This window comes from Shimazuella sp. NTD250, from assembly GCF_059510375.1.
Genome location: NZ_JCAJZS010000008.1, coordinates 1 through 57671, shown reverse-complemented (window position 1 = coordinate 57671; position 57671 = coordinate 1). Strand labels below are relative to the sequence as shown.

Here is a 57671-nt window from a genome sequence, read left to right as displayed (position 1 = left end):
CGAGTGGAAATTCCTTCATTCCGATAACATCTACCAATCTCAAATACTTTCTCTACTCCGCCAATCATCAATCGTTTTAAGTGAAGTTCTAGAGCAACTCGCATATAAAGAGGCATGTCTAATGCATTATGGTGTGTCACAAAAGGACGAGCAGAAGCTCCACCTGCAAGTACATGTAGAGTAGGAGTCTCAACCTCCAGATATCCTAAATCCGTTAAATGACGACGCATTGCTGTAAGAATTTGACTTCTTGTTATAAAAGTTTGTTTCACTTCTGGATTCATGATCAAATCCAAATATCGCTTGCGATAGCGTTGTTCTACGTCTTTTAGGCCATGGTACTTCTCTGGAAGCGGGCGAAGTGCTTTGGAAAGAAAAGATAGCTCTTTTGCGCGGACGCTTAACTCACCCCGATTTGTCTTAAAGACAGTTCCGGTTATACCCAAATAATCCCCCATGTCACTTTGGGAGAACACTTCATATTGTTCTTCTCCGACTTGGTCCAAACGTACATATATCTGAATTCGACCACTCATATCTTGAATATGAGCAAAAGATGCTTTACCTTGTACCCGTTTCGTCATCAATCGCCCCGCAATAGAAATCGAAACCTCTTTCTCTGCAAGTTCCTCTTTCGTCAGTCCATCATACAAAGCTTCCAAATCTTTTGCGACATGGGTGCGGACAAATTTTTTACCAAAAGGATCAACACCGCGGTTCCTCATCGCATCTACTTTTTCTCTTCTCACCTGCATTTGTTCACTTTGTTCAGCTTGATCGATCATTTTCTTTCCAACTCCTCTATTCTGGGACTTACGCCACCACGGTCTCTTCTAATTCTTGTGCAAAAGCCAACAAGAAACCAGCCATTTCATCACGTGTAGTGGCACGGTTAACTAAATCTTTCAACTTTGCACTATCACGCAGTCCTTTTAAATACCAAGCGGCATGTTTTCTCATTTCTCTTACAGCAACCTCTTCTCCTCGAAGAGCAATCAGTCGATCCATATGGAGAATAGCAATTTCCATCTTTTCTTTGGCATCTGGTTCTGGGGTTAAAACTCCATCTTCTAAGTAATTAATGGTACGGTATAGCATCCATGGGTTCCCCAGAGCAGCCCGGCCAATCATGACACCATCGCAACCTGTTTTTTCGAGCATGTCACTTGCATCCTCAGGAGTAAAGACATCCCCATTTCCAATCACAGGAATATCTACAGACTCCTTAACTTGACGGATGATATCCCAGTTTGCTTTTCCTTTGTACATCTGAACCCTTGTACGACCATGCACAGAAACCGCGGAACCACCTGCACGTTCTACTGCTTGTGCATTTTCAATTGCAAAAATATGTTCATCATCCCACCCAATCCGCATTTTTACGGTAACTGGTTTGCTCACTGCATCCACAACAGCAGAAACCATTTCATATATTTTATCCGGATCTAGCAGCCAGCGAGCACCTGCGTCACACTTGACTACTTTAGGAACAGGGCAACCCATATTAATATCAATAATATCTGCATTGGTTTCTTGGTCTACTACTTTTGCAGCTTCCACGAGTGTATGGCGGTCTCCACCAACAATTTGTAAACTAAGCGGCTTTTCCCGCTCATCCACAAATAACATTTCTCGTGTTCGTTTATTCCCATGCAAAATAGCCTTGTCACTTACCATTTCAGCACAAACAAGACCTGTACCAAATTCTTTCGCGATCAAACGGAATGCTGGATTACATACACCAGCCATTGGAGCCAATACTACTCGATTCTTCATCGTTATCGATCCAATTTTTAACAACATTTTTCCTCCTTTCGAAAAGGAATTACGAGTATGTTTAAATTAAGTTTTGCCACGAAAAATCTCGTTTTTTTATCCATTGATCTTTTGGCAGTGCTCTCATAGCTTCATCCAAGCTTTGACCAGTTGGAAGAATTAACTCTCCTGTTAACTCGTGGAGTGGAATTAAAGCAAATGCTCGTTCTAACAGCCTAGGATGAGGAATCGTCAATTCCCCAGTATTTATGGTTCGATGGTCATATAACAAAATATCTACATCCATAGTCCTAGGACCAAATCGCTCAAGACGCACCCGATGCAAACACTGCTCTACTTTCTGTGTAGCTTGCAAAAGCTCCGTTGGCGGCAATACCGTATCGATCTCTGCGACTAGATTAAAAAAGTTAGGTTGATCCAAATAACCGACAGGTGAGGTCTCATACAAGGACGATATTCTTCTTACCGAGACACCTCCTGAATGATGTAAAAGTGCCAATGCCTGTTGTAACTGGTTAACTGGATCACCTAAATTAGCACCGAGACCTAAGTATGCCATAACCCGCTTACTCATCTTGCTCGAACTACTTCTACCCCAACTGATTCATAATGACCAGGAATTGGGGGATCAGGTTTAGTTACTCTTACCAATATTTCTGGCACTGGAAACTTGGTAAGTAGTTCATCTGCTATGCTTTCTGCTAACGCTTCAATTAAGCGAAACTGTTTTTCTTCCACTATTTTTTGAACAGCTTGAAAAACTTGTCCATAATCAATGGAATATTTCAGTTGATCTGTCTGGCCGGCAGGTTGTAAGTTCAATCGTAACTCTAAGTCAACCATAAAACGCTGTCCAAGTTTATTCTCCTCAGGAAAAGCACCATGATAGGCATAGAAGCTCATCTGCTTGAGAATGATTTTATCCATTTTCTACGGCTCCTTTTAACACATCCATCATCTGACAAAATCGAACCGTTTGCTGTACATCATGAACACGTATGATATGACATCCTTTAGTTATACCCCAACCTACTGTTGCTAGGGTTCCTTCTAATCTCTGGTCTACATCCAATTGGAGCGTATATCCAATAAAAGATTTTCGTGAAGTACCTAGAAGAACTGGGTAGCCAAGCGCGACCAATTCATCTAAATGCTGCATCACTCGAATATTTTCTTCCATCGTTTTGGCAAATCCAATACCAGGGTCAAGAATGATATTTTCCCTGGATACACCAGCATCTTTCACTAGAGCAACAGAGGCTCCAATATCCTCTATTACCTCATTTATAAGTTTTTGGTAAACAGCATTAACACGATTATGCATCAAGATGACTGGAACTTGTAACTCCCCCATCACTCGGGGCATATCTGCATCTTTTTTGGCTCCCCAAACGTCATTAATAATGTGTGCTCCAGCTTGGATGGCCTCTTTTGCGACCTGAGCCTTATAAGTATCGATGGATATAGGAAGATCAATTCGAGTGGACACTTTTTCAATGATTGGAATCACTCGTTCTAGCTCTTCATCTACAGAAACAGCTCGGAAACCTGGTCTGGTAGATTCACCACCGATGTCCAAAATATCAGCGCCATCTCTCTTCAATTTTTCGGCATGCTTCAATGCCCGGTCTAGGGAATCAAACATACCACCATCCGAAAAAGAATCTGGTGTTATATTTAATATCCCCATGACAAGGGTACGTTTTCCCACAGGGAGGATGTGCGAACCAGCTACTAGCAACGAATTACCTCCTAAGATGCATAAGTACGAATGAAGTTGGTCAAAAGCTGTTTACCATATTGACTCAAGAGAGACTCAGGATGAAATTGAACTCCTTCAATCGGCAGTGTTCGATGGCGAACAGCCATTATCTCACCATTTACCGTTTGGGCACTTATCTCAAGTGAGTCGGGTAAAGATGCAGGATCTATGATTAATGAATGGTACCTGGTAGCAGTGAATGGAGATGGGAGATCGACAAATATCCCTTTGCCATCATGATAGATTTCAGAAGTTTTCCCATGCATTAACTCTGTTGCACGTATAACCTTTCCTCCAAACGCCTGCCCAATGGATTGATGGCCTAAGCAAACTCCAAAGATAGGAATAGCATCTGCAAGCTGGTCAATTAGATCAAGGGTAATTCCAGCGTCATTTGGTGTACCGGGACCAGGGGAAATAACGATCATGTTTGGGGAAAGGGCCTGAATTTCAGCTACCGTTTTTTCATCATTGCGGACTACTTTTAACTCTTCCCCAAGTTCACCAAAATACTGCACCAAATTGTACGTAAATGAATCATAGTTATCAATCATTACTATCATCTCTACTCCACTCCTCTATGCTTTCTCCGCTATACTCAATAATGCTTCATTTTAACACAAATGGAGGTAAATCCAAAAGAAAATCATCTTTTACCATTGGAAAAACTACGTATAAAAAAAGGACATTACGTGTAGCTTAACACGTCTGTCCTCTTAATTTCTAATTTTATTTTTCTTCAAACTGATATAAAGGTGTTGTGAGATAACGTTCTCCATTACTTGGAATTACAGCGATTACTTTTTTTCCAGACCCTAAGCGCCGAGCAACCTTTAATGCAGCAGAAACTGCTGCTCCTGAAGAAATCCCAACAAGTATACCTTCTTCACGAGCTAATTTACGTGCCCATTTGAATGCTTCTTCATTTTCCACTTTGATGATTTCATCATAAATTTCTGTATTTAGAATAGATGGTACAAATCCTGCACCAATTCCTTGTATTTTATGTGGACCTGGCTTTCCGCCAGATAATACAGGCGAGTCTTGTGGTTCTACTGCTACTACATGAAGATTTGGGAAGGTCTCTTTTAAGACTTCACCTGCACCAGTAATCGTGCCTCCTGTACCAATCCCTGCAACAAATGCATCAATCTGACCATCCACTTGACTGATAAGTTCTTTTGCCGTTGTTTCACGATGGATTTTTACATTATCCTCATTATTAAATTGCTGTGGCATAAAATACTCTGGATGTGCTTCTTTTAACTCTTCTGCTTTGGCAATTGCACCTTTCATGCCTTCTGCTCCAGGTGTTAAAATGAGTTCTGCACCATATGCCCGCAGCAAGTTGCGACGCTCCACACTCATCGTATCAGGCATAACTAGGATAGCATGATAGCCTTTTGCTGCTGCTACCATCGCTAAACCAATGCCTGTATTACCACTTGTTGGCTCTATGATGGTGTCTCCTGGTTTTAATTCACCTCGCTCTTCTGCACCCTCGATCATACTGAGTCCAATGCGGTCCTTTACACTTCCTCCAGGGTTAAAAAACTCCAATTTAAGATAAACATCTGCATCTGCCTTACCAACAATGTGATTCAACTTCACTAAAGGTGTCTGTCCTATCAATTCAAGTATGTTATTCGCAACTCGCATATTAATCCCCCTAATTCCGAGTGATAAAGCAGGAATATACGATTTTATCTTATCAACTATATGAATAATTTGTCAATCTAGTGAGCCTATGATTTCCAATAGTTCTTTTTTATCAAATTGGTATTTCTCATTACAAAAATGACAAACAACTTCTGCTTCCCCAACTTCTTCTACAATAGATTTTAATTCTTCTACTCCAAGACTGATCAGCATATCTTTTACTTTATCACGTGAACAGGTACATCCAAATTTTGTTTCTTTTTTATCTAAGAAACGTGTATCGTCACCCATTATTTTTTGCAACAGCTGCTCAGGGGATATACCTTTGGCTAATAAATCGGTGATCGAAGTTATTTTTCCTATTCTTTCTTCTAACTGATCAATAATCTCTTCTGGAGCATTGGGTAATAATTGTATCATGTAACCTCCAGCGACTAAAATTTTGTCACGATTCACCAAAACTCCAAGACCTACAGAACTAGGAGTTTGCTCAGAAGAAGTAAAATAATAAGTAAAATCGTCTGCTAATTCCCCAGATACAATAGGTGATGCTCCTTGATATGGGTTTCCAAGACCTAGGTCACGAGTTACATACAGTGAACCTTTCCCAACTGCCCTTGCGACGTCTAATTTTCCTTTATCGTTCAATGGAAGTAGAACATCTGGATGATCGACATATCCACGTATCTTACTTTCACCATCTGTTTCCGCTACAATCCGGCCTACTGGGCCATCTCCATCTACCTGCAAGGTAATACGTTCTTTTTTTCCTTTGATGGTTAAGCTTAAGAGAGATGCCATTGTCGCAGTTCTCCCCAAAGCTGCACTTGCAACTGGAAAAGTAAAGTGTCTTTGTTGTAATTCTTGTACAAGATCTGTCGTTAATGCTGCAAAACCTCTAACATGTCCATCAGCCGATATGGCCCGAATTGTATAATCCATCGCACAACCTCCAATTATTGATTTCTTTTATAAATTATTTTCAATCCTTCCAGAGTAAGGAGAGGGTCTATTTTATCAATCGTATCTGTACTGTGACAGATTAGGCTTGCCAAACCTCCTGTAGCGATAACGGTAGGTTTTACAGGACTGAGTCTTTTCATACGATTTACGATGCCATCCACTAAACCAACATATCCATAGTAAATCCCGGACTGAACAGCATGAACGGTGTTACGCCCAATAACTTCTGTAGGCTGAACAATTTCTACTCGTGTTAGTTTTGCGGCTCGCTGATACAAGGCCTCAGCAGATATTTGAACACCAGGAGCTATTGCACCTCCAAAGTACCTGGCATGCTCATCCACGTAACAGAAAGTAGTAGCTGTACCAAAATCGACAATGATCGCTGGAGCACCGTACAATTCTACAGCTGCCACTGCATTTGCAATGCGATCAGCACCTACTTCTCTTGGATCATCCGTTTGGATATGCAGACCTGTTTTAACCCCTGGCCCTAAAATGAGCGGCTCGATCATCAAGTATTTCTCACTCAGCTTGCGCAAGACATAAGTGATGGGGGGGACAACAGAGGAAATTACAGCTCCATCGATTTGGGACAACTGCAATCCCGCATGAGAAAGCAATTGTTTAAATGTCATGGCATATTCATCTTCTGTTGCATTTCGGTCTGTTTGCATTCTCCAATGATGTAATAATTGCTCTTGTTCATAAATCCCAAAAACAATATTGGTATTTCCAACATCCATCACAAGTAACATATCTATACTCCTTCCATAACCAAGAAAAAAACCTATACTCAATCAGGAAGAAAGGAACAAAGCAGAGAAAGTTATCATCTCTAGCTTTTGTAATCCTTTCTCCCATCCAGTTTGAGTACTAGGTTTTTCATTAAAGATCTTTTTTAGGTGGTTCTTCCTCGTTTATTTCTTCTGCTTTTGATTCTTCCAAATCGGTAGTCGAAGGTTTTATTTCTTCAATCTTCGGCTCTTCTTTTATCGATTCATTGTCTTTTCCTTGGATCGTTACAACAACAGAATCATCGATTTTCCCAGATTCTAAAAGCTGTCTAATTTGTTCTTCATCTAAGGTTTCTCGAGTTAGAAGGGTTTCAGCTAGCAAATTAAGTTGATCTCGTCGTTCTGTCAGCATTTGTTTAGCTTGATCGTAACAGCTGCGAATTAACTCTTGCATTTCGGTGTCAATTTCATAAGCGATTTGATCAGAATAGTTTTGTTCATGACCTAAATCCCTTCCAAGGAATACTTGCCCTTGGGTTTTACCGAACTGCATAGTAGCAAACTTTTCACTCATTCCATACTCGGTGATCATGGAACGAACAATAGCTGTAGCACGTTCGAAATCATTACTAGCACCTGTACTAACTTCTCCAAAGACAACTTCTTCCGCTACACGTCCACCTAGTAATCCTGTAACCCGATCAAGTAGTTCTCCTTTAGTCGCGATATAACGGTCTTCTTTTGGAAGCATCATCGCATATCCACCTGCTTGACCTCGTGGGACGATGGTTACTTTATGAACGGTATCAGCGTTTTTCACATAGTATCCCACAATAACGTGCCCAGCTTCGTGAAAAGCAACAATCCGTCTTTCTTTCGCACTGACAACTCTACTCTTCTTCTGAGGACCTGCGATGACACGATCCACTGCTTCATCAATTTCTAACATGGTTATTTTACGCTTGTTTTCACGAGCTGCTAACAGTGCTGCTTCATTTAACAAGTTTTCTAAATCCGCGCCAGAAAAGCCAGTAGTACGTTGTGCAACAACGGACAGTTTTACATTTTCATCTATCGGTTTATTGCGTGCATGCACTTTTAAAATTTCTTCTCTTCCACGAACGTCCGGACGATTTACCAAAATTTGACGATCAAAACGTCCCGGACGTAACAAGGCAGGGTCTAAAATATCAGGCCGGTTGGTTGCTGCCATGATGATGATACCAGCATTCGCATCAAATCCATCCATTTCAACAAGAAGTTGGTTCAAGGTTTGTTCACGTTCATCGTGGCCTCCACCTAAACCAGCTCCACGTTGACGACCTACTGCATCAATCTCATCGATAAAGATAATACAAGGTGCGTTTTTCTTTGCTTGCTCAAACAGATCTCTTACTCGGGAAGCTCCCACTCCTACAAACATTTCAACAAAGTCAGAACCACTGATGGAGAAGAATGGTACCTTTGCTTCACCAGCTACAGCACGTGCCAACAAAGTTTTACCAGTACCAGGAGGCCCTACGAGTAAAACACCTTTTGGAATACGAGCACCCATTTGTACAAAACGACGATTATCTTTTAGAAAATCAACTATCTCAATCAATTCCGTTTTCTCTTCATCTGCACCTGCAACATCGTTAAAGGTAACTCGTTTTTTCTCTTCGTTGTATAATCTCGCCTTGCTCTTCCCAAAATTCATCACTCGGCTACCGCCGCCTTGTGCCTGATTCATGAGGAAGAGGAATAAAATAATCACACCAACAATCGGAATAATCGAGGTGAAGATCGAAATCCAAATCGAATCACTTTTGGTTTTCTCAACTGAATACTTTACATTGTATTTCTGCAAATCTTGAGTAACCGTAGATCCATAACCTAAGGGTCCTTGGGTTACAAAGGATTTTGATTTATTGTTTTTATACTTACCTGTAATGTGATATGTATCACCTTCGGGTTGAATCGTAACGCTATCAATCTGATTTGTTGTCAACAGATTATGGTATTCACTGTATGTTAGCTGTTTCGTAGCAGAACTTGTATTAGCTACGAGGTTAAACACTCCAACGATTACAAGGATGAGGGTAACATACAATAATCCATTTCTGAGGAAGTAGTTTTTCATCCTTGGCCTCCTCTCCAGTCCTTATCAGTCCATTTATATAAAAAAATTGTGTACTTCCGAAATAAGCACTTGTTCATTCTAGCACAAGTTAAAATGGTCGACTACACTCCCTTTCTGATTTCATCCAAATTCAGTTGTTTTTAGTATTGTACACCTCTTCTTTTAAAACCCCTATGTAAGGCAAATTTCTATACTTCTCATCGTAATCGAGGCCAAAACCGATAACAAACTTATCTGGAACTTGGAATCCATAATAATCAGGAACTAAACTTGCCTGCCGTCTGGATGGTTTGTCAAGTAGTGTAACTGTTTTGACAGAACATGCATCCCGTCCTTTGAACAGATCAACTAAATAACTCAGTGTAAGTCCTGTATCAATGATATCCTCCACAAGCAGAATATCACGATTTTGTACAGATGAGTCCAAATCCTTCAGAATCCTAACTTGTCCAGATGATTTGGTGGATGCACCATAGCTGGAACATGCCATAAAATCAATTTCGATTGGCAAATCGATTTCACGAATCAAATCCGACATAAATGGCGCTGCTCCTTTTAATATGCACACACACAGTAAGTCTTTCTCTTGGTAATCATTTGTAATTTGTTTTCCAAGTTCCTTGATTTTTTCTTGGATCTGTTCTGTTGATACTAAAATCTCTTTTACGTCTTGATGCAACTTCCTTTTCCCTCCAAACGACTATCACTGTTCCTTGTTTCCAATATGTATAGCTTCGTCTACCCATCTAAATATTTTGTTCCGTAATCCAATGCACAGTCAAATAACGAGTAGTTTTTGAGGTCACTGGCGCAAACGAAGAACGACGAATGCCAGGAATCCAGATAATTTCCTGATCAGAGACGACCATCGGCACTTTGCCTCTTTGTGCTTGAGGAATCTTATGTTCCATCAACAAAGCTTTCACTCGCTTTCGACCTTTGAAACCGTAAGGGCGAATATAATCGCCTGCTCGTCGAGCGCGAACAGCTAGCTGTTGCAACTCTAATTCATCAGCATCAAATACTGCTTTGTGATGAGATTCACGAATATTTAAATGTGTAGGTGTGGTGGACAGAGAAATTTCTATCACACCATATGGTAAATAGGTTGTGCTAGGGATAGGAAGAGGATAATACCATTCATCTTCCCCTTGATTTATGTAATCTTTGGTCAAACGGAGTATTTCATATGATCTTACTCCTTTTATTCCACCGGGAAGGAAAATCCATACCGAAGGAGATTGGTGTACCCCTAATTGTAACACCTGTTCAATCGATTGGTAAGGTAGATTTTCATCAGTTAGACAATTTAATATTAGTTTAACCATCCTTCTTTGTAAAGCAACAGGATAAGAAAGAAAGGTAGGAAGATCAATTTGGTACTCTCCCTCATTTATTTTTTGTGAGCAAGCATTTACACCTTCTATCGTCCAATTTTCCCAGACTTTTTCCTCTTCCTTTATAAGATTACCCAATTGCAATATTGCGTGCTTTGCTTGAGGATTATACGAAAGTAAATCGGGAATTAATTCCAACCGTAAACGATTCCTTGTATAATCTGTTGATTGATTACTGGCATCTTCTCTTGGTACAATTTGTTTTCCGTTCAAATAATCTTCCAATTCTTTCCGATATATCCCTAGAAACGGACGGATGATTTGTAAGTTTTTCCATTCCCTTTTTGCATGCATTCCTGTTAAACCACTTGGTCCAGTCCCTCGAAGTATCCGCATCAAAATTGTCTCTACTTGATCATCTGCATGATGTGCCAACACAATTTTTTTGATATTCCATTCTTCTGAAGCTTCACGAAAAGCTTGATAGCGCAATTCTCTAGCGATTGCTTGTTTATTTCCACCCGCAGCTTCTTTTTTTGCTCGAACATCTACATCTTTGATCTGATAAGAAATCTGACGCTTCTGGCAAAATTCAGCAACATATTCAGCATCTCCATCACTGGCAGCTCCTCGAAGATGATGGTTGACATGAACGACAAAAATACGCCAACCATATTTTGGGGAGAGCTCGAAAAGTGCTTCCAGCAAAGCTATGGAATCACATCCTCCAGAAACACCAACAAGTAGTTTTTCACCTTGGTCAAATAAGGTTTGTGTTTGAATAAGGGAATCTAATTTTGTTAAAAACAACTTCCCACCTCATATTAAGAAATCCCGGCAATAATCCGGGATAGGAAATGTTGCTCTTATTTTAGCAATTTCTCAAGCAGATTCCAACTGAGGTATTTTAACTGCCGGCAACTGCTGTACGATCTACCCTTCTCAGACCTGGGATACGAATAGATGACCATTCAGGAGCATATCGCTCAACTCTAGAAACAACAACGGTCATATCATCATGTATAGCCCCTTGATGTTGGATCACCTTTTCTAACAAGCAGTCAGCAAAATCTTGCGGGTCTTTGGTATCTATTTCATGAAGAATCCGATTCATTAATGCTTCTTTATTCATCGCATGTCTTGAAGCATCATAGACACCATCACTCATCATAATCAAAATATCACCAGGTTCTAGCTGCATTTCGATCGGTTTGATGTCAATTTCTTTTAATATACCAATCGGAGGGCTTGAAGCAGCTAACTTGATAATTTTCTTGCCCCGTTTGATGAATCCAGGAGTAGAACCAATTTTCATAAATCTTCCTCTCCCAGAGTTTAAATCGACTAACGCTAAATCGATCGTAGCAAACATCTCATCCATCGTTCGAAGTGATAAGATTGAATTGACCGAATCCACTGCACGTTCTTCATGCATCCCTGCCTGTAACAACCGACGTAATAGTTTTAGTGCTGCACTTGATTCTTCTTGAGCTCGCTGTCCGTTACCCATTCCATCACTTATTGCAATTGCGGCTTTTCCTGTTCCTAAGTGGAGAGAACAAAAACTATCACCAGAAACAACAGCTCCACCTTTTGCTGCGTTTGCTGAACCAGTTTTTAACTCAAATTTTTGAGCAGAACCTAGCGTGATAATTGCTCCAGATACACCATCTTGTACCATCTTGCGGTGTACATTGATCGGCTCACCGATTATTTCTGTTAACAATGGAGCTATTAACTTTTTACACTCATCCAATGCATCTACATGTGGCATAACCACTTCTATCTCTACTTTACCTTCTGCTAGATTTAAAACATCAACTCGTTGTATTTCAACTCCTAACGTTTCTAAAGCGGAGTGGATTTGATCTTCTTGTACGGTCAGCACTTGCGCCTCATGCCGGATCTCTCGTGTCAGTTTTTCCATTACTTCTGCCATTCCACTAAGCTGATCTGATACAACCTTTTTAGATTCATCTATTTTTTCTTTCCAATACATTCGTTCATGATGATAAACATATTGGGCTTGGCATGATTCCAATACTTTGTCCGGGCGAATACAATGCTCTGCCCAAAAGAGAGGAACCGGGATAGGTCCTTCTCCGTTCGCCTCCACTAGGGTTAGTAAGTTCGTCATTCCTTGATACGTTTTTACCACTTTTTTCTCCCAACAATCTGTAAACCTCCGACACCCCATGCAAGCTTCTGACATGATATTGCCAATAAACTGATTCACTTGTTCTTCATCATCATGCCGTTTTTTGGAAACATCCTCTCGAAAGCTACCTGCTAACTCATAAAATAATTCAGTAAAACGTTCTACTTTCCCAGCAGTAGCATCTCGAAGCCTACGGATATATTCTTGATGTGCCATTTGATTTTCAAATGTTCCTGGCACTAATCTCGAAAGTTTTAAAAACACAGACTCCTTTGTCAAGAAAAAGAATAAGACAGCGATCATCGATTCCTCTAAAGACAACCAAAAATTACCATCATCCACTTGATACAACGATAGAATAGTGGAACCGAGTAAAAACCCAACAGCTACTCCAATTCTTCTGCCTTCTTGGAACAATCCTGCTAATAATCCGGAGAATGCTAGTAAAGATATCTCCATAATGGCTTTGGTATCAGATAAATTTAAGATAAGTCCTGTAACCACGCCCATCGAAGCACCGAGCATACCACCTCCTACTAAAGCCAATATCAAAATCATATAGCGAGAGGCAATATGAACAATAGATATATCACCAACATGCCATCCGAGCATTCCAGTTAACACAGAACCCATCAAAATAACCAAACAAACCATCTCTTCGTGCTTCAAACCTAACCGATTTTTTTTAACAGTAAATAAGGGTAATGATTGTACAAAGATAAACGTAAGAATAAAACTAAGCAGTATATCAATCGCAGCAAACAAGTACGAGTAATTGGCATTTGATTGCAGACTAAATTGTATCAGGTGGCCCACGGTGCTGCTGATGAGAACAACAAATGGGGTAGAAGAAAGACTTCCACGGCCAAACCATTGGAACAACTTGTTGACAATGAACAATACCATAAAAAAACCCGTCATCTTCACCGTCGCCATTGGCCCTAATGTAGCTGCACCCAGAAGAAGCGAAAGCATCACTAATGGCCATTCTCGCCTGCCGAGATGGAAGAGCACTGCAAGGTACGCTAATGAAAATGGGGAAAGAGCTTCCAATATCGTTGCACGACCTAACAAAAAACCCATAACCAACACAGGAAAATTCCACATACTCGTGATTCGATGAGATAATCTTTTTACCCATCCTTTTTCCAATAAAGCCGGACGATAAATAATATTTTTTATAAATGACATGATATACCCCCGTTTGCGTATTTGTGCTCCCCATTATAGGTGGCGATTCTAAAAATGTTTGTCAAAACGGCTGGAAATCAAAAAAAAGTTTCCGACAAATGAATTAGATTAGATAAACAAAGCCAAAGAGAAATAAAAAAAGAGACAAAGCCCCATGAAGATGGAAAACTTTCGTCTCTTTTTTCGTCTTTTCGTGTCGATATGGAAGATATAAACTCAAGCTCCGACAAAACTTCTCAATAACAACTTTCTTAGTGTCGAAAAATTCACTTTCGGGCAATTGGTTTCGTAACAATTGGAATCATTTCTGTATCTTGCACAAATCGTGGAATCAATCTGCGTTTGGTCTGTAATTGTAACATGGTATCCAGTGTGCGAAGAGCATGTACTTGTTGCCGCTTGCGAAGATGCCCTTTATCAATAGAGTCCGCAAATTCATCGACATCAATCAAATGATACCGGCCGTCCGGATATACAATCAGGTCTAGCAAGAGGTCTACCATCACATAGCGCATCGGGGCAACTTCTTTCATTTCCATCACATCACAGTAGTAATACATAAATTCACCGTTTTTATGAAAGACCTTCGAGATGGTATAACCCTTTTTCACAAAATAATAAGTGTGGAAAATCCGTTTGCCATCCGGATTCGCATATTGAGTGGAAAAGCAGGACCGGCCGCGCCAATCACGAACTTTTTCGGTATAGGTTTTATTTATGGTAGTAAATTTTACTTTTTTGATTACCACATTCACCAGATATTTCCCACTCTTCCATACAAGAAAAGAAGGCGTTATACGCAACCGTGATCAAGGTTGTGATTCCGCCTTCTCCTCTCTTCTTTTGGTAGCGGCGGAGGGGCTCGAACCCCCGACCTCACGGGTATGAACCGTACGCTCTAGCCAGCTGAGCTACGCCGCCAAACATATATTATTGGTTACAGGGGCAGGATTTGAACCTGCGACCTTTGGGTTATGAGCCCAACGAGCTACCGGGCTGCTCCACCCTGTGACAATTATGGTTGCGGGGGCAGGATTTGAACCTGCGACCTTTGGGTTATGAGCCCAACGAGCTACCGAGCTGCTCCACCCCGCGGCATCAGCGAACAGACTTTATTGTAGTATACTTGGCAAAGAAAAGTCAAGAAAAAATTTGTCCTCCGGCCGACCTCATTTACACATAGGAAAAGGATGTGCTAGAAAACACATCCTTTAATCCTAATCATTTTCAATCGGAACATTTTTTTCGCCAAGTTTTCCATAACCATGCTTATGTGCTTGTTCCATTAAATAATCTTTGTCTTGGTAGCGTTTTACATCTTCCGTTAACTTTTCAGTCGTAGCTTCTACTGTTGCCAACTCTTGTTGGCGATTATGTAAAACTTCCTCTTTGTGGGCAATTCTTATCTCTTGCATTACCAACTGAACAATACACCATCCAAAAAACAATACCATCAAAACCAGCCAAATCAAACGACGACGTTTTACTTTCGGATGTAATTTTGGAGGTAAAGGCTTGGAGGCAGTTCCAGTTTCTACCTGAGGTTCTGGTGATCGAAACCGCAAAACGTTATTTTTTAGGTTCATTCATTCCTGCACCTCCTCGGAGAATGGTTTAAGCAAAGAACAATAAAATAAGCAAACTTCATTGAAATTACTTATTGCTCATCATTCTTCTTTCGGCTTGCCCACCAAGTTTTCAGCTTAGTGGTATATGGTCTGCAATAACGAATCACAGGACCTAGTAACCATAATAACGGTTTTGTTATTATTTTCCAAATAAAAAGAAGAATCGCTCGGAGGATACGCCAAAGGAGACTAGTGAGCCAGACAATAGGTCGATAAATGAAAAACTCAATCAAACGAATGACTTTGTTAATGAGCCACTCTACAAATTGTAACAGTTTGGTCAATATACTGGTGATCGGATTAGTTAAGAGCCGAAGGTAAAATAATATTCCAGCTATAATTGCGATCATAATATAAAACCGCATCTCACCCCAGTTACTCCACAGGAGTATCCCAAACACAAAACATGCTGAGGATACCCAGAAGAGTAAATCAATCATGGAAATCGGCCAGCCCCGAAGGGTAAATCTTCTAGCTAAGACACGATACACATCTAAAAAGACACCTAATAATGCACCAGAAGCAAACATCAACGACAGTGTGATCCATTGCGTTTCTAACGTCAACGAAATAACCGTCCTAATACACTTTTGGTTTTATCTGATCTCGGATGATTTACATCCAAATAACTAATATCTAAAAACTGGCCGCGTATAGAAATGATACCTTGTTCCAAATCAAGGTTTTTCAAATGCAATTCCTGCCCACGAATACCTACATACCCATACTCCGTAGATAACAAAAACTCTTCACTATCAAAACTCTCTATGCCCGTTACACCGCTAATCTCTAATTCGTTGCGATTCGTCAAAATTAATTCATGGTGGTTATTTGTATCTTGTACCATCAATATGTCCCCTTCCAAAAAATCTTCTGGTATAACTTATGGGGACAACCTAAGGATTAGAACGGGAATTAATTAACAGCTTCTTCTTTGACGATGGTGTAAAGTGTATCAGCCATATCTTTTGGCACATTATCCGCAATACGCTCCACTTTTGCAGTCACTAATTTTTGACCAAAGCGAATAGTTAAAATATCTCCAGCTTTTACTTCTGAACCAGCCTTTGCAACCTTCTCATTGATGGAAACCCGGCCTCCATCACAAACTTCCTTTGCTAAAGTACGCCGTTTAATCATTCGTGATACTTTTAAAAACTTATCCAATCTCATCTATCTCATCCTTTTCCATTTCCTTTGCTTCCTGCCACCAAGCTTCTAATTGATCGATGCCATAATCCTCTATCGGCCGACCGTTTTCTTTTGCCCGCATTTCGACATGACGGAACCTCCGGTCAAATTTGCGAGTAGTCTCAAATAAGGCTACTTCCGGATCAATTTTATAAAAACGGGCAATGTTGATGACTGTGAACAACACATCTCCTAATTCTTTTTCTCTTTCCATCGGATTTTGTGCATTTGCTAACTCCATCAGTTCTTCTTTCATCTTATCCAACACACCTGTTTCATCTTCCCAATCAAATCCAACTTTTGCAGCTTTTTTCTGTTGTTCAAATGCCATTAAAATAGCTGGAAAAGATTTTGGGATATCATCCAAAATGGAGTCTTTCTTCCCTTTACCTTCTGTTTTCTTTACTGCATCCCAAGTTTGAATTACTTTGTCTGGTGTATCAGCATGTGCTGTCCCGAATACATGAGGATGTCTGCGGATCAACTTTTCATTCAAATTTTCAATTACTTCACTAAGGCTAAACCCATAGCGTTCTTCTGCAACAACTGCATGAAAAATCACTTGTAATAAGACATCTCCCAGTTCTTCTACCATAGCCTGATCATCTTGCTGATTGATCGCATCAATAAATTCATAAGCTTCTTCTATTAAATAAGGTCGAAGTGACTCATGGGTCTGTTCTCGATCCCAAGGACAACCTTCAGGACTACGCAATTTTTGCATGATTTGTACCAAGTAAGAGAACTGCTTATAGAAAATCGAATCACCCTTAGCAGGAGGAACATATACGCTGGTCAAGTTAGAGAATCCATTCTGACGATCTAGTTCATACAAAGGAACTTTGGAGATTTTCTCTTTCCCTGATACACCAAGTGCATCCGCAATGACCACTTCATAATCATCTGGATATACCTGCATCAAGGTTAACTTTACATCAGAGGCTATAAATGAACTATAGACTTGTCCGATCAAAATGTGCTGGCTTGGATTCAATACATGACTATCCGTCAAATTTGTTCCATCTAACAATTGAAATCCTTCTACTGGATCAATTTCTAATCTTGCAAATGCAATATCAAGAAAACTTCCCCCGCCAAGGACATGAATATCAGTAGAAAAGGCTGGCCCTTCTTGTAAAAGAAGTTGTACAGTCCGTTCCGCAACCATCGGATGCCCTGGTACCGCATATATAATATGGTCATGTTCATCCGCTAATCGGAAAAGCTCATCGACTATTTCTCGATACACTGGTGCAAATTGATCGTGTTTTTCGTAAATATGGTCGAAAGTCTTAAAAGGAATTCCTTGTTGTTGCATCCACGGAGTAATCGGATGATCGATTGTCCGCAAGAAAACAGGATCACCAGACTGTAAAAACTTCCATGCTCCAATGGACAAACTGTCTTCATTACCAAACCCCAAGCCAACAATTGTTATGAACTTCACCGCTACCTTCCTTTCAAGCCTCTTAAGTTTATTTAGGATATATCATATCATGTACAAGGTATAGAGGACGAATTGTTCAATGTGGAGGGCGAAAATGATATAGTTTATGTAAACAAATTCTGTAAGGAGGATATATGCACAAGGTTGATTTTATCTCGTTAGTTTTACTTATAATTAGTGGTTTTTTCTCTGGCACCTTATATCAAACTTTCAGAGAAAGACAAAAAAGAAATGAAAAGTATGGTTTTGCCTTAACACTTTTTATCTCTGGTTTAATCACCATGTTGATTATTTTATGGTACATTTCGCAATATATTTAATTGTATTATCCATAAAAAATGTTTACAATAAACTTACCTGCCCAGAAGACATCTGTCTTTTTTACAACAGGTTAAAATGTGATAGGGGTATTACTGCTTGCCTGTAAAAACCTGGGCAGGTCTTATATTTAATTTCCGAATATTATGTATTTTTTCATCCCAGGTAGACAGACGGTTCTCACCATCTGTCTTTTTTACAACAAACCTGATAGGGGTTACTGCTTGCCTTTCGGACCCTTTCCACTTTTCCTCGCAATCCGTGGAATCAGACACACTCCTGTGCCTAGCCAAAGAAAACCAAGTATACCCAAGATAGTATTGGAAACAACAGGAACAACAATTCCAAGTTTAATGACACCTACACTACCAGTAGAAACTAGGGTGAGATATTTGAGCCACAAGTTCCATTCCTCACGCGTATCAGCAGATTGTTTACGACGGTCTTCCTGTCGCTTCATCTGTTGATCTTCTAACTCACGGAGTTCTTTAGCAGCATCGCGTTTCTCAGCATTATTACTGCGTCTGTTATCATCTTGATCGAAGCTCATTTTTTGCTGTGTTTGCTTAATCCCTTGTTCCTTCTGGCGTATCTCCAACTCTTCAAGTTTTTCCTTGTTCTTGTTTCCTTTCGGCTTTTTTGCCATTTTTCTCACTCCTGCACCAGTGGGCAGAAAGCGTCCGAAGCATGGTATTAGAGAAATCGGGAGTCGTTTTATCGCCTCAACCAATATCCCTTACTTGGACTACCTCACTGGCTACATACAGCTAACAATCATGTGCTAACCATATGAAGCCAGTGAGAGTAGTCATCCCTATCGCTTTATTGTAAAAAAAAGACATCCTTAAAGGATATCTAAGTCATATTATATATGAAACAATAGGAAAATTGACACTATATCTCATCTCTTGGCCAATATAAGTTGACTTCTTTAATTTTCTTTGTATTCTGATAATTTATCATCCAGCAAGATAGACAACCCAAGAGGCTATCTATCTCATCATAACAACCTGCTAGGTCTGCTTCCATCCTAGACGACTTTCGACTCACCACAAGCACTAGCTGCAAAAACTACAGTGGAAGCTACACACAAGGTGAAATTCCCGTTATCTTCTACTCAGTTTGAACGGAGATGGAACATCGTAAGCTGCTCTTAGACCAAATGAGAATTCAGCAGCGAGGCACTTCGATTCAGTAGTTTATTGTGACATTCTCCATGTCCCTACTGGCAGTCTTGCTTGCGAAGTTCCTGAGCCTCTCTTCTCTTTTCCCGAACAGTCTTACGTCTCTCCCTTGCTTTTACAAAACGATAGTCTTGCTCCAGCTTCTGACCTTCCAGAATCAGTTTTCGAAGAGTTTCTCGCTTCACCTTGTTTCCATAACTGCGTTCCTTCCAAGTCATCGTTTTTCACTCCTGTGCCAGCGGGAGGAAAGCGTCCTAGCATGCTAATCAGGTAACTGGGAGTCGTTTTATCGTCTCAACCAATCCCTAATCAATATCAGATTTACTGGACCACCCTCACTGGCTACATACAGCTAACAATCAACGTGCTAACTATATGCAGCCAGTGAGAACAGTCTCCTAACAAAGTTAGTTATGAAAAAAGACATCCTTCAAAAGGATATCTTCTCCAATATTATATCAAATTAAATAAATTTTGGCTCTTTTTACATTTGTGATGCAATTAGCAACTACTTTTTTCGCTTCTCGCAACAAAAATTACTCAAAAAAAGCAAAAAGACATCCTTTAAGAGGATATCTTCAAATAATCTCGCTTCCTACTCCTTCTTCCCAAGCCATTTCCCCAACTTTGGAACCAATGCTAGCTCCTCTTCCTCAATCAACTTAAATCGAAGGATCGCCCAAAGGTATACGATCACTCCTGCTGTGACAGAACCGAGGCATGTGAAAGTCATGGCAAGTCGCTCACTTTCTAAACCTGAAGTAACCAAAAGTAAGACTGTTTTCATCACCAAAGCAGCACATGCTAAGAGACCATTTGCTGCGAATAGTTTCATCCATGGGGTGCGAATCGATGGAATAGATCTTTTTAAAACCCAAAGATTCAAACCTGCACCGATCGCATATGCAAGGACCGTAGCAAGTGCAGCTCCACCTATATCCCAGATTGGGATGAAGAAAAAATTACATACCCATTTCACTATAACTGCAATCACAATCGTAACAGCAGGAAGAATGACACGGCCTAAACCTTGCAAAATAGCGGCAGACGTCACTCCAAGTGTTACAAAGATGGTCGAAAAAGATAAAATAAGTAACGCATCAGAACCCGCCGCATCTTTAAACAGCATAACATTAGTCGGCATCGCTACAATTGCTAGACCAATGGAAGAAGGCAAACCCAGCATCCATGTCAAACGAATCGCTATATTTGCTCGTTTTTCTGCTTCTTCTGTCTGTCCCCGTTGTTTGGCCATGGTCATCGCAGGAACGATAGAAAGGGCGATACCTGTGGCAAAAAAAGCGGCAAACTGCAATAAAGGCCCGCCTCGATCATAGATCCCCTTTTCATTGATACTTGACACAACACTCCAATGTGCATCCACTAAGAAATTAGCAATTGTAAATGAATCAACAAGTCCAAACAGAGGATAGAGAAGCGAATTGATACAAATCGGTAAAGAAATTGCAAATAAAGCTCGTATAACATCTATATGAGAAACAGAATATGTAGAACCATTTGTATTCATAGTTACAAAGCCTCTACTTTTCCTGCGAAACAAAATCAATACCAGAACTGCTATAAAAGCTCCAGTTGTCGCACCAAAAACCGCGCCTGCTCCTGCATATACTACGCCTAATCCTGAACTCATTGCATACCAAGCACAAATCAATATCGTAATAACTCGAACCAACTGCTCAGAGACTTGGGAAACAGCCGAAGGCATCATTTCTTGTTGTCCTTGGTATACCCCTCGCAAAGATGCGGTAAATGGGATAAGCAAAAGAGCAAAAGAAACAGACTGAATAGGTAAAGTAAGAAGCTGTTTGCTCCCCATCCAAGCAGCTATCCATGGTGCACCAAAATATAAAATGAGAAAAGCCATACTCCCTAGTACAAACAAAACTACCATCGAAACTCGATGAATTTGTTTAACTCCAGACCAATCTTCTTTCGCTATTCTCTCTGATACCAATTTCGATATAGCTAAGGGGAAACCAGCTGTTGCTAAGAGCAACAACACACTGTAAAGGGGATATACTTGACTATAAACATACATCCCTTCATTTCCTGTGATGTTTTGGTAAGGGATGCGATAAACTGCTCCTAAAAATCGGCAAATCATGGTTGCAATACTGAGAATGAGGGCACCGGTTAAAAAAGAACGCTGTATTTTTTCCAATATCCAAACACCTGCTATCTACATGCTACAGCTTAAATTTGATGAACAAAGAAAGAACCATACTAATATATCAAAATTTCTATCTTTCTGCATGTGTAGAGTGTTTGTCCTCAATTGGAATACCTTAAAGTGGATGGAATGGAATACGTCTACAATCCAAGCAATTCAGCTGATTCTACTCGAAGAAATAGCAAAAAAAAAGCGGTGTCCCCAAAAGAGAACACCGCCGACTGATTTTGCAATGACACAAAATAGATTAATAAGAACGAAACCAGAGCACATATGTAGATAAAAAACCGTGTTTTGTCTTAGTTTTCCATCTGTTTGCCAAGGAATGTGGCAGCAGTACTTGCTAATTTACTTTCTAACTCTCCTAATTTGGAACCATCTTTTTTAGACATAATAACGACTGCACCGATCGGATCGCCACCTGCATTAATCGGTACAACGATATAAGATGCATATTCCTCGGGGCTACCTTTAATGATCTCAGCAATTCCACCATTGTACTCATGCTGAGGGCGCCTGGATTCCATAGAAGTCTCAATCATACTGCTAATGGATTTTTCCATATATTCTTTTTTGGAGCCACCTGCTATAGCTATGACACTATCTCGGTCACAAACGATAACAGTCTGCTGTATATTTTCATATAGTGCTTCTGCATATTCTTGGGCAAAATCACTTAATTCGCCAATAGGAGAATATTTCTTTAATATGACTTCACCATCTCTATCTACAAATATTTCTAAAGGATCTCCTTCACGAATGCGAAGTGTCCGACGAATCTCCTTTGGGATGACTACACGTCCAAGGTCATCGATACGACGGACGATGCCTGTTGCTTTCATTGTCATGATTTCCTCCGTTCTTTACTCCTTGGTTCTTTTGGTCTTATAAACCATAGTATGAATCTGCTGGGAACATCTTATGCGGGGAATAAAATAATTTCATTTGGATAAAGACAAAAAAAAGAGGGGATGAATCCCCTCTAAACGTATAACTTTACTCCTATTTCTTTCTCTATATTGCTAAATACCTCTTGTTTCTTTGTGCTTTGGATTTGTTCAAGTTGATCTTTCGGCGCATTCTTTACTTTTTCTTGAGTTCTTGCTTCTACTTTCATCACATGATAACCATAATCCGTTTTGATTGGATCACTGATTTTCCCAATAGGAAGTGTCTTAGCAGCATTAGCAAACTCTGTTACAAATCCACTTACGTCAGAATCATACAATCCACCTTTATCTTTGGAACCAGGGTCATCCGAGTACTCTTTTGCCAGTTTGGCAAAATCGCCACCAGCTTCGAGTTTTTTCTTTACTTCTAAAGCACGTTTTTTTGCTTCTGCTTCTGTACGATTGGTTTGTCCTTCCCCAGCCTGAGTTCCTGCTTGAGTAAAAGATATAAGCACATGCCGCAGTTTTACTCGCTCATAAGTACTATTTTCAATTTGCTTCCCTAAATACATATCCACTTTAGCATCTTGGTCTGCTACCTGTTTCAATTGATTTTGGGTAAAACCTTTTCCCGCAATGGCCTGTTGGATGTTCGCAATTTTGGTATTCTGCCCCATCATTTTACTATACTCAATTACTTGTTTCTCTAATTCTTTTCCTTGTTGATCAATCGTCTTTTGCTCAGCAGGTGTTACTGTTTGTAAGCCAGCTATGTATTTTTTGGTTAAATATACTTTTGCAATCTGTTGACGAGTTTGTTTTTGTTGCGCAGCAGCAGAAGCTTCTGTAGACGAGAAAAGGGCTGCCAATTGTGGATCAAAGAAGGAGTTAATATTGATGTAAGCATTTAACTCCCCTTCTGTCACTTTTCCACCTTTGTATTCTCCTGCTATTTTTTTGCTGGAAGTGTCTAGAGGTTTGGTTGTTGCTTGTTGCTGCGTTTTCGTTTTATTCGTTTTGTCGTTTGACTGCCAATAGGAAGTTGTCCCCAAGATGATACTACCTATTACCAAAATTACGGCGACACTGCCTGCTATCCATTTAGTCGATCGTTGCACTCTGAACCACTCCTTCTACTTTTAACACTTGTTCATACTGCTTGAAAAAATTATCCATCATCTCCAATATCGCTTTCGGTGTAAGCCCTGTCTTCTTAAATATCATACCAACATGTTTACCGGAGACCAAACGTACTCGACCTGGGAATTGATGAGCTAGTTTAAAAAGTGCTTGCCCATTGATTCTCGTATTTTCTTCAACACGCATGGTAACATGAATTTCTGACCCTTTTTCCTCCATTATTTCTATTCCATACTTCAATGCATACGCACGAAGTTTCGCAACCCGGAGTAGGTTTTGAACAGGATCAGGTAGATCACCAAAACGATCTTCCATTTCTTCTTCTAAATCAGCAACTTGCTCCAAAGTCTGTAAGCTTCTAATTTTTTTATACAACTCAATTTTTTGTTTCTCATCTGTAATATACTCGCTAGGCAGATAAGCATCTACATTGAGGTCTAGCGTGGGTTCTATTACCTCTTTCGCTTCTGTTACCCCTTGCTGTAATTCTACTACAGCTTCTTTTAACATTTGGCTATACATCTCAAATCCAACTGTCGCAATATGCCCATGTTGCTCTGCTCCAAGCAAATTGCCCGCACCACGAATAGATAAGTCACGCATAGCAATCTTAAATCCGGAACCTAATTCCGTAAACTCCTTGATAGCTTGGAGGCGTTTCTCTGCTGTTTCTGATAAGACCTTATCCCTTTGATAGGTAAAATAAGCATAAGCAATCCGATTGGATCGTCCAACTCTTCCTCTAAGCTGGTACAACTGAGAAAGTCCCATCTTATCTGCATCATATATAATTAATGTGTTTACATTAGGGATATCTACCCCTGTTTCAATAATCGTTGTACTGACTAGGACGTCATATTCACCATCCAAAAAGTCAAGCATAACGCGTTCCAGCTCTGTATCGACCATTTGCCCATGAGCTACAGCGATTTTTGCTTCAGGTACTAGCATACGAATCTGATCAGCCATGCGATCAATGTTGTTAACTTGGTTGTATAGAAAATATACCTGTCCACCACGAGACAATTCCCGTTCAATTGCTTCTCGCACTAATGCAGCAGAGTATTCAATGACATAAGTTTGTACAGGGAATCTATTTTCCGGAGGCGTTTCAATGACTGATAAATCACGTACTCCCATCATAGCCATATGGAGGGTACGAGGGATAGGCGTAGCTGTTAAAGTCAACACATCGATGTTCGTTTTTAGTTCTTTGATTCGTTCTTTGTGCTTTACACCAAAACGTTGTTCTTCATCAATTATCAACAGCCCTAAATCACGGAAGCCAAGATCTTTTGATAATACTCGGTGAGTCCCTATCACGATATCGACAGATCCCGCTTTTAATCCTTCAATTGTTTCTTTTTGCTCCTTACGACTGCGGAAACGGTTAAGAACATGGACTTCAATTGGAAAATCTGCAAAACGCTCCCGAAAAGTTTCATAGTGTTGTTGAGCCAAGATCGTAGTTGGTACCAATAAAGCAACTTGTTTTCCATCCATGATCGCCTTAAATGCCGCACGAACTGCTACTTCGGTCTTCCCATAACCTACATCTCCACACAAAAGACGGTCCATTGGCTGATTTTTTTCCATGTCCTTTTTGATTTCCTCAATCGAACGCAATTGATCAGGTGTTTCTTCATAAGGAAACATTGCTTCGAACTCTCGCTGGAATGGCGTATCATCATGAAACGCATAACCTCTAGCTTCTTGGCGCTTCGCATAGAGCTTAATCAGGTCTTGCGCAATATCGACTACAGCAGTACGAACTTTGTTTTTTACTTTACTCCATTCACTACCGCCTAAGCTATAAACTTTAGGGATCTTTTCTTCGCTACCCACATATTTTTGCACTTGGTCAATTTGTTCTACTGGAACATACAACTTATCGTTACCTGCATACTGAATATGCAAATAATCTTTGTGCAGACCTGCGACATTTAAAGTTTCGATCCCGAGATACTTGCCAATACCGTGATTGATATGAACAACATAATCGCCTGGTTTTAGCTCTTGATAGTCTTTTATTTTTTCTGCATGATCGAGTTTATTGGAACGACGGATTCTCCGCTGCTTTTGGGTGAATACTTCCCCTTCTGTAATCACAGCTAATTTGTTACTGCTCATTTCAAAACCATTTAATAAGGCAGATACACGCACTACTGGTTTCCCAGTTGGCAGGTGAGCATCAGCAGTTGCACGACTGACTTCCATTCCATAGTCTTGCAACACACGTATCAAACGTAATAATCGTTCATCTGTACTAGCAGTAAATAAAATCGTATATTTCGCTTTTATCAATCTTTCTAATTCTGCTTTTAACACATGCATTTGGCTATGAAACTGCTGCATACTGCGACACATAAACTGTACGATATTATGTGCTTGCATATGGGTTAACTGGCGCATAAATAAAGATAAATATATTTTCTGATGATTTGATTTAGAAACTTCCTCAACTGTATATGACAACTTAAGAGTAGGCAGCATTTCCCCTTGCTCCAATAATGCAGTTTGCCATTCTGCTTCTTCCCGCTCTAATTGCTTAGCTGTCTCTTGTATTCGAGCGGGTTCGTCAAGGACAAGAATTGAGTCAGTTGGCAAAAAGTTTAAAATACTCTCGCCTTGAGGATATATTTGCGTTATATATTTGTAAATTCCCGTAAAGGATAGTCCAGATTGCAACTGTTCAATATCCCAACCGATACTGCTTTGTAATTTCTCTTTTAATGCCGGATCTTTTGTCTTTTGTAATCTTTCCGTCAATAAGTTCTGAACATGCTCTCCTGCTTGATATAAAAGCTCGCTGTCTGCAAAGAGTTCTTTTGCTGGGGGTAGAGTCACAGAGAGTAGTTTGTCGGTTGAGCGTTGATCTGCTACCGAAAATGGACGAATGGAATCTACCTCATCATCAAACCATTCTATACGGATTGGTTGTTCAAAGGTTACTGGATAAATATCTACAATTCCGCCACGGACGGAAAATTCCCCACTCTTCTCAACCATATCTACTCTTTCATATCCCATATGCACTAATTTATTGGATAAGTTTTCAATCGGGTGGGAGTTCCCTACTTTTAGGGATATAGCATATTTTTTCCATATTGATTTAGGTGGAAATATTTTGCGAAGTCCTGAGAACGGCACAACAAATACCCCTGAAAACCCAGAGGTCAGACGAGTGATGACATCAATTCGATTACCCAATGTTTCCGGACTAGCCAGTGCTATTTCTGTAGTTATCAACTCGTCTGCCGGATATAACAATACCTCTTCTTTGGATAAAAGTTCACTCAAATCATCCGCAGCTTTTTGAGCTTGGTTCATATTATGTGTTACTACAACACATGAACGACCTGTTTTCTGATAAATAGTGGCTACTAAGATCATGCGTGCAGATCCTGTTAAACCTGTAGCTAATTGTTCACGAAGCCCAGTATCTAGTCCATGAAGAATAGACTGGACATCTTTATCTTGTTCAAATAGATTGGTAAGCGGTTCCAAGTTAACCTCCTTCTCCCCTATACAAAAGAAGCCTCAGCAATATGTGCCAAGGCTATGCTTCTCCATGCAATTTGTATTAATGATACAGTGATGGTAGAAGGGAACGTTCCGGGTAATGGTTTAAGATATGTTCGCAGTTTTCGCAAACTACTCGAACTTGCATCTGACCATTTGTGTCATGGATAATTATATCTTCTCGTTCTTCTGAGGTCAACTGATCAAGACCTAGTTCCGCTTCTGAATATACAGAATTATTCAATTTACCTAACGATGATTGGCAAAAGCGGCAGACATACTCCACCATGAGAATGCCTCCCTTTCTAAAGAGTCATTTCTTATTATGACCTAGGTACCGCTCCATTATACTTATTCATCGCTATGAGGAAATCATTCTTCAACCATTCATTTGTCGCATTTGCAGCAGCAATTGCTGCATCTGCCGCAATGAGATGATCCGTTTCTGAAAAAGGTTCTAGGACATAGTCCACTACTTTCATTCCACCTGATGGACGATCGATACCTATCTTAATGCGATTAAATTGGTCTGTACCTAAATGGGAAATAATCGATTTCATCCCATTATGCCCTCCGGAACTACCTTTTTGCCGTAAACGTAACTGCCCTAAGGGAATATCCAAATCATCAAACATAACAAGCAAATCTTCAGTGGAAAGTTTTAGAAAGCGCATTGCAGCGCCAACAGCTTCACCGGATAAATTCATATAAGTTAGTGGTTTTAACAAAAAAACTTTTTCTCCATTTACAATGCCTTCTGCAATAGCACTATGCCATTTTTCTTTTTGAAAAGGTATATTCCATTTTTCACTTAGCTGATCAACAGCCCAAAAACCAATATTGTGTCTAGTCAGTTCGTATTTTTTCCCAGGATTCCCAAGCCCAACAATCACTTTCAACTCTCTCACCTCAAAAAGGAAAAGGCGATCCCAAAGAGAATCGCCTATACAAATAATTTACTTACCGATTGTTCGTGGTGGATTCGATAAATTGCTTCTCCAATTACAGGTGCCACAGAGAGAACTTCGATTTTATCTAACATTTTCTCTGGTTTTAATGGGATCGTATCTGTAGCGATCAGCTGTTTTATACCTGAGTTTTGAATACGTTCCAGTGCAGGTCCAGATAACACAGGGTGTGTACAGCAAGCATACACTTCCTTGGCCCCACGTTCTAAAATCGCTTCTGTTGCTAACGCAATCGTCCCAGCAGTATCGATAATATCATCAATGATAATCGCTGTTTTCCCAGCTACTTTACCAATAATGCTCATCACTTCAGATACATTCGGCTCTGGACGTCGTTTATCAATAATCGCGAGCGGTGCTTCCAGCCTTTCTGCTAAACGTCTTGCACGAATCACACCACCATGGTCAGGAGACACGACAACAAGATCTGTTAAATTTTTACCTTGAAAATATTTACCCAAGATAGGTACACCGAGCAGGTGATCCACTGGAATATTGAAAAATCCTTGAATCTGGGTCGCATGTAAATCCATTGCGATTACACGATCAGCTCCAGCTGTCTCAATTAAGTTAGCCACCAACTTTGCTGTGATCGGATCTCTAGCGCGAGCTTTCCGATCTTGCCTAGCGTATCCATAATAAGGAATAACAACATTTATCGTACCAGCAGATGCACGTTTTAGCGCATCAACCATAACAAGCAATTCCATCAAGTGTTGGTTTACAGGATCGCAAGTAGACTGTACAACATATACATCCAAACCACGAACCGTTTCATTTAACTGGATATGAATTTCGCCATCACTAAATTTGTTAACTTTCGCGTCTCCCAAAGGAATACCTAAGTGATTACAAATTTTTTGTGCTAACAGCGGATTGGAATTACAGCTAAAAACCTTTATACGAGAGTTTGCTTGGGACATTTTACGTTATCTCCACCTATAATGAATTGTGTCTATTGATTTTTTTACGTAACTTAGCAACATAATCCGTTTTGGTTACTTGCCGCTGCCTAGCAATAGCAAATGCTTCGGCTGGTACATTTTCTGTAATCGTTGAACCAGCAGCAATATAAGCCTTTTCTTCAACTGTTACAGGAGCTACTAAATTTGTATTACATCCAATAAATGCACCATCTTTGATGATGGTCTTATGTTTAGAAAAACCATCATAATTCACCGTAACTGCACCACAGGCAATATTTACATTCTGCCCTACTTCAGAATCTCCTACATAGGCAAGATGAGAAACTTTCGATCCTTTTCCTATCTGAGCATTTTTTAAATCTACAAAAGCTCCTACTTTTGTATTTTCTGCCAAAGATGTATTCGGGCGAATATACGTATATGGTCCGACAGTCACATTACTACCTATCTCACTATCTTCGATTACACTATAACGGATTTTTGACTGATCTGCTACTACAACATCTTGTAAATCAGCTTCAGGACCGATGATACAATTACTTCCAATTTTTGTATTCCCTTTCAATGAACTTCCAGGAAATATTTCTGTGTCAGCATCAATTACAACATCAGCTTCAATGGTAACAGTAGAAGGCTGATGAATCGTTACACCGCTGAGCATATGATTTCTTATTATCCGCTGTTGCATATAGGATTCTGCTTCAGCTAGCTGGACACGGTCATTGACACCCATGGCTTCTTTTTCATCTTCCATCATCGATGCAGCAATAACTTCCCCTTGTTCTTGCAGAATAGAAATCACATCAGGGAGATAATATTCCCCTTGTGCATTGTTATTGTTCACTAATTTTAGCACTTCAAACAATTTTTGGTTTTGAAAACAATAAGTACCTGTATTAATTTCATGAACAGCACGTTCTTCATCTGAGGCGTCTTTGTGCTCCACAATTCGAGAAACACTGCCATCAGCTTGACGTATAACACGGCCATAACCAGTAGGATCAGCTAATTCAGCTGTCAATACGGTTGCAGCTGCTTTTTTTTGCTGGTGAATTTCAATCAATGATTCTAAGGTGTCTTTTGTGAATAAAGGATGATCTCCATTAAGAACAAGCGTAATACCATCTTTCCCTTGAAGATACTCTTCTGTCTGCATCACTGCATGAGCAGTTCCCAATTGCTCTTTCTGTTTGACAAACGTAACAACACCCTCAAGAGCTTCTTCTAATGTTTCTCCTAGATGACCAATTACCATCAACGTTTGGGTAGTACCCATATCTTCAAGTGTATCCAGGATATAGTGTACCATTGGCTTCCCGCATAATTCATGTAACACTTTATGCTTTTTCGATTTCATCCGAGTGCCTTTACCCGCTGCTAAGATAACCGCGTTTAGGTTCTCCTCCACTATTTAGCCCCCATCATTATAAATTACCCTCCTGAATATATCGTAACAATAGGGGTTTATGCAACTTTTGTATTCTATTCTAAGCAAGTCTACTTCATATTAAATGTAGTAAGAAGCTTTATGTTTTTGATCCAATTTCTTAGTAATCGATAGTTAACCAGTGTATGGTAAATAAACATATCAGGCGTTCATTGCAAATGAGGTGTTTCCTATCTCGAAAAAAGTAACTTTAACTTGAATTAATTCAATTCAAAACAAAACGCCTCTCAAAAGAGAGGCGTCTTCCTATAATGCCTTTGGCGTAGGAATGATATCTTCTTCTATATCATCTGCCCGGCGGTATTCCTCCAATACAGCTGACTCGATCTTCTCACGGCTAAGCGGAGAGATAGGATGAGCGATATCTCGAAATTCTCCGTCAGGTGTACGCTTACTAGGCATAGCAACAAACATTCCATTATTTCCATCAATTACACGGATATCATGAATAACGAACTCACTATCAATCGTGATAGACGCGATAGCACGCATCCGTCCTTCACGATTTACCTTGCGCAATCTAACATCTGTTATTTCCATCCAAATGCACCACCTATTACCAAGATGACTTTAATCTTAGTATTCGAGGGAACACTTGAAATTCCTTCCAATTATGACAAAAAAATTAATTTATTTAAGTCAGATGTGCGATAACTTCGATTTCGATGCCCGCATCTTTTGGTAGACGAGCTACTTCTACTGTTGAACGAGCTGGCTTATGTATATCAAAATACTCGCCATATACTTCATTTATTGCAGCAAAATCATCCATATTTTTGATGAAAAGCGTTGCTTTTACTACATTTTCCAATGTTGCATCAGCTTCTTTTAAGACTGCGATAATATTTTTTAAAACTTGATGAGTCTGTTCTTTAATATCTCCTGTTACCAATTCCCCTGCTGGTGTAAGTGGGATTTGACCTGATGCAAAGAGAAAATTTCCTATTTGCACAGCTTGTGAATATGGCCCAAGTGCTTGTGGTGCATTATTGGTTTGAATAATTTTCATCCTTGTACACTCCTTGATTAAATAAATTTCCAAATTCTACATTTATCCGTTTTCCTTTTTCATCTACTTCTGTCACTGTTGTCAAAGAAACATATCCATCTACCAATTTCTCAGGTACTATTGAATCAACCATTACCCCAACACCTACTACTTCAGCTTCAAATTCACGAAGTAATTCGATCATACCTCGGACTGTTCCACCGGCTTTCATGTAGTCATCGATTAACAATACCCGTGATCCTTTAGGTAAACTTCGCCGAGCCAAAGAAAGCTGTTTCATTCTTCCGCTAGAACCAGAAACTGTATTCACTGTCACAACTGATCCTTCTGTCACTGTTGTATCATAACGCACGATTACTACTGGTTTTCGCAGATGAAATGCAACAGCATATGCTAATGGTATCCCTTTTGTCTCTATGGTTACAATCGCATCGATCTGACTTGTTCCAAATATTTTAGCCCATATACGTCCTAAATGATGCAAAAGTACTGGATCTCCTAGCAGATCAGACATAAACAGGAATCCACCTGGTAAGATACGTTCAGTATTGGTAAGCTGCTGACACAGTTGTGCCAATACTGTTTTTGTTTCTTCCACACCCATACTAGGCATATATCGTACACCGCCAGAAGCTCCAGCCATGGTCTCCAACTGTCCGCTCTCTTCAGCATGTAATACTTCTTGAATAATCGTCAAATCTTCACTGATGGAAGATTTTGCAGCATGATAGCGTTTTGCAAATGCTGTAAGCGGAATCAACCGATATGGCTCATTTAAAAGCTGATGTACCATATCAACCAAACGAGCACTCCGTTTCCATTTTTCCATAAGTTAGCCCCCAAAATCCGAACATCATGCCTGAACTATAGCATTTTGTTTGGTTTTATTCAAGTTTCCCAGCATTCTTACGGCAAAAACTTGGGGACAAAAACCTTTTAAACTGTTCACCATTCTCTTTGCCCTCGATTCCCGATCTACAAGGGCAAACACTGTAGGACCACTGCCTGACATCAACACACCATCAGCACCAAACTGATACATTTTTTCTTTTAATTTCCGAACATCAGGCTCCATGTTCATAGTAATAGGTTCCAGCACATTACTAAGCAGCCGAGTAATGGCACGATAATCTTGCCGATACAAAGCTTCGATCATCTCTTTGGTCTTTGGTCTAGTTTGAACACGATTGACTTTTAATTCACCAAAAACATCAGCAGTAGAAACACCTTGTGGTGGTTTCGCCAACACTACCCAACATGAGGGAGGAGCTGGTAACACTTGCAATCTCTCTCCTCTCCCTTTTGCCAATGCTGTATTACCATAAACACAATAAGGGACGTCAGATCCAATCTCTGAACCAATCTCAGCCAGTTCACGCAAGCTAAGACCAAGTCCCCATAAACGATTTAATCCACGAAGTGTCGCAGCTGCATCGCTGCTGCCGCCAGCTAATCCAGCTGCAACTGGAACTTTTTTGTCTATTTTTATTGCTACCCCACGTCTAATTCCCATTTTTTTGCGCAACAAACTAGCTGCCATATAAGCGAGGTTTTTATCATCTTGTGGCACTAAGCCTGAACTTGATTCCAGAAGGATTGCAGAGTGTGGAAGGGAGAGTAAATCAATCCGATCAGCTAAGTCAACCGAAGTCATTACCATTTCCAATTCATGATATCCATCCGCTCGTTTATAAAGTGCATCTAAAGTTAAATTTATTTTTGCTGGCGCTTTCTCTGAAATAAACAAAACTCATACTCCTCTCGTAACACCCCAAAAATAAATTTGGGTACCCCTGGTGCATGTCCGTCCAGTTTTATTTTCCTATTGTACCACGAGAGGTATTCCGTACCAATACAGAAAAACAGCCACTATGATAGAAAAGAAACTGTAAATAACACAGCTCTTTATTCATAGAGACGTAAAAGAGTGAATTGTAGATAATATAGGAAAAGAAAGAGCCAAGGATTATCCCTTGGCTCTTTCCTATTTTCCCCCTGCATTTTGTTGCTTTGCCAACTGTTCTTCGGCTATTTGGATAGCCCTCTTTACCATGTTTCCAGCATCACGAGTTGTAATTCCGCCCCAACCATCTTGCTGTACTACATCATAAAACCCAAGCTCTTTGGCTATCTCCACCTTAAGGGCATCTGACATTACACCACGACGTGCCATTTACCATCGCCTCCTAAAGGAATGCAGGGTATATTTAGTATGGGATAGTGAGTAGATTTTTATCAAGAACAAAGACATCAGCTTTCAACTCATTCAATGAATCCATCACCATTTATACCCCAAAAAAATAAAAAGAAAAAGGACATCCCTAAGGATCTCCTCGTTTATGTTGCTTTGATATATTTTACTTGTACTTGCTCATTATCGGCTTGATAAACGGTGAGTTCTACCGACTCCGTCAAAATATCTGCATAACTGTAGGAAACACGTTTAAAAGAATGCTGATCCTCATCCAGTTTTACGATAAAGACAGAAGGGTATGTCTCTTCTAAGATACCTGTCCGTTCAATGGTCTTGCGGCGTCCGCTGTTGGCCTTTAGGTGGATTTTCTGTCCGATATAGCCATCTAACTTTAGTTTGATTTCTGATAGTGCGTTTTTGCCCATTGTCTACGACCACCTCACTTCACTCATAGAAGATTATATACCACGGGAGATGAAATGTCAAATGTAGTATTATAGCAATGGTACAAAGGATTTGTCAATCTATTTTTATTTTGTAAACCGATCCGCAACTGCACTTGCTGCTACTGAATCTGGTTTAATTTTTGCTTCATAACCTACAGCTGTTACCCATCCCACCACTTCTTGAATCACCTTTCGTGTCTCTCCCTTTTTCCCCACATCTAAATGGATTTCCATGGGAATGTTCTCTGCTAATCGGAAAAAGCCTCGCTCCTTAAGCAGATCTACACAATGAAGGCTGTATTCTGTTTCGCGGTATATGCGATACCTCAAATCATGCATCGCAGGATGGGATTTACGCGTGTAAAAAAACAGCGCGCCTTTGCCGATACGTTGTACAATAATAGCGGTAACAAACAATGTTTCTCTCGTTCTCGTTTGAGAATCTGTTCCAATCATAATCTTATAGTCTCTATTGCGATCTGCTTCTAGGTAATCCTTGATTTCCTTTATCATCATATCCATACTATATTTACCTTTTCTCGGATGAAAAAACACCATTCTATCACCCTCCAAGTTGTATTGCATGGTGAAAAAGAGCAGTCACGCCAACTTATGACTTTGATTGATCCAATTTATGTTTGGTTAACCTCCATCTCGTTCTCGAAGCAAAACGTTAGATAATTGAGCAAAAGAATTCATGGACAGCATCTCACCTCTACAATTAGGATCAATCCCTGTGCTGTGAATTACCTGTTCTAGTCGTGTTTTTTCCATTTGAAAAGGTAACGAACTACTCAAAGAGTTGAGCAGGGTCTTTCTTCTTTTAGCAAACGATGCCCTAACTACTTGGAAGAAAAAAGATTCATTTTCGACTGGAACAGGTGCAGCAGTTCGAATGGACAATTTGATCACCATCGAATCGACCTGTGGGCGAGGGACAAACACATGACTAGGAACTTGTACCACTTTACTAGGTTCACTGAAATACTGTGCAAAAACACTGAGTGATCCATATGTTTTGGAACCTGGCTTTGCTAAAATACGGTCAGCAACTTCTTTTTGAATCATCACAACGATATTTGATAGTGATAAACCTGATTCCAGTAGTTTTACTAAAATCGGTGATGTCACATAGTAAGGTAGATTCGCTACTACGTGCACATGTGAACAAGTTCCAAAATTCTCAGTGATAAGCTGGGCAAAATCAAGTTTTAAAGCGTCAGCATGTATTATTTCCACATTAGGCTGATCTACAAACATATCCTGCAAAACAGGAATCAGACGATTGTCCAATTCGATTGCCACTACTTTTTGAGCCTGTTTCGCTAAACCTTCTGTTAAAGCACCTAAGCCTGGCCCAATTTCGATCACACCAGACTCTTCATCTAAGTCAGCCGCATCTACAATACGCTGTAGTACATGTGCATCAGTCAAAAAATTTTGCCCCAAGCTCTTTTTTAGTACTATATTATGCTGCTTTAACAGTTTCCGTGTTTTTGCTGATATTCCAAAACTCATGACCTATCTCCTTTTATGTTCAGGAGTGCACGTTCACATTCTTCCCTGCTTATCCGCAAAGTTTGCAACCTCATGAAAAATTGTTTTGCATTGGCATAACCAATAGATAGCTCTTTTGCTAACTGCTCACGAAGTTGTTTAGAATGCGGATGTCCAGCTAACCCAATAGCAAGATACTCTTTCCAAGAAAGCCATGAAGGTATTTCTTCTTCCAAGGTACGGACATTTTCTAATGCCTTCATAATATCAGAAGGATTTGCATGTTCTACTCCGATTTTCTGCCTATCATATGCGAGTTCTTTTTCAATAAAGGCATGTTTTACTTCTGGTATTTCTCGGGAAATAATGCGTCTAATGCGCTCGCCTGCATAGTCGGGATCAGTAAATACAATCACCCCACGAACTGCTTGAGCACGCCGTAGCTCGTCCAATACATAGCTAGGAATGGCAGATCCTCTTGTCTCGATAGTATCTGCTTCAACCGCACGCTTGATAGCTAAAGTATCGTTTTTCCCCTCAACTACAATAATTTCTTTCACCTTCCGCATAATCTTTTCCCTATCTATATAATTTGAAACAGTTTTTTTGCATTTTCGGTTGTTACTTGAGCCAAATCCTCGATAGTCATCTCACGAAGTTTTGCAATTTCTTCCGCCACTAAACGTACATATGCAGTTTCATTTCTTTTCCCACGGTACGGATGTGGAGCTAGATATGGAGAATCCGTCTCCAGCAATAACTTATCCAGTGGTACGCTACTAGCTACTTCTTTAAGCACAGGTCTATTTTTAAAAGTCACTGGTCCACCTATACCAATAGAAAAATTAAGGGAGATACAAGTTTCCATCAATGCGATGTCTCCTGAAAAACAGTGCATGACGCCGCCCACTTCGTCTGCATTTTCTTCTTTTAAAATACGGATCACATCGTCATCCGCATCTCGATTATGAATAATGATGGGCAGATTTACTTCTTTGGCAAGCCGTATTTGCTTTCGAAATACTTCATGTTGAACATCTTTTGGGGAAGTATCCCAATAATAATCCAAACCGATTTCCCCAATTGCAACAACTTTTGGGTGATGCGTAAGAGAAAAGAGCCACTCTAGATCCTCTTCTGTACAAGAAATGGCATCTTGAGGATGCCATCCGACAGAACTATAGAAAAAGGGGTATGTTTCTGCTAACTTTATAGAGCTTGGAATCGTTTCTCGATTATATCCGATATTTAGGATATAAGAAATACCAGCGTCAGTAGCTCGCTTGATCACCTGCTGGCGGTCTTCATCAAATTGCTTGTCATTCAGATGTGTATGTGTTTCGAACAGCATCTTTTTAACCCCTAACTTCTACCCTAACTATTTATTTAATAGACGAAACTCTTTAAATGGCATTACAACAACGTCTGCACGGCCAACAACCGCACTGTCATCCACAGCACCTATGATACGGCTGTCCTTACTATTATTCCGATTATCTCCCAAAACAAACAGATGACCTTTCGGAACAGTAACTTGGGCAAAATCACCGATCATTTCTTCCGCAATATAGGATTCATTCAATTGCTTGTTATTACGATAGACATGTCCATTTTTCACTTCGATCTTATCCCCAGGCAAACCGATTACACGCTTGATAAAATCACGTTGCTCGTTGGTATGAAAAACAACAATATCCCCATATTGTGGGCTGCTCACATCATAGATGAATTTATTTACGATCAATAATTCATTACCATCGAGAGTTGGATACATAGATGTTCCATTTACTTCATAAGGTGCAAAAAGAAAATAACGAATCACTACTGCAATTAATAGAGCAGAGATTACTGCTACTCCCCATTCGATAATTGAGCTTTTCACAGAGCCATTAGCAGTCGACATCTGGTCACGTCCTTTAAAATATTCTTTCATTAACTTCTAACCACTTGAAAAAGTGGCAATTCCTGCGGAACTAGTCCCATAAACCAGTCATCTTAGCAGGCTCTATCCATCCTAAGATATACCCCATTCCTTGCAGAAACAAAAATACAATTAAGGGGACCACGACAAAAACAGTGGATTGTAGCCATCATAGCATATTTCTCGTAATTATTTCACCCTTGTGCCATTGGGAATGTCATCCGATACCGTAGACAGCACGAGTTTCTTTCCTTTTTTGGCAGCGAGAATCATTCCTTCCGATCGAACACCTCTTAATGTTACCGGTGCTAGATTAGTAACTGCAATCACTTTTTGCCCAACTAACTGCTCTATTGTATAATATTCTGCTATACCTGATACGACTTGACGTTGTTCACTTCCTAAATCCAATTGAAGCTGTAATAAACGATCAGCTCCTTTTACTGGGGAAACAGCGACAATTTCCGCTACAGTAAGTTCTACTTTAGCAAAGTCATCAATAGAAATATAATCATCTTCTATTTTTTCTGCTGCTTTCTCCTCATTTGCCTTTACTTCAGGCTCCCCGCGACGCTTTGCTGCTTGATCCATGAGCTGTGCAATAGCTGTGAGTTCTTTTTCTACTTCCAAACGAGGGAAAATAGGTTTTTCTTTATTCACTTTTTTACCTGATTGGGTATTCCCAAACTGATGAATCGAATCCCAAACAAGCTCTTCATCAGCTAATTGTAATTGACGAAACATTGCTTTTGGTGATTGGGTCATAAACGGCTGAATCAAAATACCAACTACTCTTAGACTTTCCAACAAGTGATAGAGCACCGAACCAAGTGCTTCTCGTGTTTCTTCCGTTTTTGCTAAGTTCCATGGAGTAGTCGCTTCTATATATTTATTTCCAGCACGCACCAAGTCCCAAATTTGTGTCAGTGCCACTGAAAACTGCATTTTTTCCATTGAATCTTCTACTTTTCGAACCGTTTCAGCAGCTAAACTCACATATGCCTGATCATATTCAGTCGCATTTGGAACATATTCCGGCACAACACCATCAAAATATTTTTCTACCATAGTCAAAGTTCGATGAAGTAGATTTCCAAGATCATTGGCCAGATCTGCATTGATACGCTCTACAAATGCCTCTGGGGTAAACATTCCATCACTGCCAAATGGAACTTCACGAAGCATATAGTACCTTACTGCATCGAGCCCAAAATGTTCAATTAAAGGAACTGGGTCAATAACATTTCCTTTCGACTTGGACATTTTTTCTCCTTTTACCAAGAAAAATCCATGTCCAAAAACTTTTTTGGGTAATGGTAAACCTAGTGCCATTAAGAAAATGGGCCAATAAATAGTATGGAAACGAACGATTTCTTTTCCAATAAGATGTACATCAGCAGGCCAGTATTTATCAAATTTCGTTGTATCTTCTGTTCCATAGCCAAGTGCTGTGATGTAGTTAGCCAGTGCATCCAACCATACATACACAACATGTTTGGGATTACCAGGAACAGGTACACCCCAATCAAAAGTAGTTCGTGTAACACTTAAATCTTCTAAACCTGGTTTAATAAAGTTTTCGATCATCTCATTTTTGCGAGATACTGGTTCAATAAAATCAGGATTCTCTTCATAATGTTTTAACAAGCGATCTACATACTTGCTCATCCGGAAAAAGTAACTTTCTTCTTTGATTCGGTCTACAGGACGACCGCAATCTGGACACTTCCCATCTTTTACTTGTCGATCCGTGAAAAACGCCTCACATTGAATACAATACCAGCCTTCGTATTCTCCTAAATAAATGTCCCCTTGTTCAAGCAACTGAGCAAATATTTTTTGTACAATTACTTTGTGGCGATCTTGTGTAGTGCGAATGAAATCATTGTAAGAGATATCCAGTTTCCCCCACAACTCTTTGATTCCTACTACAATATCATCGACAAATTTCTGTGGAGTCTTGCCAGCTTCTTCCGCTTTTTTCTGGATTTTTTGTCCATGTTCATCTGTACCTGTCAAGTACATCACATCATAGCCACGAAGCCGTTTATAGCGTGCCATGGTATCTCCTGCTACTGTAGTGTACGCATGACCGATATGCAATTTGTCACTTGGATAATAAATAGGAGTCGTAATATAAAAGGTTTTTTGGTTACTCATCGCAATTCTCCTTTAAAAAATATAAAAACTCGCCCCTATAAAAGGGACGAGATTGTTCACGTGGTACCACCCAAATTCATGTGGAAATGCAAATCCTTTCCACATCTCTAATACCCAGTAACGAGGGTAAACCGTTTTCTTCTACTAAACATTTCAAAGAAACGTCTCCTAGGCCATGTTCCTTCTTCTCTCCTATACCGGCTTTCACCTCACCCGGCTCTCTGTTGATAGGGATCAATAAGTACTCATCCTAATCATGGACATTTTTTCACTCGTTATTATATCGAAAAAAACAAGTAGAAAGCAAGCCGTGCTTCTTTATTCCACCATAACTACACAAATATCTCAATCGCTCCACTTACGAATTCCTAACAGAACTTGAATAAATTCAATTCCTTCTCTAGTTAAAGAATACTTCATTCTTATTGGCTTTTTTGCATATATTTCCTGCTTTATCATTTTATGTTTCTCGAGATGCAGCAGTGTGTCTCGCAAAGAAGTAACACTCATCTCAGCAAACTTTTGCTTCAATTGGTTAAAACGCATGGGACCATAATGCAATTGGGAGATGATAGGAAATGATAACTTCTTTGATATCAATTGAAGAGCTTTACGAATAACATCTATATGCTGCTGTTTTATTTTTTCCATTGTCACCTACCCCTATCTGGTTCACCAGAGTTTCTATAACAGAATGGAATAAGCGCTTCAAACTAATCTTACTGTAAGATAGAAACGATTGACTGATTGCATTCCCCTTAACTAAAATGTAAATCTTCCATCCTTTAATTGATATATTTTATTTGAATATTGTGTAGTTTTTATTTTAAACGCTTTTCTTCCAAAAACCAATTGGCAAATAATAATATCCCTTCTTGAAATGTAACTTTAGGACGAAAACCAATAGACTGTTCTAATCTCCGGATATCGGCTACCTTATGTTTTACTTCACAATCTTGCTCCCCGAGTACCTTTACTTCATGTTTTGTTCCCAGGGCATTAGACAAAACATCTAACATCTGCATAATGTTCACAGATATACCCGACCCTACATTGTATACTTGGTAGCCATTCGTCCACTCCAAAGATAGACGAATCGCTTCTACAACATCACTAATATATGTATAATCTCTCGTACTATCTGGATCAAAGATAGTAACTGGTTTACCCGCTATCATTTGCTCTGCAAACTTGTGCATCGCCATGTCAGGGCGCTGCCCTGGCCCAAATGTTGTAAACAACCTTAGAACTGTGATATCAAAACCATAAAGTTGATAAAACAACTGGCAGTAATTTTCTGCAGCCCATTTCGAAGTGGCGTATGGAGAAACAGGCATAGACACAATCTCATCTTCATGAAATGGATAAGGCTCATCAACAGAACCATATATAGAAGAGGAAGAAATAAAAATAAATCGTTTAATTTGATGTTCTGCCGCCAATTGCAACATTTGTACAGTGCCTGTTACATTAACATCACTATAAAGCGCAGGGTCTTCAATTGAAGATCGAGCACATGGAACTGCCGCTAAATGGATAATGGTATCCCAATTTTCTGCTTGAAAAATTTCCTCCATTTGAGACTCATCTCGAATATCCGCCTGATACAATTGAACGCTGGGTATTTTTTTCCATTTCTTTATTCGCTTTTTCTTAACTTCGGCAGGGTAAAATGGATCAAAATTATCTATCACACCTATTTTTTTATACTGGGTAAACAGCGATAAATGTTGTATAAGATTACTTCCAATAAAACCAGCACCACCAGTGATCAACAATTTCATTTCTTCACACTCCGTTAGAATGGGAATTCCCATCTCTCTTAGTTAAAAATCTTTCTTTAGACAGTCCTTTCTATGCATTCTTCACTCTGTAACAAGCCTTTTTATTACGTTACTATATATTTGATTAATAGAAAACTTTATCTAAAAATAACTATTAAACATTAGACAATAAAAACTATCTCTACAGAAAGAAACCAAAATCATCTTATCACATAGCAGAAAAAAATTCTGACTTGGTAATAATTAGTTATTAATACCGAAATAAAGCTCCTACCTTATAAACTGTAGGAGGAATGATTTGAACCATTTATAAGGAAATATTTACTGGAATTTAGTCCTAGACTGTACATTCACTGCTCGCCAATCTAAGTTGGCTTCTTTTGTAATGAGTTGTCCAACTTTAGAGCTTATGAAATCATTGTATTCGTAATATTTTTTATAACCATCTAAACTATAATCATCATATAACTCAAATTCTATTCTTCCAACATCGTTTTTGGATAAATGGAATACAATCAGATTCGAATCAGGATATATTGGAAGAGATACACTGGGAGGTTCTTTTGATTTCATGCTTTCCATACTATTTGGGGGAATCAAAATTAAGACAAGCACTCGTCCCTGACCATCAGGAGCTTGATTTGCTATATCTGATCCAACATAATATGTACCAGGTTTAGAGATAAATGATGGAAATTTTCCCGTTATATTTCCATTATCATATAAATTATTTAGTAGTTCACATTTATCTTCCTCACAACCACCTAATTCATTTAACTTTTTTATATTCAAATCAGTGGAAAAAGTTGCTTCTAATAAATATTCCATAGCATGTCTTTCATACTGGGTTAAATCTCGTTGCATGGTATATGTATTTGTATCCACAGTAGATGTTGTATCCTGTTCACTAGGTTTCTGTTTATCAGCATTATTGTCCGTGTTTATTCCTATACCAATAGAAATACCAATCGTCACAACGACGGCAACCACTACAGCAATTGTAATATTTTTGTTGATCATCCTCTTCATTCCTTATATGCAATTTTATCTTCATGATACATGTTAATATTTTACTATATTCACAGTATTCATGATAGTTTTACCGTTTTTCATCTTAAATAAATAAAAACCCTTTATCCCTTCAAATAACCAGGATAAAAGGTTCTGCTTTGCGAAATATGGGTTTTAATCTTATTTTGCCAGTCAAAATCATTACTTTACTTTTTCATATTGTGTAGCAAAAGGTGTCACTTTGATTTTAATCTGTTTTCTTCTTCCTAAGGTCTCTAATTCTTCTTTTAACCGAACGACATCCCAACTTTTTCCTAATTCACGATTGACATCCGCTAAAACCATCATCAGATCTGTATCAAAAAATGGCATCTTTGCTTTTAATAAATCAACTAATTCTTCTGTTTTACTCGATTGAAGCTGGCGAAGTTCATCAAATGGATTGAGCAGATGAGGGCTTCTTGTATATGCCGCGCGGATACGTAAAAATAATGTTCTTCCATATGCTGCTGATGACACAAAAGTATCTCCTGAGCGAAGGTATGGAAGCCGCTTGCCTTCTTCTTGAGTGAGATCTGTCTCTTCTTTTAATGTAGCAATATCTGTTCCCCGAACAGTTCGAAAAACAAATTTGGTGTTAAGTTGAGCAGTAGTCGTTTCGTCGAGTAAGGTCGGCCTTTGAGTAGCAAGTATTAAAAAAACACCATATTTTCGCCCTTCTTGGGCAATTTCTTTGATAATCGCTTTCGCTGGTGAATCAATCGCTTTAGGTGCAAAATTATGCGCTTCATCTGTCACAATAACAAACGGTGGAAAGAAGTGTCCTTCTTCCCCATTCATCCGAGCATCTTTGTACTCTCGGCGTTTGCGGTATAAGCTTCCTATCACATAGTTGGCAAATACTTGCAGCACCCATGACGGTCCTTGAACAACTACTAGTTTCCCTTGCTCGAGACCACGCTCAATAGAATGAATATCTTGGTGGAAAAGACCAGCACGCTCTAAACGCATCAAACGCCACCTAACACCTTTGATTGAAGCTAGTGGTAAATCCCCATACTTTCGTTTCAACTCCTGTAAATCTATCGCTCGCTGTCCCTCTGCATAAGAAATACTATCCCTTTTACCTTGGCGATCAAACGCATTCCCCTCTTCTAATGCTTCTACTAAATTAGCAATTCGATCACTAAATGAGGTAAATGAATCCTTCGGCTTATGCAGCATCTGCACCACATTTGTCATTGCCTCTGAAAATTGATCACCAACTGTACGCAAAAGATTGATGAGATCATTGGTTGTCAATGCTTCAAATGAAATACCAATCTCCTTCCCGACAGCCAACCGAATGAATTTAGACTGCAAGGGAGCAGCTTTTTTCTCTAGTTCCGGGAGATAATCAGTAAAATCCATCTCAAAATGTGGATCAAAAACAAGAGTTGGAATCGAAAGCTTCATCAATTCCTCCAACATCACTCGTAAACCAAAAGATTTCCCCGAACCAGAACCCCCGAAAATCCCCATGTGAGGATACTGCTGCATCGTACGGATATCAAATAAAAACGGAACACCATGCTGAGGACGCAATTCATTTTGTTCCATCATCACTACCTGATTATGTAGATCATCAGTCATAGAAGCAATCAATGAATCCGTACCTCTAATTTCCCCCAGCACCATGCCATCTTCTGGTGTTGTTTTGATCAGTAGATGGCGTACTTCTTCAAAATGGGGTAATCTCACCATCGATCCTGTTCGTATAGGATGAATCGCTTCTTCTAATAAACGAACTTTAGCTAAATTAATTTCTTCAGACTCCACATCATAACCAATCTGCTGCAACGTTTGTAATACTTGAGCATCCACAATAGACTTGTCCAATCCCATCGGAATCAGTCTGTTATAGGATAATGTTTCGACTACTTCTCCAATTGGATCTCCTAATACATCATCCACCATCACTAGAAACTCATTGATACAAAACTTTCTTTCTCTAGAAACAATATACACTTCTTGTTGTGTCGTAACCCCAACTACTTGCATCTTCTCTCTCCCTACTAAATAATTCTCTCATCCCGCTTGGTCACTAAGAGACGTCTCCGTAAATCTTCATCAATATATTCTTCTACCATTGTCTGCACCAGTGCATTGGTCACCCGAACTTGATTATCTACAATATCCAACCAGTAAGGGATACCTCTTCCTTGACGGGGAGTTAAGCTGTAAACCAATCGTATCAGATCAAATTGGTCCTCAAGCTGTCCCATGATACCATCCAATCCAATCGGCACAGGACTGTCAGAGGGCCGAAAAACAGCCCTCCACATTTTCCCGCCAAAATAGCGTTCATCGAGTAAGAATGCCTCTCCTACTTCAAGCACGCCGTAAAGTAAATCGCGATCAGTCCAACCTTTGTATTCGGGAAAAAGTTCATGAACCAATGTACTTGTCCCCATTTCTTCTGCAATCCCGATCACACTTACTTTTTCTTCTAAGGCCACTCGTTGTACTGTTTCCCATTTTCCCATGTCATCTATATGGTAGTGCAAAAGAGAACCATCCATCAACATCGCTTTTGGATGCCATTCTCTCATCGCTTGAATAGCCACTTCCATTTCCAAATTTGATAAGAGTGCACCTCTCTTTCTTGCATGGCGAGCAGGTTCTTGTTCTTTCTCCATCTCTTCTTCTAATAACGGCGTATATACATCTGCGGCCCATTTCTCTCCGCCTCTTGTCGCTTTTGCCAAAGCTTGGAAAACAGATAATACTCTTTTTTCCGTTCCTTTGGTAGAATTGACAGAACCATCCACACCTACAACACTCTTGTCACCTAGTAATTTATCTAATTCATTTTTTGGTAATTTGTCAAAACGATGAAATCTACCTGCCTTCTGCAATTTTTGTCGAATATCAGAAGGCTGATAATACTGACTTGGGAACTGTTTCCTTAATGATTCATTTACTTGTTTTAACTTATCTTTAAGCTCTACAGATACTGGTATCAATAGAATCTCTCCTTTTCCTAACAAGTTTCCAACATTCTTCAAGAAATTTTCTATAATTACCCTATTGTAATATTGACTGGTATGGGAATCGCTGGTATGATGAGGAAGAATTAAATGATGTCGAAATTTGACGGCAATTATAAAGAGAAAAAAATAACACCAAAGATCAGAATTGAGAGGAGAATCAAGTATGTTGAAATCTACTGGTATTGTACGTAAAGTGGACGAATTGGGTCGAGTGGTGATTCCTATCGAATTGCGTCGAACTTTAGGTATTGGTGAAAAAGATGCTCTTGAAATTTATGTCGATGGTGAGCGCATTGTATTGAAAAAATATGAACCAGCATGTATCTTCACTGGCGAAGTGGATGAAACGGTTCGTTATAAAAATAAAGTAGTAAGCCGCAAATGTATCGAAGAAATGTACGAACTCATTCATGGAAATACAGTTACCGCTGAATAATTTCTCCTATCAAACATAACATATCGCAACAAAGAAACACATACAAAAAACCGAGCTGATCAGGCTCGGTTTTTGTTCTATTTGAAAGTAGAAATATGTTCGTGGCCTCGAATCAGGGAGATTGGTACTCTCTACCTAATCCGAGGTTCCCACGTTCTACGCAGCCAGCGTCAGGCCCATCTTTTGGAAGAGCTCGACGAGCAGACGACTGCTGTACGGACGGCCGAGCTTCTTCTTCTCCAGCTCTTTGCCGTAAGCGATGTACACCTTCTCCTCCGATTCGCTGACCGAACCGAACTGAGCCGACCAGTTCTCCTCGCAGCTCTCCATCATGCTGGAGAGAAAGTCCTCACGCACTCGACATTCTTCTTCGTTGGGGAAGACACGCTTGCTCAGGGGGATGATCCTGTTGAACAGAAGATCAACCGACGCCTGATACTCATCCTCACCCTTGGTGACGTTGTTCGCCTGCACCAGCATGGCGAACACGAGGTAGATCTTCTCTCGAAGATCCTGAGAGATCCGAAAGTAACCGAGCTCTGTCTGGTTCATGGCTTGCTCCTGCGTCTTTGCAGAACGTGGGGGTGTTTCTGGCTCTATTCTAACAAAAACCTCATAATTTGTAACCTATTAATTCCCAATATTCCCTTAATGATCATGATATATCTGATATATTTCCCGCTTTGGAACTCCACGATCATTTGCAACTTGGCGGATAGCCGATTTTTTATCCATTCCTTCTGCTAGATAATGTTGCACATGTTGGACAACTTTTAATTCTTTCCACCAATTATCTTCTGGTGCACTTTGGTCTTCAGATGCACCTTTTATTACCACGCAATATTCACCTAAAACCTCTGTGTCATTTATATAAGTAAGCACTTCATTAATAGTACCACGCAGCCATTCTTCGTGTTTTTTCGTGAGTTCTCTGGCAACTGTCACCTTTCTATCCCCCAAAATCTCAGCACAATCTTGTAACATTTGTTTCACACGATGTGGTGCTTCATAGAAGAGGAGTGTAGTGGGCATTTTGGACCATCGCTGTAACTCTTTCTGCCGATCTTTCTTGTGCCGCGGTAAAAAGCCAATGAAGGTAAATGGCTGTGCAGCAATACCAGAAGCTACCAATGCATTTATGGCTGCATTTGGCCCTGAAATAGGAATCACACTGATCCCAGCTTTTATTGCTGCATTTACCAATATTTCACCTGGATCAGATATGGCAGGCATTCCCGCATCACTTACTACTGCAACCGATTTCCCAGCTTGTAACTGCTCTACAATATCTGCGGTTTTGGAGACTTCATTATGTTCATGCAAACTGATAAGTGGAGTACTAAATTCAAAATAGGAGAGAAGCTTGCGAGTATGTCTTGTATCTTCAGCTGCAATAAAATCAACTGTTTTTAAGATATCGATTGCCCGAGGGCTCATTTCATTTAGATTACCAATCGGTGTTCCAACCACATACAGCTTGCCGAGCCCTTCTTGATCATTTGCAAAACTCTTTTGTCTATTCATCCATTTGTTCTCCTAAATAAGTTTGAACTAGTCGCTGCTTTCTTTCCCTTGGCCATGATTTGACTTCCCATTCCCTCTTTAATGCAAGCGATTTATTTAAAACAGTTTCTTGATAGATTAATTTTACAGGTAAACGGGCGCGAGTATATTTAGAAGCTTTACCTAATTGATGCTGTTTCAATCTGTAACTCAATCTATTGGTTATACCTGTATAATAAGTCCCATCACAACATTCTAAAATGTAAACCGTATACATTACAACATCCTATCTACGAAAAAGACGCCGGCATGCCGGCGCTTCTAGTCTTCTCTAGTCTTATCGAGGAATGCGATACAAAATAAACAGTTGCCGTCTGTACGCATTCGACCATAGTGTACATTGCATATATGAAACCCTTCATCATACAGATTCATCAAATGATGATTTCCGATACTCTGGTGTAGAGTTGTTTGGCCTGCTTCATCTGAAAAAGCAGCAGCATTCTCTCCAGAAACTTCTTGTTGTAATTTGCGTAGTTGATCATTCTCGAGGGTGAGACGAGTGTTTTCTTCCATGAGATGAACAATTTCCGACTTCAAACCGCCCAGCTCTTTGTATAATTCACCAATCTGCTCCTCTACTTGTGCAACTCGCTTAAAAATAGCTTGTTTGTCCAAATCTCCACCCCACTTTCTTTCAAAGGATGAATCTCATACCTTCTCTCTTACAAGCTAGCTCGTAGGGGGCAATAGAAGCGTCACGCTTCAACAGTAACTTCATCTAGCGAGTGTTCCACCATCGCACCTGTACCATCCAGTTGTACTTTTACTTTGCGTTCGATCAAATCGAGCAACATCACTTGACCGATGCCTTCTGGAGTAAATACAGCATCACCAATATCTGGCAATGTTTCCTTTGTTTGCTCATAATTATCGTTTTCATATTTTAAACAACACATTAAACGTCCACACAATCCAGAAATTTTGGTTGGGTTGAGGGAAAGATTTTGATCTTTAGCCATTTTGATCGAAACAGGCTCAAAATCCCCCAAGAACGAAGAGCAACAAAGGACTCGACCACAGGGACCAATCCCGCCTAACATTTTTGCCTCATCTCGAACTCCAATCTGTCTAAGCTCTATTCGTGTTCGGAATACTGCTGCCAAATCACGAACTAACTCACGAAAATCAACACGACCATCTGCCGTAAAATAAAATATCAATTTATTGCGATCAAAGGTATATTCTGCATCAACTAATTTCATCTCTAGCTGATGTTCTCTTACCTTTTCGGAACAAATTTGCAGCGCTTGTGCAGCAGCAATTTGATTGGATTGCTGCTTCAGGATATCCTCTGGTGTCGCAAGACGAAGGACACTTTTTAAGGGAAGAACCACTTCATCTTCTTCTACGAAACGAACTCCCCAAACAACTTTGCCAAATTCGATCCCTCTTACTGTTTCTACAATAACAGCTGAGTCTCGCTCCATCTTGAGATCATCAGGGTTAAAGAAGTATATCTTACCCGCTTCTTTGAAACGGACACCTATTACTTTTAACATTGCTGATCAACCCTCCAACTCCGGAATATCCATATCCCATCGTTGTTCATATACAACACTATCTATTCATCTATTCTATCATCGTTAGATTCGCTTCGGCAAATGAAAAGAAATCCAATACTATATTTATAAGTACGAATGTATATCTTGAACTATTTCTTCAAAGATAGTTTTTTTGCTTCTGGTGGCATCAATCAGCATTATTCGTTCTTTGTTCTCTTCCGCTATTGCTAAATATCCATGACGAACACGTTCATGAAATACTAGCGATTTTTGCTCCATCCTGTCTTTCCCACTGCTGCGCATCCCAATCCTTTTCTGAGATAGAGAAAGCGGGAGGTCTAACAAATAAGTACGATTGGGAACATAATCCCCGATAGCTTGTCGATTTATTTGCCTGACATCATCCAATGGTATTCCAGCGCCATAAGCTTGATAAGCTACGGTAGAATCAATAAACCGATCACATAATACGATTTTTCCTTCCTTTAAAGCAGGAATAACCACTTGCTCCATCAATTGCGCCCTAGAAGCAGCATACAAAAATAACTCTGCCAATCGAGAAAAAGGTTCTTTTATAGAAGGATCTAGTAAAACTTTACGAATTTCCGTCCCAATTTTCGTTCCACCAGGATCTCGAACTTGGATGACGGAATGATCTATCGATAGATATTCGTATAACTTCGCTATTTGGGTAGATTTTCCTACTCCTTCAATTCCTTCAAAAGTGATAAATGTGCCTTTCATTTTGTTGACCTCATTTTACTAATTGTATACTTGAACCCAGTACTCATCTTTGTGCTTTTTTAAACCTCGAACATTTCTCCCCTGTGAGATCAAACCCAATAAATAATCAATTTCTTCCTGATGGATGGTTTCCCCCATGAGCACAAGAGGAAATCCCGGAGGATAGGGTAACAAATGATTAGCGCTTCTCTTCCCAATTGCCTGAGATACAGGAATAAAACAGCGCTCCATTGTTCTACATTCGGCATAAGGAAGAATCTCTCCTTCTCTTGGAGTAAGCATAGACAGATTCTTTTGTGGACGTTTCACCTGATTTTCTTCATGCAACTGGGCCAAACAGTGATATAGGTAATCAAGTTCTGATTGTTTTGTTCCTAATGAGAAAACAATCAACACCTTTTGATCATCCACTAACTCCACATATATCTTCTTTGCTTCTAGAGCCTTTGCCAATTCATAACCAGAATAGAAAATACTAGACAAGGAAAGTTTCATCGGCTCCATCATTCCCAAAATCGTATTTTCTTTTAATTTAGGTAGCTCACGAATTCTTCGGCGAAAATATTGGATATGATGAATCGCTTCGGTAAGCTGATTTTTACCTTCTATCACCATGTATCGTCTTGCTAGATCCAGTGAAGCCAGCAATAGATAAGAAGGGCTACTAGATTGAACCATCCTTAGGTACATATCAATTGATTCTACATCTATCAACCCTTTTTTGATATGAAGCATCGAGGACATGGTAAGTGAAGGCAGAAGTTTATGAGTAGATTGTATGCAAATATCTGCTCCATAGGAGATAGCCCGATCTGGTAGATCTGGATGGAAACCAAAATGAGCACCGTGTGCTTCATCTACGATTAGAGGAATATGCCGTCGATGCACAATTCGAGCTAACTCCTCGATTTGTTGTACAACACCATAATAGGTTGGACTGGTTAAAATTACCGCTTTTGCATCTGGATGCATTTCTAGTAAATGCTCAACTGTATCAGATGAGGCAGGCATTTCCAGACCCGAATCAGGATCCATTGTATATGGAATTGGCACAACCGTTGCACCTGCCAAGAAAGCTCCATGAAACACAGATTGATGACAGTGACGTGCAACCAAAATTTTATCTTTTGGCTTGCATAGTGCAAGGATAGTGGCAAGAATACCAGCAGTTGTTCCACCTACCAAAAAACGAGTCTGATCTGCTCCAAAAGCATTTGCTGCTAACTGTTGTGCTTCCTTAATAACTCCCGTAGGTGCATGGAGATCATCTAGATCCCCAACTTCCGTTAGATCAATAGGTAAAAGGGAAGAAAAATGAAGAGAGGCCTCTCGATCAAATACTTGCCCCGCTTTATGTCCAGGTACATGAAAATTTGCTTGTGAAATAGATGCGTGATGTAGTAGTGCTTCCCATAATGGGGCTCTAGTGTGATTGAACATGGTGCTCCCTTTCTCCTAGCGAATACTCTTTTCATTTCTTTCTAAAAAATAAGATGATTCCTAACTGACAAGAAGCGACTCTTCATTAGAGCCGCTAACTTGTTCCTGTCTAAAGCCTACCAGATCTCTTTTAGTCTGGCTATATAGAAATCATAAACCTGATCCGCCTGTTTCACACCCACAATATCTTGTTCACAAATCGTGCATATGGGTTGATCCAATATTAGCAGAACGTCTCTGCGTTCTTTTTCACAGACAATACATGTCTGGGGCTCTTTACATGATTCCATCTTTATCGCCCACCTTTAACTAACTTTCTTTCTATTTTCATTTTTCCCAATCTGCCGATTAAAGATACAGGTTGTTTTCATTTAGTTCTATTTATAAGAACTTCCTAATAGAACAGATGAACTCGTTTTTTACATATTATTTCAATGAAAATGGAATAGTAAAGGTGAGGAGGACAGAAAAATGGTAGCAAAAACAATAATAACATTTTTATTTGCATACTTTATTCCAGTACTCATTTTAGCTCGTATCTGCTTTTTTTGTGTTGTCCATTTTCGAAAAAGAGTTTAGTATCCCAGAATTGAATAACTAATGTTACCCTCGTGTTTCTTGCAGCTTACGTACAATTTTAGTCACTAACTTTCTTGGTACAAAGCGTGTCGAAAAAGCTAAGATGCGATTTTTCCATCCAGGAATGACTACTGCTCTTCCATGCAAAAACGCATTAAATCCTAGTTTGGCAACAGTTTTCACGTCCATTACTCCAGTTTGAAAAAGCTTAGATGCCTTCAGGTTTGCCCGTTCTTCAAAACCTGTGGCGGTAGGACCAGGACACAGAGCAGTAACGGTTACACCTGTACCAATCAATTCATTTGCAATAGCTTCTGAAAAAGAGAGAACATAAGCTTTTGTTGCATAATAAACAGCCATCAAAGGACCCGGTTGGAAGGATGCTGTAGAAGCAACATTGAGCACTCCACCCCTTTTATTGGCAACCATTTGAGGTAAAAGACGCTTCGTTAGATCCGTCAATACAGATATATTTAGAGTGATCATATCCATTTCTACTTTGCTGTCTGTTTTTGCAAATGAGCCATATAAGCCAAATCCTGCGTTATTTACCAAGTAATCAATCTTAAGCGCTTTTTCATCTAGCTCTTTTATCAATTCATCAACAGCACCCAGTTGCACTAAATCTTTAGCGATATAATCCAATTTTGCTCCATATTTTTCTTTTAGAATTTGTTGTAGTTCCTTTAGCTTTATTTCATTTCTGGCGACTGCAATGACGTCGTAACCCGCTTCTGCAAACAACAAAGCCAACTCCCAGCCGATTCCACTAGAAGCCCCCGTGATAAGTACTGTTTCTTTCATGTAAGTACCATCCTTTTAACAACGGTATAAGTTTTTTTATGTACCATTTTAAACATTTAACTATTTGCTTTTATTGTGGCATAGTTTACGAGAAGTTTCAAAATAATTGCGGGGCAAGATGAGGGTGATTCAAGGTGCATATACTTTCCGCATAATTCAATGGGGATAATTGGCTGCCGAGCAGACCCACCAACTAGTGAGCCTACTCGGCAAGAAGCGCTAGCTCTTCTGATTCTGGTCTTGTTTCTGGACCCGGTTGTGGCTGTGGTCCAACGGGTTCTGCAACAGCTTGCAGATCACCCAAAAAACCGCCACAATCAAGAGGAGGAAAAACACATCCCCGAAAGTTTCCAAGAAAACCTCCTTAATTAGCTCTTACCACACCATTGTACCTTCTATTAGTTATCATTCCTATATCCTACTTTAAAATAACAGTAAATTTCCTAAACTATCATATTTCCTATATTTTGCTAACACCTTTCTCACTCGCTCTATACGTTCATCCAATGGTCCTTTTAGTGGAATAAATGGGATTCTTCGTTCCAACAAATCTGCTTGTATTAGCTTTTGGAATATCCCACGGTGTACTGCTCCAGACCGATCCCACGTATCCTCGTACGGTATATCATTTTCACAGAGAAAAACGAGGTCATATCTTCTACTAGCTTGCTCCGCAAGTTCCACTAATTTCGGATGAGATTCACCATGATAATCTTGCGAAAAGAGATAGGTGGTAATCGCATTCGTGTCTACAAATAAATATTGATTGGCTTCCTCGGTTTTCTCCTCTTCTCGCTGAATATGTCCGAGTGCTATTTCTAACAATTGTTCTTTGGTCAGCCTCCTGTTTATTTGATGCTTTTCCCAATACTCTCGTCCGTATTCAGGCATCCAAACGGTATCATAAACTTTAGCTAATTGTTCCGTTAACGTTGTTTTCCCAGTAGATGGTGCTCCGAGAAACACCACTTTTGCAATACAATCTGCATAGACAATCGGATGAAGGTATGAACGATTCAAAAAAGGATTTTCTCTTATCTCTGTACCCGATACTGGGTATTTTCTCCTCTGCTCATCTACACTGCGATCAACTGCACCCAATGCTCTGCTCATGTGCTCACCGTAAAATTCACTTGAATAAAAGTGAGTAATGGCTCGCCCAGCTAGTAAATCTAGGATGTATGTCTCTTGTTTTCGTTTAATTTCAGGTGTATCACCTATATCAGATGGCCCATCCCAAGCTTCAATCACTTCAACTGAGGGATAGAGCGTGCGTATCCACTTAGCCCGAACAGATAATGGAATATCCGTAACTTCTGGACTATCATAAATGACTACGAGCACTTCATCCATCTCTTCTACAGCAGTTTGAATCATATACTGGTGTCCGAGATGAAGGGGAGCAAATTTACCAAGAGTAAGGCCGACCTTCTTACTAGCTGTATTTTTCACCTAATGATGTCCCTTCGCCAATAAATATGTTTTTCGCCAAGTTATCAAACCTAATATGGCGATAACTAAAAATACCATGTACAGAAAAGCAACCGAATACAACCCTTTATATAGGTACATTCCTACAGAAAAAACATCCACTGCTATCCAAACATACCAATTTTCTAATATTTTACTCGATAATAAATACTGAGCGATCACGCTGAGTGTAGCTATAAAAGCATCTAGATAGGGAATAGTCGCATCTGTATAATGGGTTAGTACATAACCCCACCCTATGGTTACCACAACAAGAACAAGGAATAGCACAAACATCATCGAAGTAGAAAGTTTTTTTGTAGGCCTTACATCCGCACTTTGTCTTTTGGTCAGCCAAATAATCCAACCTTGGATACTTAGGATAAAAAAGACTACTTGAAGTGTCATATCCGCATATAGTTTTGCCTCGTAAAACATGAAGAAAAAACAACCTACATTAATAAGCCCAATCGGCCAGCACCAAATATTTTCTTTTGTTGTCAACCAAACACATAACAATCCTGTTAGAGTAGCAACCATTTCTAGCGGAGAAGCGGAAAGGTATACACACACCAACATGCAAATATAAATCAAACCTTCACCTAACCATTTTTTCATAAATAAAACCCATCCAATCTAGCTGATATGTATGGCTATAATAAATAGATTACCATATGTAACAAAACGACAAACAATACATATTGGTGCACCAATTGTCGGATGGGGGAAAATCATTTTTGTTATCGTTATAAAGGAGGAGGGTCATCCATGAATGTACTACAGTCGTTAAACCATGCTATCGAATATATTGAGCAAAATCTGAAAGGTAAGATCATTTTTCAAGAAGTAGCCAAACGAAGTTTATGTTCTGAATACCATTTTAGACGAATGTTTTCTCATCTAGCAGGAGTTTCCCTATCCGAATACATTCGCAATAGAAGACTTACACTCGCTGCTTTTGAATTGATGGATGAGGATGACCAAAGAATATTGGATATTGCCGTGAAGTATGGCTATTCATCAGCAGATGCTTTTACTCGGGCATTTCAAAAACTTCATGGTATTCTCCCATCAGAAGTACGTATGAAACAACAAAACTTAAAAGCTTACCCACGGATGACCTTCCAACTAACGATCCGAGGGGGATTAGCAATGAATTACAAAATTGTAGAAAAAGAATCTTTTCGTATGGTAGGAATCAAAAAAAGAGTACCGATTGTATTTCAGGGAATAAACCCAGAAATCGCTTCAATGGCATCCAGTTTAAATCCACGGGATATAAAAGAACTGAAACAGTTATCTAATATCGATCCAAAAGGAATCATTAGTGCTTCCACCAACTTTTCAGAGGGGAGAATGGAGGAGAATGGGGAATTAGATCACTATATCGGTGTAGCAACCAATCATGTCTGTCCACCAAACTGGGTATCACACGAAGTATCAGCAACTACATGGGCTGTATTTGAATCTATTGGCCCATTCCCTGAAACATTACAGAATGTATGGGGACGCATTTATTCGGAATGGTTCCCCTCAACCCAATATGAGTCTACAGATGGACCAGAAATTCTCTGGAATGAGAGCAAAGATTTTTCTTCCAAAACGTTTCGCAGTGAAATCTGGATTCCAGTCAGAAAAACAGGCAGGATTTGATATCTAATTCGAATATTTAGATATCCCCTCTTTTTAAAATTAGAAATGTAAGGGATAATACATGTAAGCTAACAACATGCTGACTCACAGAAACGGCATTTAGATGAAGTATAGAGAACTCTTCATGAAAAAGGGGTACAGAAACCTCAGGAGAGTGGTTTGGACTCAGACTTTTCTGGCTTGGACCCTTCCCTACTATGTTGTTGGGGCAGGTATTCTCATTGGTAAGATGAAGCTTCCTTCCATTCAACTCGGAATCAGTCTTACCACAGTCGTGGTAGGTTGCATCTTGGGGCACAATCTCGGTAGCCTGTTGAACTCACGCATGGAACCTAAAAAAGTGCTAGTGGTATCCATGCCAATGATACTGACATGTAATACGGGCTTTCTCTTGGCTCAGAAGTCATACCTACTAATCACTATGCTGCTTTTTTTCCATGGTGTGCTCGTTGGGGTAAACTTCACCAGTGTGAACGCCGTATATCGAGAACTGTTGCCAGATGAACCAGATGAGCGTCAGGTCATCAAGTCTAAGTTCTCTCCTCTGCTCAATCTCACGGCAGGCCTTTCAGGCATGGTGGCTACTCTTCTTATGGGGAAGTTTGGGTGGAATATTCCTGACCTTCTTTATGGTCTGCTAGCAACAATCATGGTGTTCCGAGTACAAGTATCAAAGATGAAACCGGTAAAAGAGGACAGAGAACGTAGTCCCCTGTCTCTTCGCTGGAATCTTACAGTAATTGGAATGCCGATTCTGATTGTGTCTCTAATCAGTCGTGTTTTCACCATTTATTTTCCTTTTCTCTCAGGGACTAAAAGTGGAATCTTGCTATTTGCATATTATCTTGCAAATGGCTTTACTGCTGATATGATTACACGGATCGCCATTCGGTATAGCCGAAAGCAGGTTATTCACGGGAGTTTGCTCATCATCGGAATCAACAGTGTTCTATTGAGCTTGGTAACCAATTTTCTCCTTCTCTTGCTGGTATCAGTACTCTCTGGACTCGCTGCTCGTGGGATTAACATTTGTCTGTATACAGAGATGGAGATCTACGCTGAATCTAGATTCCATAAAACAGCAGCAGTTGTAAGTTCCTCATTCCAAACGATGACAGAGGTAGGGAAACTTGTGGGTGGTTTTTTTGTTGGCTATTTCCTTGTGAATTCGTACCTCTGGTTCTTCATTGTACCTCTGATTGGGTTTATTCTAGTTGTGGAGAAAAAACGACAGAAAACCAGTTAGATAAACCCTTGGGCGGTAGATTAATAATCTCCGCCCACAAGTTTTTCTATACTAATTACAATAATGATAGTAATAATTAACAAACAGCTTTTCTTCCCCTTTATTTTTTACACATAAGAGATATAATACTCTTTCCTTATTATTACTCTTGATTTTATATATAGTGAGGTTTTATGAACCTGATAACCATCTCCATTTTAAATAAATATCCACAATCCAATTGTATGTTAGCCTGCTCTTTTGTATCTTTTAAGATTTTCAAAGCCTTTTACGCGATCTTGAAATTTGTAAACTCAATATTACTTCATCTGTCTCAAGATCATAAGGATAGAACGAAAAATCATTTACAACAGGCGAAAAAGAAATTCTTACTTTTCATATTGGGTACAAAACTCATAGATATTCACTTTGTAAAATGAATCAATACTTGGATCATCAAAATCATAGGAAGGCAGCGTACAAAATACAGAAATCAGCTCATACTCTTCTGGTAATTTTATACCATCCATCATAGCTCCACCTTCTAAAAAATAAATTAAAAAACCCCAAGTACTGTAAAAAGTACAAGGGGTTTGAATTATTCCCTGAAAACCGAAGAGTGAGTAACACGCCTGATTTAT

At 39.6% G+C, this 57671-nt stretch carries 61 protein-coding genes, 3 tRNA genes and 1 other annotated feature (1 of these 65 running past the window's edge); of the genes, 3 read left to right on the top strand and 61 right to left on the bottom strand.

What is annotated here, in order from left to right; all coding sequences use genetic code 11:
* The 49 genes from lysS to AC5WOF_RS16925 all read right to left on the bottom strand — a co-directional run.
* A protein-coding gene (gene lysS, locus AC5WOF_RS17165; RefSeq protein WP_496051277.1) for a lysine--tRNA ligase crosses the window boundary here: on the bottom strand, positions 1-782 show its 5' portion. The gene continues 706 nt to the left of window position 1, outside the view; the window shows 782 of its 1488 coding nt (coding positions 1-782); it begins with the start codon at positions 780-782; the stop codon falls past the left edge of the window.
* Positions 783-813: 31 nt separating this feature from the next.
* The gene (gene dusB / locus AC5WOF_RS17160) at positions 814-1800 is read right to left on the bottom strand and encodes a tRNA dihydrouridine synthase DusB (RefSeq protein ID WP_496051276.1); all 987 of its coding nucleotides are present in this window, start codon (positions 1798-1800) and stop codon (positions 814-816) included.
* 37 nt (positions 1801-1837) lie between these two features.
* Positions 1838-2350, bottom strand: a complete 513-nt coding sequence (folK, locus tag AC5WOF_RS17155; RefSeq protein WP_496051173.1) for a 2-amino-4-hydroxy-6-hydroxymethyldihydropteridine diphosphokinase — start codon at positions 2348-2350, stop codon at positions 1838-1840.
* Entirely contained in the window at positions 2347-2703 is a 357-nt protein-coding gene (folB, locus tag AC5WOF_RS17150) for a dihydroneopterin aldolase (RefSeq protein ID WP_496051172.1), read from the bottom strand. Before folB ends, folK begins: the two co-directional genes overlap by 4 nt.
* On the bottom strand, positions 2696-3466 hold the full coding sequence (gene folP, locus AC5WOF_RS17145; RefSeq protein ID WP_496051275.1) for a dihydropteroate synthase: 771 nt from the start codon (positions 3464-3466) through the stop codon (positions 2696-2698). The genes folB and folP overlap by 8 nt, the downstream gene beginning before the upstream one ends.
* Before the next feature lie 62 nt (positions 3467-3528).
* Positions 3529-4101 carry an anthranilate synthase component II gene (locus AC5WOF_RS17140; protein WP_496051171.1) on the bottom strand — a complete coding sequence of 191 codons (573 nt, stop codon included), beginning with the start codon at positions 4099-4101 and terminating at the stop codon, positions 3529-3531.
* A gap of 166 nt (positions 4102-4267) precedes the next feature.
* Positions 4268-5197 carry a cysteine synthase A gene (gene cysK, locus AC5WOF_RS17135; protein WP_496051170.1) on the bottom strand — a complete coding sequence of 310 codons (930 nt, stop codon included), beginning with the start codon at positions 5195-5197 and terminating at the stop codon, positions 4268-4270.
* Positions 5198-5269: 72 nt separating this feature from the next.
* The gene (hslO, locus tag AC5WOF_RS17130; protein WP_496051169.1) at positions 5270-6139 is read right to left on the bottom strand and encodes an Hsp33 family molecular chaperone HslO; all 870 of its coding nucleotides are present in this window, start codon (positions 6137-6139) and stop codon (positions 5270-5272) included.
* Positions 6140-6153: 14 nt separating this feature from the next.
* Complete coding sequence (locus AC5WOF_RS17125; RefSeq protein WP_496051168.1) at positions 6154-6918, bottom strand: type III pantothenate kinase; 765 nt, start codon at positions 6916-6918, stop codon at positions 6154-6156.
* Between the two features lie 130 nt (positions 6919-7048).
* Positions 7049-9019 carry an ATP-dependent zinc metalloprotease FtsH gene (gene ftsH / locus AC5WOF_RS17120; protein WP_496051167.1) on the bottom strand — a complete coding sequence of 657 codons (1971 nt, stop codon included), beginning with the start codon at positions 9017-9019 and terminating at the stop codon, positions 7049-7051.
* A gap of 130 nt (positions 9020-9149) precedes the next feature.
* Positions 9150-9698, bottom strand: a complete 549-nt coding sequence (hpt, locus tag AC5WOF_RS17115) for a hypoxanthine phosphoribosyltransferase (protein WP_496051166.1) — start codon at positions 9696-9698, stop codon at positions 9150-9152.
* Positions 9699-9765: 67 nt separating this feature from the next.
* Complete coding sequence (gene tilS / locus AC5WOF_RS17110; RefSeq protein ID WP_496051165.1) at positions 9766-11166, bottom strand: tRNA lysidine(34) synthetase TilS; 1401 nt, start codon at positions 11164-11166, stop codon at positions 9766-9768.
* A 97-nt stretch (positions 11167-11263) separates the two neighbouring features.
* A complete protein-coding gene (spoIIE, locus tag AC5WOF_RS17105; protein WP_496051164.1) occupies positions 11264-13705 on the bottom strand; it encodes a stage II sporulation protein E in 2442 nt (813 codons plus the stop codon).
* A 266-nt stretch (positions 13706-13971) separates the two neighbouring features.
* Complete coding sequence (locus tag AC5WOF_RS17100) at positions 13972-14460, bottom strand: ribonuclease FAU-1 family protein (RefSeq protein WP_240876351.1); 489 nt, start codon at positions 14458-14460, stop codon at positions 13972-13974.
* Between the two features lie 89 nt (positions 14461-14549).
* Positions 14550-14626 (bottom strand) — tRNA-Met (locus AC5WOF_RS17095).
* Positions 14627-14639: 13 nt separating this feature from the next.
* Positions 14640-14716 (bottom strand) — tRNA-Met (locus AC5WOF_RS17090).
* A gap of 7 nt (positions 14717-14723) precedes the next feature.
* A tRNA-Met gene (locus tag AC5WOF_RS17085) sits at positions 14724-14800 on the bottom strand.
* Positions 14801-14922: 122 nt separating this feature from the next.
* Positions 14923-15291 (bottom strand): septum formation initiator family protein, encoded by a 369-nt coding sequence (locus tag AC5WOF_RS17080; protein WP_496051163.1) that lies wholly within the window; start codon positions 15289-15291, stop codon positions 14923-14925.
* 71 nt (positions 15292-15362) lie between these two features.
* Positions 15363-15899 (bottom strand): spore cortex biosynthesis protein YabQ, encoded by a 537-nt coding sequence (gene yabQ, locus AC5WOF_RS17075; protein ID WP_496051162.1) that lies wholly within the window; start codon positions 15897-15899, stop codon positions 15363-15365.
* Entirely contained in the window at positions 15896-16183 is a 288-nt protein-coding gene (yabP, locus tag AC5WOF_RS17070) for a sporulation protein YabP (RefSeq protein ID WP_420833079.1), read from the bottom strand. Before yabP ends, yabQ begins: the two co-directional genes overlap by 4 nt.
* A gap of 65 nt (positions 16184-16248) precedes the next feature.
* Positions 16249-16506 carry an RNA-binding S4 domain-containing protein gene (locus AC5WOF_RS17065; RefSeq protein ID WP_496051161.1) on the bottom strand — a complete coding sequence of 86 codons (258 nt, stop codon included), beginning with the start codon at positions 16504-16506 and terminating at the stop codon, positions 16249-16251.
* Positions 16493-17971: a bifunctional methyltransferase/pyrophosphohydrolase YabN gene (gene yabN / locus AC5WOF_RS17060; protein WP_496051160.1), complete on the bottom strand. Its 1479-nt coding sequence runs from the start codon at positions 17969-17971 to the stop codon at positions 16493-16495. Before yabN ends, AC5WOF_RS17065 begins: the two co-directional genes overlap by 14 nt.
* Before the next feature lie 535 nt (positions 17972-18506).
* Positions 18507-18935 (bottom strand): hypothetical protein, encoded by a 429-nt coding sequence (locus AC5WOF_RS17055; RefSeq protein WP_496051159.1) that lies wholly within the window; start codon positions 18933-18935, stop codon positions 18507-18509.
* Between the two features lie 576 nt (positions 18936-19511).
* On the bottom strand, positions 19512-19691 hold the full coding sequence (locus AC5WOF_RS17050) for a hypothetical protein (protein WP_496051158.1): 180 nt from the start codon (positions 19689-19691) through the stop codon (positions 19512-19514).
* Between the two features lie 377 nt (positions 19692-20068).
* Positions 20069-21655: a putative polysaccharide biosynthesis protein gene (locus AC5WOF_RS17045; RefSeq protein WP_496051157.1), complete on the bottom strand. Its 1587-nt coding sequence runs from the start codon at positions 21653-21655 to the stop codon at positions 20069-20071.
* 308 nt (positions 21656-21963) lie between these two features.
* Entirely contained in the window at positions 21964-22506 is a 543-nt protein-coding gene (gene spoVT / locus AC5WOF_RS17040; protein WP_496051274.1) for a stage V sporulation protein T, read from the bottom strand.
* Positions 22507-22646: 140 nt separating this feature from the next.
* Positions 22647-23672, bottom strand: coding sequence for a peptidylprolyl isomerase (locus AC5WOF_RS17035; RefSeq protein ID WP_496051156.1), 1026 nt, complete (start codon positions 23670-23672; stop codon positions 22647-22649).
* On the bottom strand, positions 23656-27201 hold the full coding sequence (gene mfd / locus AC5WOF_RS17030; protein ID WP_496051155.1) for a transcription-repair coupling factor: 3546 nt from the start codon (positions 27199-27201) through the stop codon (positions 23656-23658). The genes AC5WOF_RS17035 and mfd overlap by 17 nt, the downstream gene beginning before the upstream one ends.
* 76 nt (positions 27202-27277) lie before the next feature.
* The gene (locus AC5WOF_RS17025; RefSeq protein ID WP_496051154.1) at positions 27278-27505 is read right to left on the bottom strand and encodes an anti-sigma-F factor Fin; all 228 of its coding nucleotides are present in this window, start codon (positions 27503-27505) and stop codon (positions 27278-27280) included.
* A gap of 34 nt (positions 27506-27539) precedes the next feature.
* The gene (pth, locus tag AC5WOF_RS17020) at positions 27540-28115 is read right to left on the bottom strand and encodes an aminoacyl-tRNA hydrolase (protein ID WP_496051153.1); all 576 of its coding nucleotides are present in this window, start codon (positions 28113-28115) and stop codon (positions 27540-27542) included.
* A gap of 44 nt (positions 28116-28159) precedes the next feature.
* Positions 28160-29107 (bottom strand): ribose-phosphate diphosphokinase, encoded by a 948-nt coding sequence (locus AC5WOF_RS17015; protein WP_496051152.1) that lies wholly within the window; start codon positions 29105-29107, stop codon positions 28160-28162.
* Between the two features lie 16 nt (positions 29108-29123).
* Positions 29124-30518 carry a bifunctional UDP-N-acetylglucosamine diphosphorylase/glucosamine-1-phosphate N-acetyltransferase GlmU gene (gene glmU, locus AC5WOF_RS17010; RefSeq protein ID WP_496051151.1) on the bottom strand — a complete coding sequence of 465 codons (1395 nt, stop codon included), beginning with the start codon at positions 30516-30518 and terminating at the stop codon, positions 29124-29126.
* A gap of 285 nt (positions 30519-30803) precedes the next feature.
* Positions 30804-31097, bottom strand: a complete 294-nt coding sequence (gene spoVG, locus AC5WOF_RS17005) for a septation regulator SpoVG (RefSeq protein ID WP_028777589.1) — start codon at positions 31095-31097, stop codon at positions 30804-30806.
* 94 nt (positions 31098-31191) lie between these two features.
* On the bottom strand, positions 31192-31566 hold the full coding sequence (locus tag AC5WOF_RS17000) for a RidA family protein (RefSeq protein WP_496051150.1): 375 nt from the start codon (positions 31564-31566) through the stop codon (positions 31192-31194).
* Positions 31544-32395 (bottom strand): pur operon repressor, encoded by an 852-nt coding sequence (gene purR / locus AC5WOF_RS16995; RefSeq protein WP_496051149.1) that lies wholly within the window; start codon positions 32393-32395, stop codon positions 31544-31546. Before purR ends, AC5WOF_RS17000 begins: the two co-directional genes overlap by 23 nt.
* 24 nt (positions 32396-32419) lie before the next feature.
* The gene (gene ispE, locus AC5WOF_RS16990) at positions 32420-33313 is read right to left on the bottom strand and encodes a 4-(cytidine 5'-diphospho)-2-C-methyl-D-erythritol kinase (protein ID WP_496051148.1); all 894 of its coding nucleotides are present in this window, start codon (positions 33311-33313) and stop codon (positions 32420-32422) included.
* Positions 33314-33550: 237 nt separating this feature from the next.
* Entirely contained in the window at positions 33551-33739 is a 189-nt protein-coding gene (locus tag AC5WOF_RS16985; RefSeq protein ID WP_496051147.1) for a small, acid-soluble spore protein, alpha/beta type, read from the bottom strand.
* Positions 33740-33903: 164 nt separating this feature from the next.
* Positions 33904-34185, bottom strand: coding sequence for a biofilm formation stimulator Veg (veg, locus tag AC5WOF_RS16980; RefSeq protein WP_240876329.1), 282 nt, complete (start codon positions 34183-34185; stop codon positions 33904-33906).
* A 105-nt stretch (positions 34186-34290) separates the two neighbouring features.
* Positions 34291-34764, bottom strand: a complete 474-nt coding sequence (locus AC5WOF_RS16975; RefSeq protein ID WP_496051146.1) for a ribonuclease H-like YkuK family protein — start codon at positions 34762-34764, stop codon at positions 34291-34293.
* Between the two features lie 84 nt (positions 34765-34848).
* Complete coding sequence (gene rsmA, locus AC5WOF_RS16970) at positions 34849-35724, bottom strand: 16S rRNA (adenine(1518)-N(6)/adenine(1519)-N(6))-dimethyltransferase RsmA (RefSeq protein ID WP_496051145.1); 876 nt, start codon at positions 35722-35724, stop codon at positions 34849-34851.
* Positions 35721-36272, bottom strand: a complete 552-nt coding sequence (gene rnmV, locus AC5WOF_RS16965) for a ribonuclease M5 (RefSeq protein ID WP_496051144.1) — start codon at positions 36270-36272, stop codon at positions 35721-35723. The genes rsmA and rnmV overlap by 4 nt, the downstream gene beginning before the upstream one ends.
* Positions 36273-36286: 14 nt before the next feature.
* A complete protein-coding gene (locus tag AC5WOF_RS16960; RefSeq protein ID WP_496051143.1) occupies positions 36287-37054 on the bottom strand; it encodes a TatD family hydrolase in 768 nt (255 codons plus the stop codon).
* 27 nt (positions 37055-37081) lie between these two features.
* Complete coding sequence (gene lepB, locus AC5WOF_RS16955) at positions 37082-37636, bottom strand: signal peptidase I (RefSeq protein ID WP_496051142.1); 555 nt, start codon at positions 37634-37636, stop codon at positions 37082-37084.
* 177 nt (positions 37637-37813) lie between these two features.
* Positions 37814-39784, bottom strand: coding sequence for a methionine--tRNA ligase (gene metG / locus AC5WOF_RS16950; RefSeq protein ID WP_496051141.1), 1971 nt, complete (start codon positions 39782-39784; stop codon positions 37814-37816).
* A gap of 39 nt (positions 39785-39823) precedes the next feature.
* Positions 39824-40051: a binding site (T-box leader), on the bottom strand.
* 78 nt (positions 40052-40129) lie between these two features.
* Positions 40130-40435 carry a winged helix-turn-helix transcriptional regulator gene (locus AC5WOF_RS16945; protein ID WP_496051140.1) on the bottom strand — a complete coding sequence of 102 codons (306 nt, stop codon included), beginning with the start codon at positions 40433-40435 and terminating at the stop codon, positions 40130-40132.
* Between the two features lie 170 nt (positions 40436-40605).
* On the bottom strand, positions 40606-41568 hold the full coding sequence (locus tag AC5WOF_RS16940) for a GDP-mannose 4,6-dehydratase (protein WP_496051139.1): 963 nt from the start codon (positions 41566-41568) through the stop codon (positions 40606-40608).
* Positions 41569-41889: 321 nt separating this feature from the next.
* Positions 41890-42588 (bottom strand): hypothetical protein, encoded by a 699-nt coding sequence (locus tag AC5WOF_RS16935; protein WP_496051138.1) that lies wholly within the window; start codon positions 42586-42588, stop codon positions 41890-41892.
* Between the two features lie 192 nt (positions 42589-42780).
* Positions 42781-44619, bottom strand: coding sequence for an ATP-binding protein (locus AC5WOF_RS16930; RefSeq protein ID WP_496051137.1), 1839 nt, complete (start codon positions 44617-44619; stop codon positions 42781-42783).
* A 14-nt stretch (positions 44620-44633) separates the two neighbouring features.
* Positions 44634-45584 carry a DNA double-strand break repair nuclease NurA gene (locus AC5WOF_RS16925; RefSeq protein WP_496051136.1) on the bottom strand — a complete coding sequence of 317 codons (951 nt, stop codon included), beginning with the start codon at positions 45582-45584 and terminating at the stop codon, positions 44634-44636.
* Between the two features lie 190 nt (positions 45585-45774).
* On the opposite strand from AC5WOF_RS16925, the gene AC5WOF_RS16920 reads away from it, so the two are divergent.
* On the top strand, positions 45775-46047 hold the full coding sequence (locus AC5WOF_RS16920; RefSeq protein ID WP_496051135.1) for an AbrB/MazE/SpoVT family DNA-binding domain-containing protein: 273 nt from the start codon (positions 45775-45777) through the stop codon (positions 46045-46047).
* A 156-nt stretch (positions 46048-46203) separates the two neighbouring features.
* Here the strand turns inward: AC5WOF_RS16920 and AC5WOF_RS16915 are convergent, their stop codons facing one another.
* The 11 genes from AC5WOF_RS16915 to pnuC all read right to left on the bottom strand — a co-directional run bounded on the left by AC5WOF_RS16915 (position 46204) and on the right by pnuC (position 54770).
* On the bottom strand, positions 46204-46599 hold the full coding sequence (locus AC5WOF_RS16915; RefSeq protein WP_496051134.1) for a hypothetical protein: 396 nt from the start codon (positions 46597-46599) through the stop codon (positions 46204-46206).
* Between the two features lie 96 nt (positions 46600-46695).
* A complete protein-coding gene (gene rsmI, locus AC5WOF_RS16910; protein ID WP_496051133.1) occupies positions 46696-47571 on the bottom strand; it encodes a 16S rRNA (cytidine(1402)-2'-O)-methyltransferase in 876 nt (291 codons plus the stop codon).
* Positions 47564-47827: a GIY-YIG nuclease family protein gene (locus tag AC5WOF_RS16905; protein ID WP_496051132.1), complete on the bottom strand. Its 264-nt coding sequence runs from the start codon at positions 47825-47827 to the stop codon at positions 47564-47566. Before AC5WOF_RS16905 ends, rsmI begins: the two co-directional genes overlap by 8 nt.
* Positions 47828-47871: 44 nt before the next feature.
* Complete coding sequence (locus tag AC5WOF_RS16900; protein ID WP_496051131.1) at positions 47872-48228, bottom strand: initiation-control protein YabA; 357 nt, start codon at positions 48226-48228, stop codon at positions 47872-47874.
* Positions 48229-48308: 80 nt separating this feature from the next.
* Complete coding sequence (locus tag AC5WOF_RS16895; RefSeq protein WP_496051130.1) at positions 48309-49112, bottom strand: PSP1 domain-containing protein; 804 nt, start codon at positions 49110-49112, stop codon at positions 48309-48311.
* Positions 49113-49238: 126 nt separating this feature from the next.
* Positions 49239-49859 (bottom strand): dTMP kinase, encoded by a 621-nt coding sequence (gene tmk / locus AC5WOF_RS16890; protein ID WP_496051129.1) that lies wholly within the window; start codon positions 49857-49859, stop codon positions 49239-49241.
* Between the two features lie 18 nt (positions 49860-49877).
* Positions 49878-51299 carry an aminotransferase class I/II-fold pyridoxal phosphate-dependent enzyme gene (locus AC5WOF_RS16885; RefSeq protein WP_496051128.1) on the bottom strand — a complete coding sequence of 474 codons (1422 nt, stop codon included), beginning with the start codon at positions 51297-51299 and terminating at the stop codon, positions 49878-49880.
* Positions 51300-51415: 116 nt separating this feature from the next.
* Positions 51416-51589 (bottom strand): sigma factor G inhibitor Gin, encoded by a 174-nt coding sequence (locus AC5WOF_RS16880; RefSeq protein ID WP_496051127.1) that lies wholly within the window; start codon positions 51587-51589, stop codon positions 51416-51418.
* A 313-nt stretch (positions 51590-51902) separates the two neighbouring features.
* Positions 51903-52682, bottom strand: a complete 780-nt coding sequence (locus AC5WOF_RS16875; protein ID WP_496051126.1) for an SDR family NAD(P)-dependent oxidoreductase — start codon at positions 52680-52682, stop codon at positions 51903-51905.
* 423 nt (positions 52683-53105) lie between these two features.
* Complete coding sequence (locus AC5WOF_RS16870; protein ID WP_496051125.1) at positions 53106-54134, bottom strand: AAA family ATPase; 1029 nt, start codon at positions 54132-54134, stop codon at positions 53106-53108.
* Positions 54135-54770 (bottom strand): nicotinamide riboside transporter PnuC, encoded by a 636-nt coding sequence (gene pnuC / locus AC5WOF_RS16865; RefSeq protein ID WP_496051124.1) that lies wholly within the window; start codon positions 54768-54770, stop codon positions 54135-54137.
* Positions 54771-54920: 150 nt separating this feature from the next.
* Here pnuC and AC5WOF_RS16860 point away from each other — a divergent pair, with 150 nt between their 5' ends.
* Together AC5WOF_RS16860 and AC5WOF_RS16855 are read left to right on the top strand one after the other, a co-directional pair.
* The gene (locus AC5WOF_RS16860; RefSeq protein WP_496051123.1) at positions 54921-55805 is read left to right on the top strand and encodes an AraC family transcriptional regulator; all 885 of its coding nucleotides are present in this window, start codon (positions 54921-54923) and stop codon (positions 55803-55805) included.
* A gap of 154 nt (positions 55806-55959) precedes the next feature.
* Positions 55960-57051: an MFS transporter gene (locus AC5WOF_RS16855; protein ID WP_496051122.1), complete on the top strand. Its 1092-nt coding sequence runs from the start codon at positions 55960-55962 to the stop codon at positions 57049-57051.
* Between the two features lie 368 nt (positions 57052-57419).
* On the opposite strand, the gene AC5WOF_RS16850 is transcribed toward AC5WOF_RS16855, so the two are convergent.
* Positions 57420-57671 (bottom strand): hypothetical protein (locus tag AC5WOF_RS16850; protein WP_496051121.1); only part of this gene is annotated, 252 nt, incomplete at its 5' end.

Excerpts from the sequence above, each read along its gene's own strand:
- folK (WP_496051173.1), bottom strand. The coding sequence starts at position 2,350 with ATGAGTAAGCGGGTTATGGCATACTTAGGTCTCGGTGCTAATTTAGGT.
- folB (WP_496051172.1), bottom strand. The coding sequence starts at position 2,703 with ATGGATAAAATCATTCTCAAGCAGATGAGCTTCTATGCCTATCATGGT.
- folP (WP_496051275.1), bottom strand. The coding sequence starts at position 3,466 with ATGGGGATATTAAATATAACACCAGATTCTTTTTCGGATGGTGGTATG.
- AC5WOF_RS17140 (WP_496051171.1), bottom strand. The coding sequence starts at position 4,101 with ATGATAGTAATGATTGATAACTATGATTCATTTACGTACAATTTGGTG.
- cysK (WP_496051170.1), bottom strand. The coding sequence starts at position 5,197 with ATGCGAGTTGCGAATAACATACTTGAATTGATAGGACAGACACCTTTA.
- hslO (WP_496051169.1), bottom strand. The coding sequence starts at position 6,139 with ATGGATTATACAATTCGGGCCATATCGGCTGATGGACATGTTAGAGGT.
- AC5WOF_RS17125 (WP_496051168.1), bottom strand. The coding sequence starts at position 6,918 with ATGTTACTTGTGATGGATGTTGGAAATACCAATATTGTTTTTGGGATT.
- ftsH (WP_496051167.1), bottom strand. The coding sequence starts at position 9,019 with ATGAAAAACTACTTCCTCAGAAATGGATTATTGTATGTTACCCTCATC.
- spoIIE (WP_496051164.1), bottom strand. The coding sequence starts at position 13,705 with ATGTCATTTATAAAAAATATTATTTATCGTCCGGCTTTATTGGAAAAA.
- AC5WOF_RS17080 (WP_496051163.1), bottom strand. The coding sequence starts at position 15,291 with ATGAACCTAAAAAATAACGTTTTGCGGTTTCGATCACCAGAACCTCAG.
- AC5WOF_RS17065 (WP_496051161.1), bottom strand. The coding sequence starts at position 16,506 with ATGAGATTGGATAAGTTTTTAAAAGTATCACGAATGATTAAACGGCGT.
- AC5WOF_RS17055 (WP_496051159.1), bottom strand. The coding sequence starts at position 18,935 with ATGGCAAAAAAGCCGAAAGGAAACAAGAACAAGGAAAAACTTGAAGAG.
- AC5WOF_RS17050 (WP_496051158.1), bottom strand. The coding sequence starts at position 19,691 with ATGACTTGGAAGGAACGCAGTTATGGAAACAAGGTGAAGCGAGAAACT.
- spoVT (WP_496051274.1), bottom strand. The coding sequence starts at position 22,506 with ATGAAAGCAACAGGCATCGTCCGTCGTATCGATGACCTTGGACGTGTA.
- AC5WOF_RS17025 (WP_496051154.1), bottom strand. The coding sequence starts at position 27,505 with ATGGTGGAGTATGTCTGCCGCTTTTGCCAATCATCGTTAGGTAAATTG.
- AC5WOF_RS17015 (WP_496051152.1), bottom strand. The coding sequence starts at position 29,107 with ATGTCCCAAGCAAACTCTCGTATAAAGGTTTTTAGCTGTAATTCCAAT.
- spoVG (WP_028777589.1), bottom strand. The coding sequence starts at position 31,097 with ATGGAAATAACAGATGTTAGATTGCGCAAGGTAAATCGTGAAGGACGG.
- AC5WOF_RS17000 (WP_496051150.1), bottom strand. The coding sequence starts at position 31,566 with ATGAAAATTATTCAAACCAATAATGCACCACAAGCACTTGGGCCATAT.
- purR (WP_496051149.1), bottom strand. The coding sequence starts at position 32,395 with ATGGAAAAATGGAAACGGAGTGCTCGTTTGGTTGATATGGTACATCAG.
- AC5WOF_RS16985 (WP_496051147.1), bottom strand. The coding sequence starts at position 33,739 with ATGGCACGTCGTGGTGTAATGTCAGATGCCCTTAAGGTGGAGATAGCC.
- veg (WP_240876329.1), bottom strand. The coding sequence starts at position 34,185 with ATGGGCAAAAACGCACTATCAGAAATCAAACTAAAGTTAGATGGCTAT.
- AC5WOF_RS16975 (WP_496051146.1), bottom strand. The coding sequence starts at position 34,764 with ATGGTGTTTTTTCATCCGAGAAAAGGTAAATATAGTATGGATATGATG.
- rsmA (WP_496051145.1), bottom strand. The coding sequence starts at position 35,724 with ATGAGTTTTGGAATATCAGCAAAAACACGGAAACTGTTAAAGCAGCAT.
- rnmV (WP_496051144.1), bottom strand. The coding sequence starts at position 36,272 with ATGCGGAAGGTGAAAGAAATTATTGTAGTTGAGGGGAAAAACGATACT.
- AC5WOF_RS16960 (WP_496051143.1), bottom strand. The coding sequence starts at position 37,054 with ATGCTGTTCGAAACACATACACATCTGAATGACAAGCAATTTGATGAA.
- lepB (WP_496051142.1), bottom strand. The coding sequence starts at position 37,636 with ATGAAAGAATATTTTAAAGGACGTGACCAGATGTCGACTGCTAATGGC.
- metG (WP_496051141.1), bottom strand. The coding sequence starts at position 39,784 with ATGAGTAACCAAAAAACCTTTTATATTACGACTCCTATTTATTATCCA.
- AC5WOF_RS16945 (WP_496051140.1), bottom strand. The coding sequence starts at position 40,435 with ATGGAAAAAATAAAACAGCAGCATATAGATGTTATTCGTAAAGCTCTT.
- AC5WOF_RS16940 (WP_496051139.1), bottom strand. The coding sequence starts at position 41,568 with ATGAAATTGTTGATCACTGGTGGTGCTGGTTTTATTGGAAGTAATCTT.
- AC5WOF_RS16935 (WP_496051138.1), bottom strand. The coding sequence starts at position 42,588 with ATGATCAACAAAAATATTACAATTGCTGTAGTGGTTGCCGTCGTTGTG.
- AC5WOF_RS16930 (WP_496051137.1), bottom strand. The coding sequence starts at position 44,619 with ATGCAAGTAGTTGGGGTTACGACACAACAAGAAGTGTATATTGTTTCT.
- AC5WOF_RS16920 (WP_496051135.1), top strand. The coding sequence starts at position 45,775 with ATGTTGAAATCTACTGGTATTGTACGTAAAGTGGACGAATTGGGTCGA.
- AC5WOF_RS16915 (WP_496051134.1), bottom strand. The coding sequence starts at position 46,599 with ATGAACCAGACAGAGCTCGGTTACTTTCGGATCTCTCAGGATCTTCGA.
- rsmI (WP_496051133.1), bottom strand. The coding sequence starts at position 47,571 with ATGAATAGACAAAAGAGTTTTGCAAATGATCAAGAAGGGCTCGGCAAG.
- AC5WOF_RS16905 (WP_496051132.1), bottom strand. The coding sequence starts at position 47,827 with ATGTATACGGTTTACATTTTAGAATGTTGTGATGGGACTTATTATACA.
- AC5WOF_RS16895 (WP_496051130.1), bottom strand. The coding sequence starts at position 49,112 with ATGTTAAAAGTAATAGGTGTCCGTTTCAAAGAAGCGGGTAAGATATAC.
- tmk (WP_496051129.1), bottom strand. The coding sequence starts at position 49,859 with ATGAAAGGCACATTTATCACTTTTGAAGGAATTGAAGGAGTAGGAAAA.
- AC5WOF_RS16885 (WP_496051128.1), bottom strand. The coding sequence starts at position 51,299 with ATGTTCAATCACACTAGAGCCCCATTATGGGAAGCACTACTACATCAC.
- AC5WOF_RS16880 (WP_496051127.1), bottom strand. The coding sequence starts at position 51,589 with ATGGAATCATGTAAAGAGCCCCAGACATGTATTGTCTGTGAAAAAGAA.
- AC5WOF_RS16875 (WP_496051126.1), bottom strand. The coding sequence starts at position 52,682 with ATGAAAGAAACAGTACTTATCACGGGGGCTTCTAGTGGAATCGGCTGG.
- pnuC (WP_496051124.1), bottom strand. The coding sequence starts at position 54,770 with ATGAAAAAATGGTTAGGTGAAGGTTTGATTTATATTTGCATGTTGGTG.
- AC5WOF_RS16860 (WP_496051123.1), top strand. The coding sequence starts at position 54,921 with ATGAATGTACTACAGTCGTTAAACCATGCTATCGAATATATTGAGCAA.